46 protein-coding genes are annotated in these 42,208 nt (G+C 55.5%); 29 read left to right on the top strand and 17 right to left on the bottom strand.

Going from position 1 to position 42,208, the window contains the following annotated elements; all coding sequences use genetic code 11:
- Window positions 1-509: 509 nt before the first annotated feature.
- Genes nrtS through ABY948_RS01185 form a run of 3 tightly spaced genes read left to right on the top strand, consistent with a single transcriptional unit; the run spans window position 510 to window position 1,584 of the window.
- Entirely contained in the window at window positions 510-734 is a 225-nt protein-coding gene (nrtS, locus tag ABY948_RS01195; RefSeq protein ID WP_461480672.1) for a nitrate/nitrite transporter NrtS, read from the top strand.
- The gene (locus tag ABY948_RS01190; RefSeq protein WP_461480671.1) at window positions 731-1,357 is read left to right on the top strand and encodes an RNA polymerase factor sigma-70; all 627 of its coding nucleotides are present in this window, start codon (window positions 731-733) and stop codon (window positions 1,355-1,357) included. The genes nrtS and ABY948_RS01190 overlap by 4 nt, the downstream gene beginning before the upstream one ends.
- Complete coding sequence (locus ABY948_RS01185) at window positions 1,354-1,584, top strand: zf-HC2 domain-containing protein (RefSeq protein WP_461480670.1); 231 nt, start codon at window positions 1,354-1,356, stop codon at window positions 1,582-1,584. The genes ABY948_RS01190 and ABY948_RS01185 overlap by 4 nt, the downstream gene beginning before the upstream one ends.
- 58 nt (window positions 1,585-1,642) lie before the next feature.
- Here the strand turns inward: ABY948_RS01185 and ABY948_RS01180 are convergent, their stop codons facing one another.
- A complete protein-coding gene (locus ABY948_RS01180; protein ID WP_461480669.1) occupies window positions 1,643-3,787 on the bottom strand; it encodes a putative bifunctional diguanylate cyclase/phosphodiesterase in 2,145 nt (714 codons plus the stop codon).
- A gap of 237 nt (window positions 3,788-4,024) precedes the next feature.
- Between ABY948_RS01180 and arsS the strand changes: the two genes are divergently transcribed.
- The 17 genes from arsS to ABY948_RS01095 all read left to right on the top strand — a co-directional run bounded on the left by arsS (window position 4,025) and on the right by ABY948_RS01095 (window position 19,541).
- Complete coding sequence (arsS, locus tag ABY948_RS01175; RefSeq protein WP_461480668.1) at window positions 4,025-4,993, top strand: arsenosugar biosynthesis radical SAM (seleno)protein ArsS; 969 nt, start codon at window positions 4,025-4,027, stop codon at window positions 4,991-4,993.
- Between the two features lie 41 nt (window positions 4,994-5,034).
- Window positions 5,035-7,278, top strand: a complete 2,244-nt coding sequence (locus tag ABY948_RS01170; RefSeq protein WP_461480667.1) for an FAD-dependent oxidoreductase — start codon at window positions 5,035-5,037, stop codon at window positions 7,276-7,278.
- Window positions 7,211-8,029: a DUF547 domain-containing protein gene (locus ABY948_RS01165; protein WP_461480666.1), complete on the top strand. Its 819-nt coding sequence runs from the start codon at window positions 7,211-7,213 to the stop codon at window positions 8,027-8,029. The genes ABY948_RS01170 and ABY948_RS01165 overlap by 68 nt, the downstream gene beginning before the upstream one ends.
- Window positions 7,977-8,720: a TIGR04283 family arsenosugar biosynthesis glycosyltransferase gene (locus ABY948_RS01160; RefSeq protein ID WP_461480665.1), complete on the top strand. Its 744-nt coding sequence runs from the start codon at window positions 7,977-7,979 to the stop codon at window positions 8,718-8,720. Before ABY948_RS01165 ends, ABY948_RS01160 begins: the two co-directional genes overlap by 53 nt.
- The gene (locus ABY948_RS01155) at window positions 8,717-9,352 is read left to right on the top strand and encodes a TIGR04282 family arsenosugar biosynthesis glycosyltransferase (protein WP_461480664.1); all 636 of its coding nucleotides are present in this window, start codon (window positions 8,717-8,719) and stop codon (window positions 9,350-9,352) included. The genes ABY948_RS01160 and ABY948_RS01155 overlap by 4 nt, the downstream gene beginning before the upstream one ends.
- Window positions 9,349-10,125 carry a DUF3047 domain-containing protein gene (locus ABY948_RS01150; RefSeq protein ID WP_461480663.1) on the top strand — a complete coding sequence of 259 codons (777 nt, stop codon included), beginning with the start codon at window positions 9,349-9,351 and terminating at the stop codon, window positions 10,123-10,125. The genes ABY948_RS01155 and ABY948_RS01150 overlap by 4 nt, the downstream gene beginning before the upstream one ends.
- A 97-nt stretch (window positions 10,126-10,222) precedes the next feature.
- A complete protein-coding gene (locus ABY948_RS01145) occupies window positions 10,223-10,831 on the top strand; it encodes a peroxiredoxin family protein (RefSeq protein WP_461480662.1) in 609 nt (202 codons plus the stop codon).
- A gap of 12 nt (window positions 10,832-10,843) precedes the next feature.
- Window positions 10,844-11,884: a methyltransferase domain-containing protein gene (locus ABY948_RS01140; protein WP_461480661.1), complete on the top strand. Its 1,041-nt coding sequence runs from the start codon at window positions 10,844-10,846 to the stop codon at window positions 11,882-11,884.
- Window positions 11,875-12,411 (top strand): arsenate reductase ArsC, encoded by a 537-nt coding sequence (locus ABY948_RS01135; RefSeq protein WP_461480660.1) that lies wholly within the window; start codon window positions 11,875-11,877, stop codon window positions 12,409-12,411. Before ABY948_RS01140 ends, ABY948_RS01135 begins: the two co-directional genes overlap by 10 nt.
- 10 nt (window positions 12,412-12,421) lie before the next feature.
- The gene (locus ABY948_RS01130) at window positions 12,422-13,228 is read left to right on the top strand and encodes a phosphate ABC transporter substrate-binding protein (RefSeq protein WP_461480659.1); all 807 of its coding nucleotides are present in this window, start codon (window positions 12,422-12,424) and stop codon (window positions 13,226-13,228) included.
- Between the two features lie 47 nt (window positions 13,229-13,275).
- Window positions 13,276-14,202, top strand: coding sequence for a phosphate ABC transporter permease subunit PstC (pstC, locus tag ABY948_RS01125; protein WP_461480658.1), 927 nt, complete (start codon window positions 13,276-13,278; stop codon window positions 14,200-14,202).
- Complete coding sequence (gene pstA / locus ABY948_RS01120) at window positions 14,195-15,037, top strand: phosphate ABC transporter permease PstA (RefSeq protein WP_461480657.1); 843 nt, start codon at window positions 14,195-14,197, stop codon at window positions 15,035-15,037. The genes pstC and pstA overlap by 8 nt, the downstream gene beginning before the upstream one ends.
- 95 nt (window positions 15,038-15,132) lie before the next feature.
- Complete coding sequence (locus tag ABY948_RS01115; protein WP_461480656.1) at window positions 15,133-15,867, top strand: phosphate ABC transporter ATP-binding protein; 735 nt, start codon at window positions 15,133-15,135, stop codon at window positions 15,865-15,867.
- 7 nt (window positions 15,868-15,874) lie between these two features.
- Window positions 15,875-16,624, top strand: coding sequence for a YiiX/YebB-like N1pC/P60 family cysteine hydrolase (locus ABY948_RS01110; RefSeq protein WP_461480655.1), 750 nt, complete (start codon window positions 15,875-15,877; stop codon window positions 16,622-16,624).
- Window positions 16,625-17,317: 693 nt separating this feature from the next.
- Window positions 17,318-17,623, top strand: coding sequence for a heavy-metal-associated domain-containing protein (locus ABY948_RS01105; protein WP_461480654.1), 306 nt, complete (start codon window positions 17,318-17,320; stop codon window positions 17,621-17,623).
- An 83-nt stretch (window positions 17,624-17,706) separates the two neighbouring features.
- Window positions 17,707-18,543 (top strand): transporter family protein, encoded by an 837-nt coding sequence (locus tag ABY948_RS01100; RefSeq protein WP_461480653.1) that lies wholly within the window; start codon window positions 17,707-17,709, stop codon window positions 18,541-18,543.
- A gap of 17 nt (window positions 18,544-18,560) precedes the next feature.
- The gene (locus ABY948_RS01095; protein WP_461480652.1) at window positions 18,561-19,541 is read left to right on the top strand and encodes an NHL repeat-containing protein; all 981 of its coding nucleotides are present in this window, start codon (window positions 18,561-18,563) and stop codon (window positions 19,539-19,541) included.
- 111 nt (window positions 19,542-19,652) lie between these two features.
- Here ABY948_RS01095 and ABY948_RS01090 read toward each other — a convergent pair whose 3' ends face one another.
- From ABY948_RS01090 to ABY948_RS01070, 5 genes are all read right to left on the bottom strand, one after another.
- Complete coding sequence (locus ABY948_RS01090; protein ID WP_461480674.1) at window positions 19,653-19,886, bottom strand: GDCCVxC domain-containing (seleno)protein; 234 nt, start codon at window positions 19,884-19,886, stop codon at window positions 19,653-19,655.
- Window positions 19,886-20,173: a mercury resistance system periplasmic binding protein MerP gene (gene merP / locus ABY948_RS01085; protein WP_461480651.1), complete on the bottom strand. Its 288-nt coding sequence runs from the start codon at window positions 20,171-20,173 to the stop codon at window positions 19,886-19,888. The genes ABY948_RS01090 and merP overlap by 1 nt, the downstream gene beginning before the upstream one ends.
- Before the next feature lie 24 nt (window positions 20,174-20,197).
- The gene (locus ABY948_RS01080) at window positions 20,198-20,557 is read right to left on the bottom strand and encodes a mercuric transporter MerT family protein (protein ID WP_461480650.1); all 360 of its coding nucleotides are present in this window, start codon (window positions 20,555-20,557) and stop codon (window positions 20,198-20,200) included.
- A gap of 72 nt (window positions 20,558-20,629) precedes the next feature.
- Window positions 20,630-21,037, bottom strand: coding sequence for an Hg(II)-responsive transcriptional regulator (gene merR, locus ABY948_RS01075; protein ID WP_461480649.1), 408 nt, complete (start codon window positions 21,035-21,037; stop codon window positions 20,630-20,632).
- Complete coding sequence (locus ABY948_RS01070) at window positions 21,034-21,312, bottom strand: DUF4143 domain-containing protein (RefSeq protein WP_461480648.1); 279 nt, start codon at window positions 21,310-21,312, stop codon at window positions 21,034-21,036. Before ABY948_RS01070 ends, merR begins: the two co-directional genes overlap by 4 nt.
- Window positions 21,313-21,721: 409 nt before the next feature.
- Here ABY948_RS01070 and ABY948_RS01065 point away from each other — a divergent pair, with 409 nt between their 5' ends.
- Together ABY948_RS01065 and ABY948_RS01060 are read left to right on the top strand one after the other, a co-directional pair.
- Window positions 21,722-22,105, top strand: a complete 384-nt coding sequence (locus tag ABY948_RS01065; RefSeq protein WP_461480647.1) for a DUF3775 domain-containing protein — start codon at window positions 21,722-21,724, stop codon at window positions 22,103-22,105.
- 267 nt (window positions 22,106-22,372) lie between these two features.
- On the top strand, window positions 22,373-22,657 hold the full coding sequence (locus ABY948_RS01060; protein ID WP_461480646.1) for a cold-shock protein: 285 nt from the start codon (window positions 22,373-22,375) through the stop codon (window positions 22,655-22,657).
- Window positions 22,658-22,725: 68 nt separating this feature from the next.
- Here ABY948_RS01060 and ABY948_RS01055 read toward each other — a convergent pair whose 3' ends face one another.
- Both ABY948_RS01055 and ABY948_RS01050 read right to left on the bottom strand, forming a co-directional pair.
- Complete coding sequence (locus tag ABY948_RS01055; RefSeq protein ID WP_461480645.1) at window positions 22,726-23,736, bottom strand: class I fructose-bisphosphate aldolase; 1,011 nt, start codon at window positions 23,734-23,736, stop codon at window positions 22,726-22,728.
- Window positions 23,737-23,913: 177 nt separating this feature from the next.
- On the bottom strand, window positions 23,914-25,254 hold the full coding sequence (locus tag ABY948_RS01050) for a glutamine synthetase family protein (protein ID WP_461480644.1): 1,341 nt from the start codon (window positions 25,252-25,254) through the stop codon (window positions 23,914-23,916).
- Window positions 25,255-25,452: 198 nt separating this feature from the next.
- Here ABY948_RS01050 and ABY948_RS01045 point away from each other — a divergent pair, with 198 nt between their 5' ends.
- Together ABY948_RS01045 and ABY948_RS01040 are read left to right on the top strand one after the other, a co-directional pair.
- On the top strand, window positions 25,453-26,652 hold the full coding sequence (locus ABY948_RS01045; protein ID WP_461480643.1) for an NAD(P)/FAD-dependent oxidoreductase: 1,200 nt from the start codon (window positions 25,453-25,455) through the stop codon (window positions 26,650-26,652).
- Window positions 26,653-26,660: 8 nt separating this feature from the next.
- Window positions 26,661-27,302: a TetR/AcrR family transcriptional regulator gene (locus ABY948_RS01040; protein WP_461480642.1), complete on the top strand. Its 642-nt coding sequence runs from the start codon at window positions 26,661-26,663 to the stop codon at window positions 27,300-27,302.
- Window positions 27,303-27,328: 26 nt separating this feature from the next.
- Here the strand turns inward: ABY948_RS01040 and gorA are convergent, their stop codons facing one another.
- Genes gorA through ABY948_RS01005 form a run of 7 tightly spaced genes read right to left on the bottom strand, consistent with a single transcriptional unit; the run spans window position 27,329 to window position 36,053 of the window.
- The gene (gene gorA / locus ABY948_RS01035; protein ID WP_461480641.1) at window positions 27,329-28,681 is read right to left on the bottom strand and encodes a glutathione-disulfide reductase; all 1,353 of its coding nucleotides are present in this window, start codon (window positions 28,679-28,681) and stop codon (window positions 27,329-27,331) included.
- 21 nt (window positions 28,682-28,702) lie between these two features.
- Entirely contained in the window at window positions 28,703-30,082 is a 1,380-nt protein-coding gene (cysG, locus tag ABY948_RS01030; RefSeq protein ID WP_461480640.1) for a siroheme synthase CysG, read from the bottom strand.
- Between the two features lie 29 nt (window positions 30,083-30,111).
- Window positions 30,112-31,398, bottom strand: coding sequence for a serine--tRNA ligase (gene serS, locus ABY948_RS01025; RefSeq protein WP_461480639.1), 1,287 nt, complete (start codon window positions 31,396-31,398; stop codon window positions 30,112-30,114).
- 15 nt (window positions 31,399-31,413) lie between these two features.
- On the bottom strand, window positions 31,414-31,785 hold the full coding sequence (gene crcB, locus ABY948_RS01020; RefSeq protein WP_461480638.1) for a fluoride efflux transporter CrcB: 372 nt from the start codon (window positions 31,783-31,785) through the stop codon (window positions 31,414-31,416).
- Window positions 31,773-33,119, bottom strand: coding sequence for a replication-associated recombination protein A (locus ABY948_RS01015; protein WP_461480637.1), 1,347 nt, complete (start codon window positions 33,117-33,119; stop codon window positions 31,773-31,775). Before ABY948_RS01015 ends, crcB begins: the two co-directional genes overlap by 13 nt.
- On the bottom strand, window positions 33,112-33,732 hold the full coding sequence (gene lolA / locus ABY948_RS01010; RefSeq protein ID WP_461480636.1) for an outer membrane lipoprotein chaperone LolA: 621 nt from the start codon (window positions 33,730-33,732) through the stop codon (window positions 33,112-33,114). Before lolA ends, ABY948_RS01015 begins: the two co-directional genes overlap by 8 nt.
- A gap of 32 nt (window positions 33,733-33,764) precedes the next feature.
- On the bottom strand, window positions 33,765-36,053 hold the full coding sequence (locus ABY948_RS01005; RefSeq protein ID WP_461480673.1) for a DNA translocase FtsK: 2,289 nt from the start codon (window positions 36,051-36,053) through the stop codon (window positions 33,765-33,767).
- Between the two features lie 249 nt (window positions 36,054-36,302).
- On the opposite strand from ABY948_RS01005, the gene trxB reads away from it, so the two are divergent.
- The 4 genes from trxB to infA all read left to right on the top strand — a co-directional run bounded on the left by trxB (window position 36,303) and on the right by infA (window position 39,017).
- Window positions 36,303-37,253, top strand: a complete 951-nt coding sequence (gene trxB, locus ABY948_RS01000) for a thioredoxin-disulfide reductase (protein WP_461480635.1) — start codon at window positions 36,303-36,305, stop codon at window positions 37,251-37,253.
- On the top strand, window positions 37,222-37,980 hold the full coding sequence (gene aat / locus ABY948_RS00995; RefSeq protein ID WP_461480634.1) for a leucyl/phenylalanyl-tRNA--protein transferase: 759 nt from the start codon (window positions 37,222-37,224) through the stop codon (window positions 37,978-37,980). The genes trxB and aat overlap by 32 nt, the downstream gene beginning before the upstream one ends.
- 27 nt (window positions 37,981-38,007) lie before the next feature.
- Window positions 38,008-38,730 (top strand): arginyltransferase, encoded by a 723-nt coding sequence (locus ABY948_RS00990; RefSeq protein WP_461480633.1) that lies wholly within the window; start codon window positions 38,008-38,010, stop codon window positions 38,728-38,730.
- A 68-nt stretch (window positions 38,731-38,798) separates the two neighbouring features.
- The gene (infA, locus tag ABY948_RS00985) at window positions 38,799-39,017 is read left to right on the top strand and encodes a translation initiation factor IF-1 (RefSeq protein WP_461480632.1); all 219 of its coding nucleotides are present in this window, start codon (window positions 38,799-38,801) and stop codon (window positions 39,015-39,017) included.
- Window positions 39,018-39,034: 17 nt separating this feature from the next.
- Here infA and clpA read toward each other — a convergent pair whose 3' ends face one another.
- Both clpA and clpS read right to left on the bottom strand, forming a co-directional pair.
- Entirely contained in the window at window positions 39,035-41,299 is a 2,265-nt protein-coding gene (clpA, locus tag ABY948_RS00980) for an ATP-dependent Clp protease ATP-binding subunit ClpA (protein ID WP_461480631.1), read from the bottom strand.
- Between the two features lie 23 nt (window positions 41,300-41,322).
- Window positions 41,323-41,715 (bottom strand): ATP-dependent Clp protease adapter ClpS, encoded by a 393-nt coding sequence (gene clpS / locus ABY948_RS00975; RefSeq protein WP_461480630.1) that lies wholly within the window; start codon window positions 41,713-41,715, stop codon window positions 41,323-41,325.
- A gap of 223 nt (window positions 41,716-41,938) precedes the next feature.
- On the opposite strand from clpS, the gene cspD reads away from it, so the two are divergent.
- Window positions 41,939-42,208: cold shock domain-containing protein CspD (gene cspD / locus ABY948_RS00970; protein ID WP_461480629.1), on the top strand; the 270-nt coding region annotated here is incomplete at its 3' end.

Raw genomic sequence — 42,208 nt, 5'->3', positions numbered from 1 at the left:
AGGAATTGAACAAATATCAATCGATGCACGCATCGTGGGGACTGTGATGCGTTCGACGTCACGACCAGCCACCTGCCGGGATGACTGGACAACAGGCGATGCCTATACTGGAAACCGTGTCTGAACGTCAGTTCGAGCAAGCCTTGGTCGAGGTATTTGTCCAGTTTGGGCAGTAAAGAAAGTTAACCCGAGGCATGGGGGGGCACACAGTGACAATGTTATTCTATTGCGTTCATGTCTCATGTATGGCCTACCCTGGTGACCAGCCAGAAACAGCTGGTCGGTGAGCGTCTATATTGCCACAATTGAAGCGGTGAGCTTGAACTGATATTTGGCGCAAAAAAACTATTACAGGCAGCGCCAACGGGAAGAACTGGCAGTGCATAAAACTTGAAATCGGAAGATGATATGACATTGATAGCTCCAACTACTCGCGGAATAGTCGGTGTTCTGCCAATTTCTGGTTTGCTGAAACAGAGTAACGGGCAGACTCTTGGTGACTCGTTATCATGAGTGGTTTTGGCAAGATTGTGATAACGCGCAGTATTGTGGTCAACGCCCTTCAGGTCTCGTTGGTAGTAGGGACATTATTGAATGTGATCAATCAGGGATCTGCGTTTATCAATGGCTCGGAGATAGCCTGGGTACAGGTATTAATGAACTTTCTGGTGCCATATTGTGTAGCGTCCTACAGTGCTACACAAAATGAAATCGAACGGAAAAACAATAAATGAACAGAGAGCCAAATCCAGTTGCGAACTCAGAAGATCCCGGCACCACCCATTTAACCGACCCAACCTTTCTTAAAGAATTGCGCATGCAAATGCTGAAATTTGCCACCCTTCAGCTACGTGACGAGGCGTTAGCTGAAGACGCAGTTCAAGAGGCTCTTATTGGCGCCTTGAAAAATGCCGCCTCCTTTAATCGACGTTCAGCACTAAAGACCTGGGTGTTCGCCATCCTGAAAAATAAAATCGCAGACGTACTCCGCAAGGGCAGCCGAATGATCGAAGCCAGCCGTTTGCTCCGGGATGGTGAGGACGAAGAAAATCTCGATATGCTGTTTGACACCAAAGGCTTTTGGCAGGTAGACGAACGCCCGGTATCCTGGTCGCAACCGATGGAGTCCGTCAAAACGGATCATTTCTGGCGAGTCTTTGAGACCTGCTTGACCGGCCTGCCAGAGAACCAGGCACGCCTTTTCATGATGCGGGAATTTCTTGAATTGGAAAGTGGTGAGATCTGCGAGACGCTGAACATTAGCACCACTAATTTGCATGTCATGCTGTACCGGGCGCGATTGCGGTTGCGCGAATGCCTGGAAAATCGCTGGTTTACTGAGGGTGAAAGACCATGATGAATTGTCAGCAAGCGACACGTTTGTTATCCGATGCTCAGGAGCGGGAACTATCCATTAAGGATCGAGCTGCACTCAAACTCCATGTAATGATGTGCTCGGGCTGCCGCAATTTTGCCAGGCAAATGGGGACACTTCGAGATATCGCCTACAACTATGCCAAGGGATCAGAAAACGAGGGTGACGCCGATACCTCACAGAAACCCGAGGATAAACGACATGAGTAGTACTCACGACAGTCAGCTTTATAGTTCAGCCACCATCGACCTAATAAGATAACCTGGCTCAGTGAATCTGTTCTGCCAGCAGTGGTCGACCAAACAAAAAGCCCTGCATTTCGTCGCAACCCTGATCAATCAACCATTGCGCCTGAGTCTGCGTTTCGACCCCTTCCGCGACGACCTTGAAGCCTAGATTGTGTGCCAGATCGATGATGGTCTTACACATGGTGACGTCGGCAAGCACACCCGGGATCCCCTCAACAAATGCCCGATCGATTTTTATGCGATCCACAGGCAACTTTTTAAGGTAAGACAACGACGAATAGCCTGTACCAAAATCATCAATGGCAAGCTGAATACCCAGCTCCCGCAATTGACAAAGCAGATGACAGGCCTGCTCCAGATTCTCCATGAACGCCGTTTCGGTAATTTCAAATTCAAGGTATTGCGGGTTTACCCCATATCTTTTAATCATCGCATTAACCCTTGTGGGCAAGCCCTCATCCATTAACTGCTGCGCCGATAGATTGACTGCTATACGAAAGTGCTTGCCGGAGCCCTGCCAGAGTGAGAGCTGGTGCAAAGCCAGATCTAACACGATATTACCGATAGCAATGATCAATCCAGCCTCTTCTGCATATGGGATGAATTCAGCGGGTGATATCAATGTGCCATCCTTTCTGCGCCAGCGAATCAAAGCTTCGTATCCAATTCTGGAACCGGATGCGTCGAATTGGGCTTGAAAACACAAAAAGAACTCTTGGCCAGCGATGCCTTCGCGCAAATTACTGATCATTTGCCGATGTTTGACAAAATTATCCTCAAGTTCGGTGGAAAAGAAACACAGCCTTCCCGATGGCATCTGTTTGGCACGCTGCATGGCGAGTTCAGCATGCTTCAGCAGTGTAACTTTGTCGTTGCCATCAATTGGATACAGTGCTACGCCTATGCTCGATAACAGCTTATGGGTATCCCCGGCAATCGCCACTCCCTGTTCATCCAGTGTCTGAATTTTTTGTACGGCCTGGTTTATCGTGCCCTGGTCGCCTGATGTATCAGGTATATGCAATGCAAAAATATCGCCACCCAATCGGGCCACTGTAGCCGGCTCCCTGAAATGTTCGCATAGAGTACTCGCATAGGCTTTGATTATCTGGTCACCGTTACGATGCCCCACCTCCACATTCAACAGTCTGAAATTGTCGAGACCCAGTATAATTATCGCGCCCGTTGACAGTTGATTTGCTGACTGCAGCAGGCTGCGGCCAAGATGTTCCTCAAATAACGCCCGGTTTGGCAAGTCAGTCAATGGGTCGTACCAGTTTCGTTTGATCAGTTCCTGCTCGTAGGTTTTCCTTTCTTTGATTTCAATGCTGAGTTGTTTATTGGTTTCTTCCAGCTCCAGTGTGCGCTGCAGGACACGCTGATTCAGTTCGCCATTCAAAGTCGAGAGCGATTTAAGTTGATCTGATATCAATTGCAGCAGGGTATTGAAGGAGCGTTCGACATCGCCGAGTTCATCGTTTCGCTGAGTGCCTTTCACGAACTGTAGCGGGTTATCGCTACTGTACCCGGCCAACTGCATTCTCAACCTAAGCTCCAGTAGTGTGGCCAGCACCATTCTGTGGAATACAACCTGCGTGCAGCAGGTGACAAAGAAAGCGATAAACAGGCTAAGACCTGTGATGCGTAGCACATAACCGACCATAGTGGACGATACGCCCTTACTGCTGATACGGGCATTGACAGCGTAAGGCAACCCCGTTTGTGCCGCCGTCCATGTGACAACCATGGCTTGGCTGTCACTTTGATTCCAATGATCTTCCATGGAGTAGATAAGAGTTGAAATAGGATCGGAACCTATCTCGGTGTTGTCAGGACTGGAACCCGTTCGCTTAATGGAAAGCAGGCCTGCTGCCTCAAATTCTTGCAGAATGTCGGCGTGTTGGACAAGCCCGGAATATCCAGATACGTAGAACCGCAGCACCTGCAATGCGACGGTTACACGCTGCTGTTTTAGTTCACCTTCGTAGTTCAGATAAGAAGGGACAAGAATGATGAACTCGATAAACAGCACGCTGCTAAAGAGTGCCAGAGTAAGCCTACGACACAGGCGACAAGCTACGAATGCTCGCCACCAGCCTGAGAGTTTTCGCCCCAACAGGAGCATTTGAATCCATAAGTGATCAGCAGTCACCATTCCAGACATATCCGCCCCCCGTACCCACCGCAGGAAATGTAAAGCCACTCATGGCGTTACTCCACTACCCCTTGGGATTAAGCAAACCATCATTCAAGAGGCTGTGTTACTTCGGTTTGGTCGTACGAATCGGCCAACTTCTTACATTCTGTTTTTATCGAGTCCCAGGCACGTGTAAGAATTTGCGCCCCTACCCCGACAAAGCTTCAAATACAGACTATTTGTACCCTGACGCTGGAGAATTTGATGCGTGCAACCCTACCCCTTCTGGAAGTGACTGACTTCCCGGCCATACGGCGAAAAAGCCTGGAAACCTTACAGGTCAATCTCGGCTACAAGTGCAACCAGCGCTGTCTGCACTGCCATGTCAATGCCGGACCCAATCGCAAGGAAATGATGACCAGGGAAACGCTGGAACTCATCCTCCCGGTGATCGAGGCCCGTCAAATCAAAACACTTGATTTGACCGGTGGAGCGCCTGAACTGCATGCAGATTTTCGATACCTGGTTGCTGAAGCCCGGGCGGCAGGGATTCATGTGATCGACCGCTGCAATCTCACCATCTTGTTCGAGCCGGGTCAGGAAGGGCTGGCAGAGTTCCTGGCGGAGCATCGGGTGGAGATCGTCGCCTCACTGCCGTGCTATTCGCTGGAAAATGTGGACAAGCAGCGTGGCAAAGGCGTCTTCGACAAAAGTATTGCGGGGCTGCAAAAGCTCAATGCGCTGGGGTATGGCCAGCCGGGAAGCGGTCTGCTGCTCAATCTGGTTTACAACCCACAGGGGCCATCCCTGCCACCGAATCAGCAGACCCTGGAAGCCGACTATAAACGTGAGCTGCGCGACCATTTCGGCATTGAATTCAACCAGCTCTATGCACTGGCCAATATGCCCATCAAGCGATTTGGCTCCACACTGATCTCCAAGGGGCAGTTCCATGATTATATGCGGCTGCTGAAGGACAACTTTCACCAGGACAATCTCGATCAGGTGATGTGCCGCTCCCTGGTGAGCGTGGATTGGCAGGGTTATTTGTACGATTGCGACTTCAATCAACAATTAGCCTTAGGGCTGCAGATAGATGCGCTTCAAGATGGCAAGCGCCGTCATTTGCGCGACCTGCTTGAAAATGACTTGAATCAGCAATCCGTATGCGTGGCGGATCACTGTTTTGGCTGCACCGCTGGCCAGGGCAGCAGCTGTGGTGGTGCGTTGTAGCCTTGGCCATTAAATATAAATGACAACGACGGAGTAGTCCGATGAAGAAAGCCACCTTATTAACGATGATCGCGGCGCTGGTCGTTGCCTTTTTTTGGTTCGATCTCGATCAGCTGTTAACGCTGGAAGGATTGAAAGCCGGTCTGGCGCAATTTGAAGACTGGCGCCTTGCCCGGCCCATTTTGGTGGGTGGCGGTTTCCTGTTGCTTTATATCGTGGCAACGGCCCTGTCGCTGCCGGGAGCAGCGGTCATGACCCTGGCCGCCGGGGCCTTGTTTGGCCTGATGTGGGGCACTCTCATCGTGTCTTTTGCAAGCTCGATCGGTGCCACCCTGGCGTTTTTGGTTTCGCGCTACCTGCTCAGAGATACGGTGCAGAACCGCTTTGGCGAGCGACTCAAACCGCTCAACGATGGAATAAAGAAGGAAGGCGCCTTTTACCTGTTTACCCTGCGCTTGGTACCGGTATTTCCGTTCTTTCTGATTAACCTGCTGATGGGGCTGACCCCCATTCGTGCCGTCACTTTCTACTGGGTAAGCCAGGTGGGCATGCTGGCAGGCACACTGGTGTACGTCAACGCGGGCACCCAACTGGCACAGTTGGACAGCTTGGCGGGAATATTGTCGCCATCACTGCTGGCATCCTTTGTTCTGTTGGGGCTGTTTCCATTGATGGCGAAAAAGCTCTTGGCCGTAATCAAGGCCCGCCGCGTTTACGCCAATTATCAAAAACCCTCCCACTTTGACCGCAATCTGATCGTGATTGGCGCCGGCGCCGGCGGACTGGTCACCGCCTATATCGCGGCGGCGGTGAAAGCCAAAGTAACACTGATCGAAGCCCACAAAATGGGCGGTGACTGTCTGAACTACGGCTGTGTGCCCAGCAAGGCGCTGATCAAGAGCGCGAAGCTCGCACACCAGATGCGTCAGGCCGATCACTATGGTTTAGAAATAAGGGGCCTAGAAAGCAGCGAACCGGGCTTTTCCTTTCGCAAGGTCATGCAGCGGGTACACGACGTGATTGCCAAGGTCGAACCTCACGACAGCGTCGAGCGCTATGAAGGCCTGGGCGTGGAAGTGATTCAGGGCTACGCCAAGCTGGTTGATCCCTGGACGGTGGAAATCCAACGCAACGACGGCCAGGTACAGCGCCTCACCAGCCGCTCGGTGGTACTGGCTACCGGTGCAAAGCCTTTCGTGCCGCCGCTGCCTGGTATCGAAGAGGTGGGATATGTCACCAGCGATACCCTGTGGGATGAATTCGCCCAACTGGACGAAGCGCCCAAGCGTCTGGTGGTGCTGGGCGGCGGCCCAATCGGCTGTGAGCTGGCGCAGAGCTTCGCGCGCTTGGGTTCGCAGGTGACCCAGGTGGAAATGGCGCCGCGCATCCTGATACGGGAGGACGAAGAAGTCTCCGCCCTGGCAAAAACATCGCTGGAGCATGATGGCGTGGCCGTGTTGACCCATCATAAGGCGCTGCGTTTTGAAAAAATTAGCGCAAAGGATGGCGAACACAAACGTTTGATTGTGGAACACGATGGCGAAGAAAAAATTATCGAATTCGATGCCCTACTCTGCGCGGTGGGCCGTGTGGCAAGGCTGCAAGGCTATGGTCTCGAAGAGCTGGGCATCGAAACCAACCGCACCATCGTGACCAACGACTACCTGGAAACTCTGTATCCCAATATATTCGCCGCCGGCGATGTGGCCGGCCCCTACCAGTTTACGCATACGGCGGCGCATCAGGCCTGGTATGCGGCAGTCAACGCGCTGTTCGGTCACTTTAAGAAGTTCAAGGTCGATTACCGGGTGATCCCCTGGACCACCTTTATCGATCCCGAAGTGGCCCGGGTTGGTCTCAATGAACAGGACGCCAAGGAAAAAGGGATTCCCTATGAGGTGACTCGCTACGGGCTGGACGATCTGGATCGCGCTATCGCCGATGGTGCCGCCCACGGTTTCGTGAAGGTCCTGACGGAACCGGGCAAGGATCGTATTCTCGGTGTGACCATCGTGGGTGAGCACGGCGGCGATTTAATGGCGGAATTCGTGTTGGCCATCAAACACGGCCTTGGCCTCAACAAAATTTTGGGAACAATCCATGCGTATCCCACCTGGGCAGAGGCCAACAAATACGCCGCCGGCGAGTGGAAACGCGCACATGCGCCGCAGCGCGTGCTGGCCTGGTTGGAAAAATATCATTCGTGGAGACGAGGTCATGGTAGTGAAAAAAGTATTACTGATGCTGATGCTGGGCTTTCTGGCAGTACCGACAGTCTGGGCTGAAACAGTGGAACCGAGCGCCTTCGATCATGGGCGCTGGAACAGACTGATGGCGACCCATGTGCTCCCGATCAACGGTGGCCAGGCAACAGCCCTTGATTATCAAGGTATGAAAGCGGATCGGCAGGATCTAAAGCAGTACTTGAATGCGCTTTCTTCGGTCTCCGAGACACAATTCAATCAATGGTCGCAACAGGACCAGCTGGCCTTCTTGATCAACGCCTACAATGCCTGGACCGTTGAGCTAATTCTGACCACGTGGCCAGACCTTACGTCAATCAAGGATCTGGGGGGACTGTTCAGTTCGCCCTGGAGCAAAGAATTTGTGTCCTTGTTGGGCAAGACGCGCACGCTGGACGATATCGAGCACGGCTTGATCCGTGGCTCGAGTCGCTATAACGATCCCCGCATCCACTTTGCGGTCAACTGTGCCAGTATCGGTTGTCCGGCACTGCGAACCGAAGCCTACCACGGCAGCAGGCTCGACCAGCAGCTGGACGAACAAACCACGTTGTTCCTAAGTGATCGAAACCGTAATCACGTTGAAAATGCGACGATAAAACTGTCTGTGATCTTCAAGTGGTATCGCGAAGATTTTGAGAAAGGCTGGCAAGGCTTCAACCGGCTGGAGGATTTCCTGCTGATTCACGCTGATGAGCTCGGGCTTTCAAACGCCATGGCGAAAAAACTGAAAACCGGTGATGCCGATATTGAGTTTCTGGATTATGACTGGCGCCTTAATAAAAAATCCTGACAAAAGAGTACACCGGCTGAGCCCGGCGATTTCTATCATCGTGCCGATACTCAATGAAATCGAGCTGCTACCGGAACTGCTGGCTCATTTACAGCAATGGCAACGCAATGGTTGCGAAGTGATGCTGGTCGATGGCGGCAGTAGCGATGGCACGGCAGAGGTAGCAGAAGCCATCGGTTTTACCGTGCTCCGGGCGTCTCGAGGTCGTGCCCGGCAAATGAATGCCGGCGCCGCTAAAGCTAAGGGTGAGGCACTCGTTTTTTTACATGCCGACACCCGGCTGCCTGCGGATGCGGATCAGCGAATTATTGAGGCATTGAAAAAACGGCACTGGGGACGTTTTGATGTTCAACTGAGCGGTGACAAGTGGATGCTTGGCGTGGTTGCCTTTTTTATGAATTGCCGGTCCCGGATCACCGGGATTGCGACCGGCGATCAGGTTATTTTTGTGGATAAGGCCATGTTTGCCGCCATCGATGGATTTCCGGACCTGCCCCTGATGGAGGATATCGAAATTTCCAGGCGCCTCAAGCGACGAGGGCGCCCTCAATGCCTTACGGCGCGGGTGATCACTTCGGGACGCCGATGGCTGCAAGGTGGTGTTTGGCCCACCATCCGGCTGATGTGGCGCCTGCGCTGGGCATATTGGCGGGGTGAACCGGCCGAGCGATTGTCCAGGCTGTATCGATGAAAACATCAACGAATATATCGATCAGGCCGATTCGCATTCTGATCTTCGCCAAGGCGCCATTGCCCGGTCTCGCCAAGACTCGGCTGAGTCCCGCATTGGGTGCGGAGAGGGCCGCCAATCTCGCCAAGAGGCTGTTAGCTCACTGTATTACGCAGGCTCTGACGGCGGATATTGGCCCGGTGGAGTTGTGCGTGGCGCCAACCATACAACACCCAATCTGGAGCGAGCTTGCCATACCCGAATCGGTGTGTTGGTCTGAGCAGGGGGAAGGCGATCTGGGTGAGCGTCTGGCCAGGGCAACACAAAGGGTGACGGGCAAGGATGAGGCTGTCTTGCTGATCGGCACCGATTGCCCCGGCCTGACGGCAGCAAGGTTGCGCGAAGCGGCTACAGAGTTGAGGCGGCACGATGCCTGTCTGCTCCCCGTCAGTGACGGCGGCTACGCCTTGTTGGGCTTGCAAAGACATCTGCCGTCCCTGTTCGAGGTCATGCCCTGGAGCACGGCCTCCGTTGCCAGGCTGACACAACAGCGCATTCTGGCCGAAGGCTGGTCGATCAAGCGATTGGCGTCGTTACACGACATTGACGAACCGCAGGATTTGCAATGGCTGCCGGCAGGCTGGCTGCCATGAGAATCGCGATATGGCCCGTGTTAGTGCTGGCCATCGGTAACCTCATGGCCATGCCATCTTCCGCCTGGGCGGACACCTCGGTTTCAACCGTGCCGGTTGGGGTGTTTACCCGGGAAGCCCAGGTACCGCCGCAGCCCTGGCAGGTGGTTCGGTTCGCTGTTGATGTTCCACCAACGCACTACCGGATCAACCGCTGGGACGGGGCCATGGCTATTGAGGCCGTGGCGGATGCGAGCATGGCGCTGTTGGCCAGATCGCTGGACGTGGATCTGGCTGCGACGCCCGTTCTGTGCTGGCACTGGCGAGTGGATGCTCCACTCAAATCAGCGGACATGGCGCAAAAACCAGGCGATGACTACGCCGCCAGGGTCTATGTGGCTTTTGATTTGCCGGATGACGCAATGGACTGGCGTACCCGGCTCCAGCTGGGGTTGGCGCACCGGTTGTTCGGCGCTCAGGCTCCCGATGCCGCACTCAGCTACGTCTGGGATAACCGCTACCCGGTAGGAACTGAGCGGCCAAACGCCTACACCGAGCGTACCCATATGCGGGTGTTGCAATCCGGCGCCAGCAACGCCGGTCAATGGATTATTGAGCGGCGCAATGTATTGACGGATGCCGAGCAGGCCTTTGGTAGGCAGGGATTCAAGGCAAGACTGCTGGCGGTGGCATCGGATACGGATAATACCGGTGAACAGGCCCGCGCAGGGTTTGCCGATCTGCATTTTGTCGGCGCCGATACAGTGTGCGACTTTCCACCACTAAATCACTGACGCGATGGGTTTCGGTATTCTGTTCTGTAAGAAACCCCGACCTTGCAGCGACCAATAGAAAACTGACGAAAGGTCTTTTCCCTAAAGGTAATAGCCAATGTTGCGGCCCGGTCAATCCATTATTCCCTTCACATTGCCATCGCTGAAGGGCGAACCATGGCAACTGTCCAGCCTGGACGGGAAGCCCTATCTATTGGCGTTTTTCCGCTTTGCATCCTGCCCTTTCTGTAACCTGCGGCTGCATCAGCTGGTTAACCGGTTGGATGAATTACCGGCGGACTTCACCCTCGTCGCGGTATTTGAGTCGTCCGTGACTGAGTTACAGCGCTACGCAGAGCGTCACGATTCTCCTTTCCCTATTCTGGCCGACGAAGGTGGTGTTATTCACCGTCAATATCGCATCCAACACTCCTGGCTGGGCGTTTTCAAGGGCATGTTATTACGCATGCCGGCACTGCTCTATGCCATATTCAAAAAAGGTTATGTCCCACTGACCATTGGCGGGCGAATGGACACCCTGCCAGCGGACTTCTTGGTGGATCGTAACGGGATCATCCGGGAAGCATTCTATGGCCGTGACGATGGCGATCATCTGGATTTCGCGCGCATCCGCCAATTCGCCCAAGGTCAGAGCGACAGGGCAAAAAGTGTATCGGCACTCGTCAAAAACGGTACAGCACCAACAGCTTTCAAGTCATATTATTAGGAGTCCATCAACATGCATGACGTCGTGCAAGACTATTACGGTAAGCAGCTTCAAAGCACCGCCGATCTGAAAACTACCGCCTGCTGTGATGCCAGTTCAATGCCGAACTGGCTTAAGCCGCTGTTGAGCCGGATTCATCCTGACGTTTTGTCGCGTTATTACGGTTGCGGGCTGGTTTGCCCCTCCTTGCTGGAAGGCTGCCGGGTGCTGGATCTGGGCTGCGGTTCCGGCCGTGATGTCTATGCATTGGCGCAACTCGTAGGACCTAGTGGTGAAGTCGTCGGTGTTGATATGACCGATGAACAGCTGGCCGTGGCAACCGCACAGCAGGATTGGCACGCCAACACCTTCGGCTATGCCAATGTTCGGTTCATTAAAGGTTATATCGAGAAACTCGACGAACTCGATCTGGAGCCCGGCTCTTTCGATGTCATTGTATCCAACTGCGTTGTCAATCTGTCTCCGGATAAAGCGGCGGTGCTCCGAGGTGTGCAGCGTTTGCTGAAGCCGGGTGGTGAGTTTTATTTCTCGGATGTGTACTCGGACCGTCGTGTGCCCGATGCGGTGCGAAACGACTCCGTGTTGTATGGCGAATGTCTGGGTGGTGCTCTGTACTGGAATGACTTTGTGCGTCTGGCTGTCGCCACAGGTTTTAACGATCCCCGGTTGGTGGAAGACAGACCGCTGGAAGTGACTGATCAGGCGCTGGCTCACCAGACCGGTAATCTGCGTTTTTACTCGGCGACTTACCGCTTATTCAAACTGGATGGGCTGGAAAGCGCCTGTGAAGATTACGGTCAGGCGGTGATCTATCAGGGTACGGTTCCAAACAACTCCCATCAATTCGTATTGGACAAACATCACACCATCGAGACAGGCCGGGTATTCCCTGTGTGCGGCAATACCTGGCGTATGTTGCAAGAAACGCGTTTTGCCGAGCATTTCACCTTTATCGGCGATTTCAGTCAGCATTTCGGCCTGTTCGAAGGTTGTGGTTCGGCTATGCCGTTTGACACGGCAGCAGAAATGACGGAGGGAAAGGCGTGCTGTTAACTGAAGCCACAAATAGCACCATCAAACAACCGGCGACTTCAGCGCGCCTGCGGGTATTGGTGCTCTGCACCGGCAATTCTGCCCGCTCCATCATGGCCGAGGCGATCCTCAATACCGTCGGTGCTCCGTTGTTCCAGGCCTTCAGCGCCGGCAGTCGTCCCACGGGCAAGGTGAATCCATTGGCGCTGGAGCAGATCGGCCAACTGAACTTGCCTGCGGATATGGTCATTTGCAGCAAAAGCTGGGAGGAGTTTTCCGGCCCCAACGCCGCAGCACTAGATCTGGTGCTGACGGTCTGTGACAACGCTGCTGCGGAAGTTTGTCCGGCTTTCACCGGTGACTATGAACATATCCACTGGGGGTTTCCCGACCCGGCAGACTCATCCGATGATATCCACCAGGAACGCGAAGCCTTTGCCCGCTGTTTTGAGGCGATTAAATCACGCGTGGAAGCCTTGGTCGGCACTTTGTCTGCGAGCAACTCTCGCGCATCCATCTATGATGCCATGAGGCAAATGACATGTTGAGGAGAGCGGCATGATACGGCCACTGTTAAAAACACTATTATTCTGCACGTTGGCTGTTGCATCCATAGTCCAGGCGGCCGACGACCGGTTGACCTTGACCGGGTCGAGCACGGTGGCGCCGCTGGCACTGGAAATCGCCAAACGCTACGAGAAGCAGCATCCCGGTGTGCGCATCGACGTGCAAATGGGGGGCTCTTCGCGAGGCATTAATGATGTCCGCATGGGGTTAGCGGATATCGGTATGGTGTCGCGCGCATTGAAACCCACAGAACAAGACCTCACTGCCTTTCTGATTGCTATGGATGGTATCGGCATCATCCTCCACAAAAGCAATGCCGTAGGTAAACTCAACGATGATCAAATTATCGATATTTACACGGGCAAGATCCGCAATTGGAAGCAGGTCGGTGGTGCAGATTTGCCGATCACCGTGGTTAACAAGGCCGAAGGCCGTTCAACACTGGAATTGTTTCTGCACCACTTTGCACTGAAGAACAGCCAAATCAAGGCTCAAGTGGTGATCGGCGATAACCAGCAGGGCATCAAGACCGTATCAGGCAATCCTGGTGCGATTGGCTACGTGTCCATCGGCACCGCCGAATACGAGGAACAACGGGGCACGCCGATCAAGCTGTTGTCGATGGCGGGTCAACCGGCCACCGTCGCGGCGGTGGCCAGTGGTGGCTATCCTTTGTCGCGCCAGTTGAATCTGGTGGTCAATGGGCAGCCGACCGGGCTGGCGAGGAATTTCATCCAGTTTGCACAATCCGCTGTCGTGCGGAATCTGATCGAAGCGCAATTTTTTGTTGCACCCTGAAGCCGTGATGAACAGTGATGAGCGATGCCGTGGTTAATGATGAAAAGATGAATAAAGTCATGATGGATGAGCGCGGAAAAAGACTGATCAATCGCACCGATCAGAGGCTCAGCCTTGTGCTCAGATTACTAGCCATGGCAAATGCCATCCTGCTGGCCCTGATCATCGCTTTTTTGGTCAAGGAATCCTGGCCGCTATTCACCGACAAGGGCAACGGCGCATGGCTCACCCTGTTTCAATCCGATGGCTGGCACCCACTGGAAGGCCAGCTTGGCATGGCGCCCATGATCTGGGCCTCACTGGCTGTCACCCTGGGCGCGCTGGCACTGGCACTGCCTGTCGGGTTGGCGTGCGCGCTTTTCCTGCAATTTTATGCACCTGTCGCACTGTCATCGGGGTTTCGGTTGCTGCTCAACCTGCTTGCCGGGGTGCCATCGGTGGTGTTCGGTCTCTGGGGATTGACCCGCCTGGTACCGCTGATTGCGAGCTGGCAGCCCCCCGGCGCCAGCCTACTGGCCGCCATCCTGGTGCTGTCCTTAATGATCCTGCCGACGGTGGCATTGACCAGCGCGGCGGCACTGGCGGCAGTGCCCAGGGAACTGACAGCCGGTGCCACGGCACTGGGACTTTGCCGCAAGACACAGATCTTGCAGGTGATTATGCCTGCGGCAAAATCCGGCATCCTCAGTGGTGCCATGCTGGCAACCGTCCGAGCGCTTGGTGAAACCATGGCGGTGCTGATGGTGGCCGGTAATGTGGTGCAGAACCCTTCTGGCTTATTCGAGCCAGTGCGGGTATTGACGGCCAATATCGCTCTGGAAATGGCTTATGCCATGGGTGGCCACCGCGCCAGCCTGTTCGCATCGGGTTTGTTGTTGACGCTGCTGGTCTGGCTTTTGGTCTGGTTGGCTACACGCATGGCCAACAACAGGTGTGCCGCGAACAGCCACCAGATGGTGTCATCCCATGGCTGACCGGCTGTTTTCCACTTTTGTGTTTGCCTCCGCTGCCCTGGTGGTATCCCTGATGCTCTGGGTGCTGGCGGATGTCGTCATCGAGGGCACGGCCCATTTCTCCTGGCACTTCCTGTTTGCAGAGCCTGCCGACGCCGGGCGCGCTGGGGGCATTGGCTCGATTTTGGTTTCCACTCTCTGGATACTACTGATTGCGCTACTGGTCGCATTGCCGCTGGGACTGGGCGTCGCTATCTGGCTTGCCGAGTTCACCGGCAAACCGAGCCGATTTGCGCCTTTTCCCGCCAGGAACACCGGCATGACCCTCGACATTCTGGCCGGTGTTCCCTCCATTGTTTACGGTCTGTTTGGCAATGCCTTTTTCAGCATTTACCTGGGGCTGGGGTTTTCTATTCTTTCAGGGGGGCTAACCCTCGCCTGTATGATCCTGCCGGTCTTTATTCGCACCTGCGAGTCGGGGTTACGCGCGGTCAATGACGACTGGCGCCGTGGCGCGCTGGCGCTGGGGATGACCCAAACCGCAGCCATCTGGCACATCCTGCTACCGGCAGCGCGTCCGGCGATTATTGCCGGCCTGGTGCTGGGTATCGGCCGTGCTACGGCGGAAACGGCGGCCTTGATTTTTACCAGCGGTTATGTGGATCGGATGCCGGGTTCGCTGCTGGATTCCGGTCGGGCGCTGGCCGTGCATATTTACGATCTGTCCATGAACGTGACCGGCGGCGACGGCGCGGCCTACGCCTCGGCACTGGTACTGGTGGTGCTGATTATTGTTCTGAACACCCTGGCACAAAGCCTGGTGGACAGCTGGTTTAAACGGAGGCTCGCGGCCTAATGAAAACACTCCATCCCCCCTATACCCTGGGTCACATCGAAGAGGGTACGCCCTGTTGTGTACCACAGCCGCATCTGCGAGTGCAGGATCTATCGGTGCGTTATGGTACGAAAACCGTGTTGTCACAGGTGTCTCTCGATATCTACAAGGGCTGTATTACCGCGTTGATTGGGCCGTCCGGGTGTGGAAAAACCAGCTTTATTTCAACCTTAAACAAGCTTATCGAGCTCAATGATCATGCTGAGGTATCAGGGCGGATCGAATTTGATGGACAGGATCTGCTTCGAGACCCCATTGACGAACTGCGTCTGCGCCGCCGCGTCGGAATGATCTTCCAAAAACCCAATCCCTTCCCTTTGTCGATCTGGCGCAATCTGGACCTGCCCTTGAAAGAGCACGGCGTGCGTGATCGCCAGCTGCGTGGCCAGAAAATCGAACAGGCGCTCAGAGACGTGGGACTGTGGGACGAAGTCAGTGATCGTCTCGACAGTTCCGCGCTGGCCTTGTCCGGCGGTCAACAGCAACGACTCTGCATCGCCCGGGCGCTGGTGCTGGAACCTGAAATCCTGCTGATGGACGAACCCTGCAGTGCTCTCGACCCCCTGGCCTCTGCCGTGGTGGAAGAACTGATACTGCGTCTGCGGGGCCGCTACACGGTGGTGATTGTCACCCACAACTTGGCACAGGCCAGGCGCGTCGCTAACTATGCGGCGTTTTTCTGGATGACTGAGCGGGTCGGCAAACTGATCGAGTTTGGTCGCTGCCAACACCTGTTCGAATCCCCCGGGCATGAACTCACAGCCGCTTATATTTCCGGAGCAAGAGGCTAAAGCGTTAATGGACAAGCTGCTTGCGGGGATTGGCCAGCTGCTGGCCCGCTACCTCAACAAAGAGGCGCACCACCATGGCCCCATGCCCAGCCATACGCCGGAGCAACTGTTGGCGGCGCTGCGCCCGGGTGATGTACTGCTGGTGGAGGGCAATCGGCGTGTCAGTACTGCCATCAAATACCTGACTCAATCGACCTGGTCACATGCCGCCTTGTTTATGGGCATCGATCACGGCTTTGCCCTGCCAACCGATCATTATTTTGTTGAAGCCGATACTCTGGCGGGTGTGCGCACGGTCTCAATTGACGAATTTCACGGCTTAAACTCCCGGATTTGCCGTCCGATGGGACTTTCCCGCGCAGACTGCCAACAGGTCATTGAGCATGCCATGGCACGGCTGGGGCATCAGTATGATTTGCGCAATGTATGGGATCTGGCCCGTTACCTGATTGCCACGCCGCCGGTCCCTCCGTCATATAAAAGGCGGATGATCGCGCTGGGTTCAGGTGATCCTTCACGGGCCATCTGTTCCACACTGATCGCCCAAGCGTTCCAGTCGATTAGATACCCCATTTTGCCAATCGTCGAGCAGCAGACGGCCGATTCGTCGCTTTGTCCTGGTTGTGTCAAAGAGGTGATGCGCATCAGGCATCATAGTCTGTTCGCACCCCGTGACTTCGATATTTCACCTTATTTTCAGGTGATAAAGGTTGGACTCGATAATAGCTTTGATTATCGCGCTTTACCTTGGGCATAGACCTGTATCGATATTGTTGAAACGTAGGCTATAACGACGGCGGCTTTTGGCTAAATCCTCACGCGGGTACATTCCGTGCGGCGTTGAATTTGCTCGACGGGTTCTGGAAGGCGATCACCGTCGTCAGGGCCTCGTCGAAGTGATGGCGCAATTAGGCACGGTCTTCCTCCGACATCTGTCGGCCGGAGCCTTTTCCCGTTCGGTGAAATGGTCGCTCTCTGAAGATTGCCAGGTCATATCAGCTGTTCCTCACTGTTCACGCCTTAGCCCAGTATCGAATTGAGATCCACGCGGAATCGGCACCAGTTGATTTACGAGACCCGCAGCGTGCGCCCTGACAGTGGTTCTAATAAGGTAAGTAAGTCTCTCAGGTATTCGGCCCTGACGATTTTGGTGAAAGCGGGTTAACTTGGGTCAAATTAGGTCGTTGACTAATATTAAATATATAGCCTCATCCAGGAACATGTAATGGCATCCAGACGAAACACTCTCAGGCCAGACCACGGTGTCCATGGCGGTGGCAACAGTGCGCGGGATGAGCATGTATTGAATCTGCGGTATCGAAAGAAAAGCAAGGCGCGCAGTGACGTGGATAAAGGCCACATGGCGGTCCGCTTTTGTTGCCGTTGTGTTCGCCACCTATGCGCTCTCGCCCATACCTTCTGGCAGGAACGTTAAAACTCGGGAGGCAATATGATAAAGATTATTCGTATGCTGTTCTTATCGGCCTCATTGGTTTACGTCGGTGCTTGGGCGCAAGACCCCGTGTACCAGGTTGGCGTCGATGGCTTGGCCTGCCCGTTTTGCGCCTATGGCATTGAGAAGCAGTTGCAGAAACTCGATGGCGTGAAATCAGTGGAAACAGACATAGCTAAGGGTCGGGTCGTGGTCACTATGGACGATGGTAAGGTGCTTGATCGCCCCCTAGTGGAGCAGGCGGTGAAAAATGCCGGCTTTACGCTGCGCTCCTTTGAGCAAATAGAGGAGCCAGCACAATGAGGCACCGAAGACAACGATTTCACGGAAAGGGATGGATTGTCACCGGATTACTGATAGCCGCTCCTTTTCTGTCGTTCACAGCCATGGGCGCCCCCATCACCTTTAATACCGCCTTGCCCGTGGCCAAGGATGAATTTGTGTTCCGCCAGCAACTACGCTGGCTGAGCTCCGGTGATGATCCCAGCGGTATGAGCCGGGACATGAGCGTCTTCGCATCCATATCCGTTTTGGGTTATGGCGTCAACTCGAAGCTGGCAGTTTTCGGCGTTCTGCCCTGGATGGACAAGACCCTGGAGATGACGGACGGGAGCGCGGACGTCGAACGAGACAACCGGGGTCTGGGCGACCTAGCCGGCTTTGCTCGCTATACCGTTTGGCAGGAAGATGCGCCTGGTCGCACCTTTCGGCTGGCCGGGTTTGGTGGAGTGACTGTGCCGACTGGTGACGATGATAAGTCCGATCACTTGGGACAATTGCCACCTTCATTACAGGACGGAACGGGTACCTGGAACGGTTTCGGCGGGGTGGTGGCCACTTGGCAAACGCTGGACTACGAGATCGACGGCCAACTCAGTTACCGGGAAAACCGGGCAGCGAATGGTTTCGCGTTTGGTGATGAAACCCGGCTGGATCTGTCCTGGCAGCAGCGACTGTGGCCGCGTGAGCTTTCCAGTGGCGTGCCGGGCTTTCTGTACGGCGTGCTGGAACTCAATTGGCTGCATCAGGGGAAAAACCACATCAATGGGCAAGATGATCCCGATTCCGGCGGTGATATCCTCTGGCTGTCGCCGGGCCTGCAATACGTCACCAAGCGTTGGGTGGTGGAGGCATTGGTGCAGAAGCCAATATCCCAGAACCTGAACGGCGCGATGCTGGAAAACGAAGTCATCGTGACCACCAGTTTCCGAATCAAGTTTTGAGGTGGGAAATTCACAACGTGAAACGATGGCTCTCCCGCATAACCTTGTCATTGGCCGGTCTGCTCGCTGCTACGGTATTGCTGGTCTGGTTGCTGTGGATGCCGAATGCCCAGGAACCGCCTTACCAATTTGTCCGCACCTGGGGTGAATTGGGCGATGGCCCTGGACAGTTTCATGATCCAACGGGCATTGCCGTAAGCGACGGGGAGGTCTTCGTCAGCGATGCCCGTAATGGCCGTATCCAGGTATTTTCACAGCTAGGTGAATATCGCCGCGGCATCGGCACGCCGGGTGACGGTCCCGGCCAGTTGGGACGTCCCATGAACCTGGCAATCCACAATGGCGAACTCTATGTGGCCGACTACTGGAATGACCGCATCAGCGTGTTCAGTCTGGCCGGGGAGTTTAGTCGCCAGATGGGTGAATCCGGCAGCGGGCCGGGACAGTTCAATGCTCCTGGGGGCGTGGCGGTGGCTCCGGACGGCTCGCTCTATGTGGCGGATTTCTACAACCAGCGCATTCAGTACCTGAAAGCCGATGGCAGCTTCATCCGGCAATGGGGCAGGACCGGCAGCATCGGTATCCATGCAAGCGAGTTCAATTACCCGACAGCTGTCGTGCTTGCTGCAGATGGTGGACTGATTGTCGCGGATGGTTACAACGACCGCATACAGATGTTCACCCGCAATGGCGAGTTCCTGCGCAAATGGGGAGGCCCGCTGGGCATGAATATACATGGCCCATTCGCCGGTTGGTTCGCCACCGTCACCTCGGTGGCCGTCGGCCCGGTGGGCAACCTGTTTGTCACAGATTTCTACAATCACCGGCTGCAAAAATTCGATGACCGAGGGCAATTTCTGACGGCCTTCGGCGAACGCGGCAAAGGGCCGGGCCAGTTCGAGTACGTCAGCGCCGTGGCTGTGGCGTCCGACGGCACTGTGTTTTCCACCGACCTGGGTAATCACCGGGTGATGGTGTTTACCCAGGTCGGTCGGTAAGACAGCGCATGAGTTCCAGCACCGGCATGCCGCTCTAGCAATTGGCTTGATAGGGTGTGCGAGTTTAACCGCCGCTGTACATTGCGCTATGCATATCAACTGAAAAAACCACTAACTGCCACAACAGCCACTCTCCCCTCTATTTTTTGACTTGAACTGAATTGAGGGACAGGGTACGGAGCCGTAGGAACAATACACGCAACAATCACCGGCCTTCGGTTTCAACAGGACATGGCACTGCTCACACTCGTAGTACCACTGGCAGGCATCCGTCGGCATGGTTTCCAACTTTTTATGGCCACATTCGGGACAGGTCAGTTCTGACTGTAAAATCACATTGGGCATCATGGTGTTTCAACTTTCATTATGGTTGATGGATAACCAGCATTGGCGGTTGCCTCGACCAACTTATCGGTGTTGGTTTTAGTGTCCTCGAAGGTCACCACGGCTTGTTTGTGTTCATAGCTGACATCGGCTTTGGTCACCCCTTCTACCTGGGTCAGTGCCTTCTTGACTGTGATTGGGCACATAGCGCAGTTCATGCTCGGTAGGTCCAGGGTGACCATTTGCGGCTTGGCCAAGGCAGAGACACTGACCATAGTGAGTGCGAGAACAAGAGTGATTTTTTGCATGGTGAGCCTCCGTATTTCCGACCGTCAAACAAGCAGGGGAATCCAGTAGCTACTGGTAACAAGGATCAATGCGATAATGAGCGCGATCCAGAAAATAACCTGTCGCCGCTTCCGCATTTGCGGTATGGCGCAAGCGGTACCGGGTGCGCATGCCTCGACCGACCGATAGACCTGCCAACCCGCCCAGCCGAACAATAACAGTACGACTGCGATAAATATGGGGCGATAAGGCTCCAGTAACGTCAGGCTGCTGATCCAGGCCCCGCTGATACCCAGTGACAGGAGTACAAAAGGCCCGACACAGCACAAGCTGGCGCCGATAGCCGCCATTACGCCGCCAATGATGGGCAGATTGGTGTCAGTGAACTTGTCAATTGGTGACATGGCATGGCTCTACGAGATAATTTCAATGGAGTTAGTGTAAGCGCCGTAGTCAAGTACGGAGTCAAGTCCGATTTATGATTGACCGGAATCAGGCTGCAAGGATTCCACAATCGGACAAGCCGCGTTTTCAGGATTGATGCGGCACTGGGTCACCAGCTCCGCCAACACTCGCTCCAGACGGCACAGGTCATTGATTTTTGCCCGCACACTAGCCAGTTTTCCCTCGGCCAATTCCTGGACTTCCGCACAATGCGAGTCACCCAGCGACAACAAATTGTCGATTTCTTCTAGGGTAAAACCCAACTCCTGTGCGCGTTTGATGAATAAAATTCGAGCCAAAGCATCCTTGGAATAGGTACGGTAGCCCGCGGCCGGTTTAGGCGGTTGTGCGACCAAGCCGCGGCGCTCGTAGTAACGAATGGTCTCGACGTTGACGTCTGCTGCTATGGCCAACTGGCCTATGGTAAAGCTTCTGTTCATGACCAGATCGCTCCCAATGGTAAGGCATAAATCAGGACACTGATTTTAATGCGAGCGTCGGCCACACTCTGAAATCGTTTCAGGCCGCAAAAGTCCTTCACATTTAAGGTTGCCGCTGCCTTGACCTCAACCACAGAACAATCACCCCTAGCGTTTTCGAAAATCACATCGACCTCCACCTTGTCTTTATCGCGGTAGTGGTAGAAGTTCAGTGGCCCTTCAACCCACATCACCTGCTTGCGCAATTCATTATAGAAAAAGGATTCGAACGCCAAACCAAAGTCTTACGGCTGTTTCAGCAGGCGCTTTCAAATGCAGCGCACACCATACCGGTATCAACTGAGTGCAGTTTCGAGGTTTTGATCAGACGCGTGTATGCGTTTGAAATGCCATGCAGGTAATTGGTCCACCAAAAACAACGACTTCAATAACGCCAGGTAGTTATTGATGATCAGATTTAGCCTTTTTGCGAATCTTTAGGGGTTTGTGTAAAAAACTTTAGTACTTTCTGTATCGGAACACTATGAAAGTTTAGGGTCCAATATGTCGAAACACCCTATGACTAACAATGGTTCACGAAAATAAGTAGTTTAAAGCTTGTGCTATTCTTCGATTAGAGGCCCTGAAATTTAGGCCCGTACGGGCCTTGAAATGAGGTCAGCACAGCGTCATGGCGGTGTGAGTATGTTGAATGTCAATCCCGAAACGGTGTGTCGCCTGATCAATCTGGCGCGGGGGTTTCAAGCCCAGGAAGATGTCACCTTTCCCGAGGAACAGGAAAACGCCAGTGGCGACTGGGCGATACAGCTGTTAGCGAGCCATCCGGACGATTCTACCTTTCTGGAATTCAAATCCATCATTGACGATCTGGAGCCCGACCAGCAGTGGGAAGTGGTCGCTCTGCAGTGGCTGGGGCGCGGTGATTTCACGAAAGATGAGTGGACTGAAGCTGTAGCTGAAGCAACCAACAGTTGGAACGCCCGCACGGCTGAGTATCTGATTGCGCACCCTCTACTGCCGGATGACCTTCAGGAGGGACTCGATATCCTGGGCTATAGCTGTGACTGAACAACGAGGGCTGGTGATGAAATTACCTGTGATCACTTACCGCCATATGAAGCGGTCTAAGGCATTGGAGGACAACATTCGTGAACACGCAGCCGGATTGGAACAATTCTGAAGCCAGATAATGCACTGCGATGTGGTCATCGAGGAAAGCCACCATCGCCACCTACACGGCAACCTGTTTCACGTGAGAATAGATATTACTGTGCCCGATGGCGAGGTCGTGGTTTGCCGTGAACCACACAGCACCATGCCCACGAGGACCCCTATGTGGCGGTGCGAGACGCCTTCAACGCCGCCCGGCGGCAATTGAACTGCCGCCGCCGCGGCCTGCATGTGAAGCGCCACAGCGCCAATCCCTCCGGCCAGATCACCGAGATTGAACCCATGATGGGTTTTGGCCGTATTGGCAGCGACGACGGTCGCGATATCTACTTCCATCGCAACAGTGTGGTCAACGCGGATTTTGATGCCCTGGATGTGATGCGGGCGCAGTTTGTCGAGGAATCCGGTGAGGAAGGACCGCAAGCGAGCACGGTGAAAGTTGCCCTGTAGCCACTAGCACAGCAATGCCGATACCACCTTTGCCGCGCCCTCTTTCTGCTCTTAGCCCATCAACAGTTTTAAGGCTCCATGTCAACCCGGTATTCCCCCAGCATGGCCAAGTGATTGAGGCGGGCGCGCTTCAGGAAAACGGCCTGCGCGGCGCCTGTGTTGACAGCTTCGCCCCGCCAGGCCTGTAGTGCGGGCTCCTGCAGCGCCCGTGCGAATGAAAAGCTCAACTGCCAGGGAGATTGTCCAGATAATGCATTGATTGCATTAAGATTTTTTGTCGCTTCCTGCGGACTTTGTCCACCCGACAGGAAATTAATGCTGGGCACTGCGGCGGGGACGGTACGGCGCAGAATTTTCAGGGTCCATTCGGCCACTTGCTCCACCGGCGCTCTGGGCGCTGACTTGCCGGGTGTCACCATACTCGGTTTTAGCAGCAGGTATTCGAGTTCAACACCGTGTTGATGGAGGGCGTGAAAGACGGCGTGCCATACCCGCTCGTTGACTGCCGCGCTGCGTTCGATACTGTGATCACCGTCTATCAGCACCTCGGGTTCGACGATGGGTACGATACCGACAGATTGGCAAACCGCCGCATAGCGGGCCAGCATTTCCGCATTGGCCGTCAGCCCCAGCGCAGTGGGATTGTGGTGGGAAATCGGATACACCTCGCGCCACTTGGCAAAGCGCGCCCCCTTGTCTTTATAGTCGGTCAAACGCTCGGCGAGGCCATCGAGTCCATAGGTAATCATGTCCCCCGGTGCTCCGGGCAGAGGCCCCTTGCCCTTGTCCACCTTGATGCCGGGCACAATCCCCTGGGCCTGCGCCACAGCCGTTAGCGCAGTTCCCTCCGTGTCGCATTGCTCGAGGGTTTCCTCAAACAGGATCACACCCGCAATGTACTGGCCGAGATCCGGCGTCGCCAACAGTGCGCTGCGGTATGCTTGACGGTTCTGCTCGGTGGACTCTACCCCGATGGCGGCAAAACGCTTGGCGATGGTGCCACTGCTTTCGTCGGCGGCCAGAATGCCGCGCTGGCCGTCCACCAGTGCCTCAATGGTTCGTTGCATCTCTTCCGACATGATCCTTCTCCCCCCTCTTGGCGTTTTATATCTTCATAGCTTAATCGCTAACCAAAGGCCAATCCATGATGTAGGACAAGGCAATCTTCCCTCGCCCCCAGCCTAAAGATTGACCGGCACGCGCAAATATAAATCTTTAAATAACAGCGTATTGTTGATTTGTTTTAATGTTATTCCTTACACAGAGAGCAACAGAAACTCTCGCTCCCAGGAACTGATGACGCGAATAAAGGCTTCGAACTCCTCAAGCTTGACGTCGGTGTAGGCCATCACGAACAGCTCGCCAAACACCTCCTTGATTTCGTCGCACTCATCCAGGGCGCGTATTCCCTCCTCCAGGCTCCTCGGCAAGGTAATCTCTTCATCGTAGGCGTTTCCCTGATGGGGCGACGTCGGCTCTATGCGGTTCTTAATGCCCAGATAGCCACAGGCCAGTGAGGCGGCGACAGCCAGGTACGGGTTGACATCGGCGCCGGGGAAACGGTTCTCGACCCGCCGGGACGCCGGCGTGCAATCCGGCACACGAAGTCCCGCGGTCCTGTTGTCGTAACCCCAACAGAGGTTGATGGGGGCGGAGACGTCTTTGGTGAAGCGCCGATAGGAATTGACGTTGGGAGCAAACAAAGAAATGACGTTATAGGCGTACTTTTGCAGCCCGCCGATATACCAGCGGAAGTTGTCACTCTCATCGCCCTCGGCAGTTGAGAAGATATTGTTGCCGTCGGCGTCGACAATGCTCTGGTGCAGGTGCAAAGCGCTACCAGGTTCATTTTTCATCGGCTTGGCCATGAAGGTGGCGTAAATATTGTGCTTCAAGGCGACTTCGCGAATGGTGCGCTTGAAGATGAACACCTGGTCGGCGAGATCCAGCGCATCACCGTGGAGGAAGTTGATCTCCAGCTGGGCAGGACCTGATTCGTGAATCAGGGTGTCCACATCCAACTCCATGATATTACAGTAGTTGTACATGTCCTCCACAAACGGCTCGAACTCGTTGGCGGCATCGATACTGTAGGACTGCCGGGCAGTTTCAGGTCGGCCTGAACGGCCCATGGGTGGCTTCAGTTCCACATCCGGGTCGAGATTTCTCTCAATCAGATAAAACTCCACTTCCGGGGCGACAATGGGAAACCAGCCCTCTTGCTCGTAGAGTGCCAGCACCTTTTTCAGGACATTGCGGGTTGAAAGTGGGTGGGGATTGCCTTCCTTGTCGTAGCAGTTGTGAATGATCTGAGCTGTAGGCTCATTTGCCCAGGGGACCATGCGAACCGCAGAGAGATCCGGTTCGAGAATCATATCGCCGTCACTGGAACTGTAGACCCCCCAGAACCGGCTGCTGAAATCGCCGGTCACGGTCTGCACCAGAATACTTTCCGGAAGGCGGCTCTCCTCCTTCAGGAACTTGTTGGCCGGAATGAATTTGCCCCTTGCCGAGCCTGTCATGTCCGGCACCAAACACTCCACTTCCGAGATGTTGTTGGCCTGCAGCCATGCGGCCAGCTCTTCTTGCGCCTGCATAAAAAAGTCTCTGAGTAATTTTATTGCATACTAGTTTATACCGAATTATTATTCAATTTAATTCGATTTATTATTCGGTTTTGCAGGCGCGTCAAAATGAGTACTCACTATGGGCAGAACAGGCAGTACCCCTCGTCTTACTATGCTGCGACCAGTCATGATGGGTTAATCTGCCCTGCCCTCAATACGGATGTTGAGGTGGATGTCTGTGTTATCGGCGGCGGCTACACCGGGCTGTCGAGTGCGCTGCATTTAGCGGAATCGGGGTGTGCAGTGGCGCTGCTTGAGGCAAATCGCCTTGCCTGGGGGGCATCGGGCAGGAATGGTGGCCATGTGGGCACAGGCCAACGGCGCACCCAATATGATCTGGAAAAGCTCTATGGGCGCGACATCGCCGCTCAATTATGGCGTGCCGGGCTGGATGCCGTAGAACTGGTAAAATCGCTGGTGCAGCGCCATCAGATTGATTGTGATCTACAGACGGGGATTCTCCACGTTGCGCACAAGGCCCGCCTGAGCGCCCATTTCCAAGCTGATGCCAAATTGCTGCAGGACCATTATGGCTACACCAGATCGCGTTTCCTGACGCGACAGGAGGTGTGCGAAGAGTTGGGTTCTGAGGTTTTCCACGGCGGTCTCCAGGAGGCCGATGCATTACACCTGCACCCGCTGAATTATGCGCTGGGGATTGCGAAGGCTGCCCACAGGGCCGGCGCCCGTCTCTATGAAGGCAGCCGTGTTACTCGCTATGAAAGTGATGCCCGCGGCGTGACGGTGTATGCGGCCAATGGCTATCGTGTTCGCGCCAGGCAGCTGGTTCTGGGATGCAACGGTTATCTGGGCCAGCTGGAACCGCGCATTTCCGGCAACATCATGCCTATCAACAATTTTCTGGCGGCCACGGCGCCCCTGGGTCAGGAAATGGCCAGCTCGCTGGTACGCGGCCGTCAGGCGGTGCAGGATTCACGATTTGTCATCAATTACTGGCGTACCAGTGACGACACTCGTCTAATATTCGGCGGCGGTGAAAGCTACCGTTCTGCCCTGCCCCGGGATATCGCCGCTATCGTCAAAAAGCGCATTCTGGGGATCTACCCTCAGCTTGCTGAAGCAGCTATTGATTATGCCTGGGGTGGCAAGCTGGCGATTACGCTGGATCGGATGCCCCATTTTGGCAGATTGGGTAACCGTATCTACTTCGCCCATGGTTATTCGGGGCACGGGATTCCCACCGCGACACTGGCCGGTAAATTAATTGCCGAGGCAATCAGCAGCCGCAGTGAACAATTTGAACTGTTTGCCTCACTCCCCACCCGTGCATTTCCCGGCGGCACGTTGTTGCGCTGGCCGGCGATGGTCGCCGGCATGCTCTATTACTCCACTCTCGACAGATTCTAGGTATTGCGATGACTGAGCCACGATCACAACAAAAATCCCTCACACCGCGTAATCGCCCAAGTCAGCAGCGCTCCCTGGAACGGCGACAGCAAATTATGGAGACCACCGCATCGCTGTTGGACAAAGTGGGTTTCGATGAGCTGACGACCATTCTGGTCGCTCGTGAAATGGGTATTTCGGTGGGCACGCTCTATCATTATTACCCGAATAAACAGGCGATACTGTACGCCCTTGGGGTTGCCTGGCTGGAGGAGATGGATAGTGCCCTGCGTGATATCACGTCCTGGGATGTGGAGAACCTGTCCCTGAAAGCGGTTGTAGAGCGCGCCGTGGACCGACTGGTGGAGGTGTATCGCAATCGACGCGGCTTATTGCCGTTGGTGCAGGCGTTGTGGGCAGTGCCGGAATTGCGCAAACTGGATGTGGAGCACGACACCCTGGTGATGACACATATGGCCGCCCTGTTCCAGCGAATGGAGATTTCCACAGACAAGGGTGAACTGGGTCGCCTGGCCAAGGTGTTCCTTGAGTTGAGCCACGCGCTGCTGTTGGTGGTGGTGAATCAGTCGGCCGCGCCCTCCAGGCAAAGCCTGGCCGATCTCAAATTCCTGATCTACTCATTGCTGAACAAGCACCGCAGCGCCTTTTAACCCTGCAGGGGGGGAGTTGCGGGGCGTCAGCCGGGCTCCCGCATGGTGACGAACTCCTCGGCGGCAGTCGGATGTATGCCAATGGTGGCGTCGAAGTCCGCTTTGCTAGCCCCAGCCTTGATGGCGATGGCGATGCCCTGGATGATCTCCCCGGCGCCCTCTCCCACCATATGGCATCCAACTACCCTGTCGCTGCTGCGTTGCACAATCAATTTCATAAATACCTTGCCGTCACCGCCCCCCAGGGTTTCCTTCATGGCGCGAAAATGGCTGCGGTAAATCTGTAAATCATCCGCGTGCAGCTCCCTTGCCTGCTCTTCCGTCAGGCCGACGGAGGCGGTATTCGGCTGGCTAAAAACGGCGGTGGGGATATTGCTGTAGTCAACGCGGGCGGGAACACCGGTGGTCAATGTTTGCGTCAACGCCATGCCTTCCGCGATGGCCACCGGCGTCAACTCAACCCGGCCGATGACGTCGCCAATGGCGTAGATTGATGGCTCGGCGGTCTGAAAATAGTCGTCCACGACAATCGAGCCGTTGCCGCGGGTCTGTACGGCGGTGTTCCCTAGGCCCAGCCGGCTGACATTGGGGTGGCGGCCGGTGGCGTACATCACCAGTCCGGCATCGAGCATGTCGCCACTGTTCAGGGTTGCTCTATAACCGTTGTTCAGGGCTTCAATTTTCTCGATATCAGTTGAGAAATGTATCTTAACACCTTGTTTTTCAATTTCTTCTTTGAGGGTTTCTCGCACATCTTGATCAAAACCCCGCAGAAATAGCGGCCCCCGGTAAAGCAAGTGGGTCTCGACCCCCAGACCATTGAAGATCCCCGCAAATTCCACGGCGATGTAGCCGCCGCCAACTATCAGGATACGTTCGGGCAGTTGGTCCAGGTAGAAGGCGTCATTGGAGGTGATGGCCAGCTCGCTGCCGGGGAATTCCGGCACGAAGGGTACTCCACCGGTGGCGATCAGGATCTTGTCGCAGGAATAGGTTTTACCATTGACCTCAACTTCGTGGGGCCCCAGGATTTTTGCCCAGCCTCTGACCAGCTCCACCCCGGCATTGTCCAGTAAATTACCGTAAATGCCGTTGAGCCGTTCGATTTCACGATTTTTATTGTCCCGCAGGGTTGGCCAGTCAAACCGGGTATTGCCTACCCGCCAGCCAAAGCCCTGTGCTGCGCGAAATTCATTGGCAAATGAGGAGGCGTAGACAAACAGTTTTTTGGGAACACAACCGACATTGACGCAGGTGCCGCCCAGATACTGGGCTTCAGCCACCACCACACGCAGGCCCTGCTGGGCGCACATGCGCGCGGTGCGCACACCACCGGAACCGGCACCGATGACAAACAGGTCAACATCATAGGTGGCCATGGTCTTCTCCTTTAGCAACACTTAGCCCTTGAACCAGGACAATTGATCGTGGAGTTTGACCACATCACCGACAATGATCAAGGTGGGTGCCTTGGCCTCTGCCTTGCGGACAATATCCGGCAGGGTTGTCAAATCGCCAACGAACACCCGCTGCCGGGCTGTGGTGCCCTTCTCCACCAGGGCAGCAGGGGTGGCGGCGGACTTGCCGCGGGCGATCAGCTCCTTGCAGATACTCTCCAGTCCACTCAAGCCCATGTAGAACACCAGGGTCTGATTGGGGGCGATCAGGTCCTGCCAATTGAGATCCAGGGAGTGATCCTTGAGGTGTCCGGTGATAAAGCGCACCGACTGGGCGTAATCCCGGTGAGTCAGTGGAATACCCGCATAGCTGGCACAGCCGGAGGCCGCGGTAATGCCGGGTACCACCTGAAAAGGCACGCCGCGCTCTGCCAAGTGGGCAATTTCCTCACCGCCGCGACCAAAAATAAAGGGGTCGCCGCCCTTCAGGCGCAGTACCCGTTTGCCCTGCAACGCGAATTCCGCCAGTTTTTCGTTGATATTTTCCTGGGTGACCGGGTGATCCCCGGCGGTCTTGCCCACGTAGATCAGCTCGGCGTCCCGCCGCACCAGCGCCATCACTTCCTTTGACACCAACCGGTCATAGAGCACGATGTCGGCTTTCTGCATCAGTCGCAGGGCGCGGAAGGTCAGCAGATCGGGGTCCCCGGGACCACCGCCCACCAGATAGACTTCGCCGACCTGGCGATGCTGTTCTCCGGCCAGTTTCTGCTCCAGGCGCTGTTCCGCTTCCTTGGGTCTTTCGCTGTATACCAGTTCGGCGATGTCGCCCTCAAAGACCTCTTCCCAGAAGGCTTTGCGGGCCAGGGGGCTGTCAATCGCGGCTTTTACCTGGCTGCGGTATTTGCCGGCCAGTGCGGCCAGCCTGCCGTAGCCGGCGGGAATCAGGCCTTCCAGACGGGTGCGCAGCATCCGCGCCAGTACCGGTGCTTTGCCACTGCTGGTAATGGCAATTTGCACCGGAGAGCGATCCACGATGGAGGGAAACACCACGGTGCAAAGTTCGGGGCTGTCCACCACATTGACGGGGATATTGCGGCGCTGGGCCAGCTGTGAGACCTGGCGATTGACCTGCGGGTCGTTGGTGGCCGCGATCACCAGCGCGGCGCCGTCGATATCGGCGTCGACAAAGGGGCGTTGCTGCAGCGTCAGGCTGTGTTGCCCGGCCAGGTTGCGGATAGCGGGGTTGATCTCGGGGGCGATGAGTTCAATGGCGGCCCCGGCATCGATTAACTGGCGCAACTTGCGCAGGGCGACATCCCCGCCGCCAACCACCAGGCAGCGGCGACCCCGCAGGTTATGAAACAGCGGCAATAGATCCATAATTACTATTCTGGGCCAGGGTCAGCAAATCAGCCAATGCTGACTTGCCCGCCCATGTAGGGTTGTAAAACGTCCGGGATGCTGATGCTGCCATCTGGCTGTTGATAGTTCTCCATCACCGCCAGCAGGGTACGGCCCACCGCCAGCCCTGAACCGTTCAGGGTGTGCAGCAGCTCCGGCTTGCCGGTTTCCGGATTGCGCCAGCGGGCTTTCAGGCGGCGGGCCTGGAAATCCCGGAAGTTGCTGCAGGAGGAAATTTCCCGGTAACGCTGTTGGGACGGCAGCCACACCTCGATGTCGTAGGTGCGGGCGGAGGAAAAACCCAAATCGCCACCACAGAGAATAATGGTGCGGTACGGCAAGCCCAGTTTTTGCAGGATGGTCTCGGCATGGCCGGTGAGCCGCTCCAGGGTTGCAGTGGAATCCTCTGGCTTGACGAACTGCACCAATTCAACCTTTTCGAACTGGTGCTGGCGGATCATGCCGCGGGTGTCCTTGCCGTAACTGCCCGCCTCACTGCGAAAACAGGGCGTGTGGCAGGCAAATTTCACCGGCAGCTCAGCCGCATCGACAATCTCATCCCGCAACACATTGGTCACCGGGACTTCCGCCGTGGGGATCAGGTAGAAATTGCGCTCGTCGGTCAGCTTGAACAGGTCTTCCTCGAATTTCGGTAATTGCCCGGTGCCAAACAGGGAGTCGCTGTTGACGATATAGGGCACATTGATTTCCTGATAGCCGTGCTCCTGGGTGTGGGTATTGAGCATAAACTGGATCAGGGCGCGGTGCAGGTGAGCGACCTGCCCTTTCATCACGGCAAAGCGCGAGCCGGTAATCTTGGTGCCGGTTTCAAAGTCCAGCAGGCCAAGTTTTGCCCCGAGATCCACATGATCCCGCACCTCGAAGTCGAATACCCGGGGCTCACCCCAGCGGCGCACTTCCAGGTTATCGTCTTCAGATACGCCGGCCGGCACTTCCGGGTCCGGGATATTGGGGACACCGCTCAAGTATTCATCCAGTTGCCGCTGTACCGCGTTGAGGGTGTCTTCTGCCTCATTGCAGGCCAGCTTCAGCGCTTCACCCTTGGCTTTAAGGGGCTCGATATCCTCACCTTTGGCCTTGGCTTCGCCCATGGCCTTGCCCATGGACTTGGCGTAGGCGTTGCGCTCGGCCTGCAGGGACTGGGCTTGTTCCTGCAGCTCACGGCGCTGCAGCTCCAGTTGGTTGAGCTTTTCAACATCCAGGGTAAAACCCTTGACGGCCAGCGCGGCGGCAACGGTTTGCGGCTCGGAACGAACGAGTTTGGGGTCCAGCATGGGGTGGGGAAATTCCTAAAACAATCGGGTCAAAGTTATGGCGCCTAGGGTACCCCCCAGGCACAACACTAGATTCAGGGCGACATAGGCGGCCGCCAGCGCGAGGTGGCCATTTTGCCACAAAGCGAGACTATCAAGCGAGAACGTGGAAAAAGTGGTGAAAGCGCCGAGGAAGCCGACCATCACCAGGTTGCGCATTTCAGCGGGTAATACACCGCGCTCAATGATCAACACATAAAACAGCCCCATCAGAATGGAGCCCGCCACATTGACCACCAGGGTACCCATGGGAAAGCGGCCCCCCATCACAGGAAAGATCACCGCGTTCACCGCAAATCGCCCCATCGCACCGAGGGCACCGCCCAGCGCCACCATCAACCATTGCATGTATCGTCCTCTCCGTAACGTTGCACGGGACTGTTTTTGTCCAGCTCGCGCAAGCGATCCAGCTTCTCGGCAATTTGCTTCTCAAGTCCCCGCTCCGAGGGAAAATAATAACGTGTGCCCTGCAATTCCCGGGGGAAATAATTTTCACCGGGGGCAAAGGCGCCGGGCTCATCGTGGGCGTAACGGTATTCCGCACCGTAATCCAGCTCTTTCATCAGCTTGGTGGGGGCATTGCGCAAATGCAGTGGCACATCATAGGTCGGCATTTGCTTCACGTCTGCCCGGACGCGGTTGAAGGCCTGATACACCGCATTGCTCTTGGGGGCGGATGCCAGGTAGAGAATGGCCTGGGCAAGGGTCAATTCACCTTCCGGGCTGCCGAGCCGCTCCAGGGTGTCCCAGGCGTTGAGCGCGAGGCTGAGTGCTCTCGGGTCGGCATTGCCGATATCCTCGCTCGCCATACGCACCACCCGTCGAGCGATGTAAAGAGGATCGCAGCCGCCATCCATCATACGGGCAAACCAGTACAGTGCGGCATCCGGTGAGGAGCCTCGCACCGCTTTGTGCAGCGCCGAGATCTGGTCGTAGAAGTACTCGCCAGCTTTGTCGAAGCGACGGGTATCACTGACCAGCACCTCCTCAACCACGGACCGTTCCACTCTGTCGGCGACTGCCAGGTCGCTGGCAATTTCCAGCAGATTGAGCGCCTTGCGGGCATCGCCGTCGGCAGCGCTGGCCAGCAATTCCAGGGCGTCATCGGTGACGGTCAAACCCCGAGCGCCAAGCCCTCGCTCCCGGTCACTCAGGGCTCGGCGGATAATTTTGACGATGTCATCGTGCTCAAGGCTGCGCAGGACATAAACCCGGCAGCGGGACAGCAGTGCATTATTGAGCTCAAAGGACGGGTTTTCAGTGGTCGCGCCAATCAGTACTACGGTGCCATCTTCCACATAGGGCAAGAAGGCATCCTGTTGGGACTTGTTGAAACGGTGGACCTCATCCACGAACAGGATCGTCTGGCGACCGCGCAGGTCCCGCTCTTCCTGGGCGCGGGCGACAGCGGCGCGAATCTCCTTGACGCCGGCCAGCACCGCCGAGACGGCTTCCAGGTGGGCGTCGACGGAATCGGCGATAATGCGGGCCAGGGTGGTTTTGCCGACACCCGGCGGCCCCCAAAACAGCATGGAGTGCAGCTGTCCCGCCTGAATCGCCTCGCGCAGGGACTTTCCCTCCCCCACCAGATGAACCTGGCCGCTGAAGGCGTCGAGGGTGCGCGGCCGCATCCTGGCCGCCAGGGGCTGGCCGAGATCGCGACTGAACAGGTCCCTATTCATCGCCGATGATATCCACCCCTTGCGGGGCGATAAACACGAACTGCTCGGGTTCCCAGGGTGAATTGGGCTGGACATCCCGGAAATGGATATCCGTTTTTTGCCCGAGACTGTCCCAGAGGGCCATGGCCAGAGGGATATCCCCCACAAAGCTCAGTGTGACTTTCTCGTAGAGGCTGTCGGCAGCGATCGGCCGCAGGGTAAACAGCGTGTTGTCACCCTCTTCCACACTGACGCTGTAGCTTTGCTCCAGTGCGGCCAGATCACCGATAAACAGTACTGCCGGCGTTTTGCTGAGGTCTTCTTCAAATGGCTTGATGGTAACCTGCTCCAGGTCCGGGTCGTACAGCCACAGTGTCTGTCCATCGGAGACAATCAGCTGCTCCAGCGGGGCATCCGTTTGCCAGCGCACCCGTCCGGGTCGGGCTGCCTGCATCTGCCCGCTGGCCTGTTGCAGCACATCACCTTCGGCAGCGTAAACGGTCTGTTCAAACTTGGCCGTCAGGCTATCCAGCCCGGCAAGCCTCGCGCGCAGCGCATTGGCAGCGGGTTGACCTCCCGCCCAAAGCGCGCAGGATGCGGTGAGTAAACAGCAGGTCAACAGGGCACGAATCATAGGGAATGTCATCAAAATAAGGTTAAGTGCAGTTAGTCGCGGCCGGGGACGAGAACATCCCGGTTGCCGTTGGTACCCATTTCACTGACCACACCGCTGACCTCCATCTGTTCGATCAGTCGGGCCGCGCGGTTGTAACCAATGCGCAACTTGCGCTGCACCGAGGAAATGGATGCCTTGCGGGTGTGCAGCACAAATGCCACCGCTTCATCGTATAGCGGGTCTGACTCGGCGTCGTCACCGCCCTCCCCGCCTTCCGAGGAATAACCCGGCACCACAATATTGCCGAGAACGGCTTCGTCGAGAATATCCTCCAGATACTCTGGTTCACCGCGGCGCTTCCAGTCTGCCACTACCCGGTGAACCTCGTGATCATCGACAAATGCGCCGTGAACACGAACCGGAACACTGGTGCCCGGCGGCAGATAGAGCATATCCCCATGGCCCAGCAGTTGTTCCGCGCCACCCTGATCGAGGATGGTGCGGGAGTCAATCTTGGATGACACCTGGAAGGCGATGCGGGTCGGCACATTGGCTTTGATCAGTCCGGTAATCACATCCACGGAGGGGCGCTGGGTGGCCAGAATCAGGTGAATACCGGCTGCCCTGGCTTTTTGAGCAATGCGGGCGATCAGTTGTTCCACTTTCTTGCCGACGATCATCATCATGTCGGCAAATTCATCAATCACAACGACGATATAGGGCAGCTTTTCCAGATTGGGGGCAGCCAGGCTCTCTTCGCCGAACAGGCTGGCGTGCTCGTCCGGCTGCCACAGGGGATCCGTAATCGGCTTACCTGCGGCAATGGCATCGGCAATCTTGCGGTTGAACCCGGATAAATTGCGCACCCCCATGGCGGCCATCAACTTGTAGCGACGCTCCATTTCACCGACACACCAGCGCAGGCCGCTGGCGGCATCCTTCATGTCCGTGATCACCGGTGTCAGCAGGTGGGGAATGCCATCGTAAACGGACAGCTCCAGCATTTTGGGGTCCACCAGAATCAGGCGAACCTCGTCTGGGCTGGCCTTATACAGCAGACTGAGCAGCATCACGTTGATACCAACGGATTTGCCGGAGCCCGTGGTGCCAGCCACCAGCAGATGGGGCATTTTTGACAGGTCCGCCACCACCGGCAGCCCGGAAATGTCGTGGCCCAGGGCCAGTGTCAGCGGGGATTTGGCCTGCTCATAGGTTTCTGACGCGAGCACTTCCCCGAGGCGAACCATTTCCCGGTGTTCATTGGGAATTTCGATGCCCACCACGGATTTTCCGGGAATCACTTCCACGACCCGCACACTGACCACCGCCAGTGAGCGCGCCAGGTCCTTGGCCAGGTTGCTGATACGACTCACCTTGACGCCGGCAGCAGGCTGAATTTCAAAACGCGTGACTACCGGTCCCGGCAATACTTCCACCACCTCGGCACTGATGCCGAAGTCCTGGAGTTTGAGTTCCAGCTGCTTGGACATCGCCTCAAGAGATTCACGGGAATAGCCCTTGTCGCGGTTGTTGTCCGCTTTATCCAACAGGTTGATAGCGGGTAGCTCGCCGCTAACCGGCTCCTCGAAAAGCGACGTCTGCTTCTCCTTTTCCACCCGAATACTCGGAATTTCCCGTTTCGGTAGTGTCTGGATGGTGGGGGGAATCCGAGTTGCGTCTTTTTCGGCCCGCTTGGCTTTCACTTCCTTGCGGCGCAGTTGGGCGCTTTCAGCCTGGCGGTTTTCCTCGCGGCGCGCCCGGTAACCGGCAAAACCGAGCCTCACCTGCTCAAAGCCCCGCAGGGTGAGCCGGCCGGCGCCGTCGATCACCGCCAGCCAGGACAGATCGGTAAAAACCGTCAGGCCAAACAAAAATATCGCCAGCAGGATCAGGGTGCTGCCCACATAGCTGAAAGCCGTGGTGGAAGCCGTCGCGACGGATGTGCCGAGGATACCCCCGATACCAAATGGCAGCGATGTGCTGAGTCCGCCGTACTGCAAGGTCGCCAGCGAGGTGGCGCAGACCATGACCAACACCAATCCGAGGATACGCAGGGCGAACACCACGCCGTCAAACTCGGTGCTCTCTTCCTGATGGGCTCGGAACACACTCCAGGCGCGCAGCGCCAGCAACACCGGGAACAGGTAGGACATATAGCCGAACAGCGAGAAAAACACATCGGATAGCCAGGCACCCAAGGGGCCGGCCGCATTTTCAACGCGGTCCATACTGCCGGTGTGGGACCAGCCCGGGTCAGCTGGGGAGTAACTGAGGAAGGCGAGCAACAAATAGGCACAGATAGCCAACCAGCTAATCAGGGCTCCTTCCCTGAGCATCATTTTCACCCGTGATGGTGACGGCCTGATCTCAGGCCCCTGCTTTTTTTTCGGCTGTATTACTCTGCTCAACGGAATATCCGGCTGTTGTACTCTGACCGCTATTGTAATGGCAGTAGATGGAAATACCAGCAGCCCCAAAATGCATTAGTTCACTAAATTCGGCCTATAGTGAAATGCTATTTTGTCTCCGCAAGGGCTTTCATTATCATAACCACCAATTTGAAACCCATTGTTCTGGAATTTTTCGCCATGTCAGAGACACAACATCATAAGCTGATCATTCTCGGCTCCGGGCCTGCGGGCTACACTGCGGCCATCTATGCGGCACGGGCCAACCTCAATCCGGTGGTGATCACCGGCATCCAGCAGGGTGGCCAATTAACCACCACCACTGACGTCGATAACTGGCCTGGCGATGTGGAGGGCCTGCAGGGGCCGGATTTGATGGTCAGAATGCAGGCCCATGCCGAACGCTTCGATACCAACATCATTTTCGACCATGTCGAGCAGGTGGATCTCAGTCGTCGTCCCTTCCAGCTCAAAGGCAGCAACAGCTACAGCTGCGATGCCTTGATCATCTGTACCGGGGCATCGGCCCAGTACCTGGGGCTGCCTTCAGAGGAAGCCTTCATGGGCAAAGGTGTCAGCGCCTGTGCCACCTGCGACGGCTTCTTCTACCGCAAGCAGAAAGTCGCCGTCATCGGCGGTGGCAATACGGCCGTCGAAGAAGCCCTGTACCTGTCGAACATTTGCAGTGAAGTGACTCTGGTGCACCGCCGCGATTCCTTGCGTTCAGAAAAGATTCTCCAGGACAAACTGTTTGAGCGCGCCCAAAACGGCAATATCAAACTGCTGTGGAATCACACCCTGGCCGAAGTGCTCGGCGACGATGCCGGGGTGACCGGGTTGCGCCTGCAAAACACACAGGACGGTTCCACCCGGGACATTGAGGTCACGGGCGTGTTCATCGCCATCGGCCACAAGCCGAATACGGATATTTTCTCCGGCCAGCTGGAGATGAAAAACGGCTATATTTCTGTGCAAGGCGGCAGCGACGGCAATGCCACCGCCACCAGTGTTGAAGGTGTCTTCGCGGCGGGAGATGTGGCCGACCATGTCTACCGCCAGGCCGTTACATCCGCAGGTTCCGGATGTATGGCGGCACTGGATGCGGAAAAATACCTCGACGCCCTCGAGTGAAGCAGCCTTGCGTGATCTGACGCTACTCGATTCGCAAGACCCTGTTTTCCCCCATCCGGAAAACGCCCTCAGGGACCCTGAGGGCCTCCTCGCCGTCGGCGGCAACCTCGCCAGCAACACGCTGCTGGCGGCCTATCAGCAGGGCATTTTCCCCTGGTATGAAGCCGGTCAGCCACTGCTGTGGTGGTCGCCAGATCCCCGCGCCGTGATTTTCCCCGAACGGATCGCGGTTTCAAGGTCACTCAGGAAAAGCTGGCGGCGCAGCGAATGGGTGGTCAAAATCGACCATGACTTTCTACAGGTCATTGAAAACTGTGCGGCGCCGCGAATTCAGGGTAGTGGAGGTACCTGGATTACCACGGAGATGAAACTCGCCTACCTTGCATTGCATCGGGCAGGTCATGCACACTCTATTGAAGTTTGGAACCACAATCAGCTGGTTGGCGGGCTGTATGGCGTGATGGTCGGCAGTCTGTTTTGCGGTGAGTCGATGTTCAGCCGCCAGCGGGACGCGTCAAAAGTGGCGTTGGCGGCATTGAGTGGAATACTGCATCAGCAGAGCACAGACAGTCTGATCGACTGTCAGCTGAGTAACGCTCACCTGCTGTCGATGGGGGCGGTCACCATTCCGCGCCGTGAATTCCTCGCCAGGTTGGCCAATCTGCGCGGTAAACTCTTTAACTGGCATGCTGTCGAAATTGATAGCGCATTGACTAAACTTATGTAACCCACCTGGAGTTGAGGGCTAAAAGCTATGTCCCGGGATATATCGCCAGATGTTAGAGCGATCAGGCTGTTTCTGACAGAACCTCACCCCTGTAGCTATCTGGAGGATCAGAAAGCGATTACCGCCTTTGTCGATCCCGCCATCAGCATCGATAAAAACCTCTACAGCTATCTATCCAACTATGGTTTTCGGCGCAGCGGTCGTTACGTCTACGCACCCCGATGCAAGTCGTGTAAAGCCTGTATCCCCGCCCGCCTTGTGGTGAATGACTTCGAACCCAACCGGCAGCAACACCGCTGCAATAAACGCAACGCTGATCTCACCGTGAGCATTGCCCGGACCATTGACGAGGGTGAACACTACCCGCTCTATGAGCGCTATCTTGAAGAGCGCCACGCCGATGGCGACATGTATCCGCCCACCATGACTCAGTACCGGGATTTCATCAGCAGCCTTTGGGATAACAGCCGGATACTTGAAATACGTCTTCGGGGTGAATTGGTCGCCGCCGGCGTGATCGATATTCTCAACGATGGCCTGTCGGCCATCTACACCTATTACTCTCCGGACCATCCGAAACGCAGCCTTGGCACCTACATGATTTTGGCCGAGCTGGTACTGACCAGGGATTTGGGACTGCCCTATCTCTACCTCGGTTACTGGATCGAACGCAGCCCTAAAATGGCTTACAAGAAGAATTTCCAGCCGCTGGAGTTACTGATCGATGACCGCTGGGTTCCTATGAATTGACTTTGCCTGATTTTCAGGCAGAATGCGCCACTTCCTAGGAAAAGCAGGTCTTGGAGAATTCGAGCGGCATGGCGAAAGAAGACAATATTGAAATGGAAGGGGAAGTCATTGATACACTCCCCAACACCACATTCCGGGTCAAACTGGAAAACGGCCACGTAGTGACCGCCCATATCTCCGGCAAAATGCGTAAAAACTACATCCGCATCCTCACCGGCGACAAAGTAAAAGTCGAATTAACACCCTACGACCTCAGCAAGGGCAGGATCACCTACCGCGCGCGATAAGTTGCCTGCCCTTCCTGTCAGGCAACTTCCGTTTCTGCTTCGATTACCAGCTCACCATCATCTGACACTGATACCCTGGCGATGCCGCCCCCTGCCAGGTCCCCGAACAGGACTTCCTCGGCCAGGGGCTTCTTGATTTTCTCCTGGATCAGGCGCGCCATGGGCCGTGCGCCCATCTTCTCATCGTAGCCATGCTCGGCAAGCCATTCTTTGGCCTCCTCATCGATATCCAGCAGCACCCGCTTTTCATCCAGCTGTTGTTGCAGCTGACAGAGAAACTTGTCGACCACGGTATGAATCACAGTGGCGTCCAGAGGTTTGAACTGGATAATGGCGTCCAGGCGGTTCCTGAACTCCGGTGTGAACATTTTCTTGATCACTTCCATGCCATCGGTAGTGTGGTCCTGCGAGGTAAAGCCAATTGAAGAGCGGCTCATCTCCTGGGCACCGGCGTTGGTGGTCATGATCAAAATGATATTGCGGAAATCGGCCTTGCGGCCATTGTTATCCGTCAAGGTGCCGTGATCCATGACCTGCAGTAGCAAGTTGAACACCTCGGGGTGTGCTTTCTCGATCTCGTCGAGCAACACCACCGCGTGGGGGTTCTTGGTGACGGCGTCGGTGAGCAGGCCACCCTGATCAAAGCCGACGTAACCGGGCGGCGCCCCAATCAGCCTGGAGACAGTGTGGCGCTCCATGTACTCAGACATATCAAAGCGCAACAGCTCAATACCCATAACCTCTGACAGTTGCCGCGAGACCTCGGTTTTGCCGACACCGGTGGGGCCGGCAAACAGGAACGAACCGATCGGCTTGTCGCCCTCGCGCAAACCGGCGCGGGCCAGCTTGATGGAGGTGGACAGCACGGAAATTGCTTCATCCTGACCAAACACTACCATTTTCAGTTTGTCGGACAGGCCGCGCAGTTGTTCCTTGTCAGAAGCGGATACGCTCTTGGGCGGGATTCTGGCAATTTTGGCCACAATGGCCTCAACGTCCCCCACGCCGACCACTTTTTTGCGCTTGGAGGGAGACTGCAGTTGCTGGTACGCCCCGGCTTCGTCGATGACATCGATAGCCTTGTCCGGCAGGAACCGGTCGTTGATGTAACGGGCAGACAATTCAGCCGCCGCTTTCAGCGCCGAGTTGGTAAAACGCAGATTGTGGTGTTCTTCAAAGCGCGACTTCAGACCCTTCAGAATACCGAAGGTCTCTTCCACAGTCGGTTCGGAGACATCGATTTTTTGGAAACGGCGGGACAGCGCACGATCCTTCTCGAAGATACCGCGGTACTCCTGAAAAGTTGTCGAACCGATGCAGCGGATTTTCCCCGAGGTCAGCAACGGCTTTAACAGGTTGGAGGCATCCATCACGCCACCGGAGGCGGCGCCGGCACCAATAATGGTGTGGATCTCATCGATAAACAGGATCGCTCCTTCCTCGGCATTCAGTTCAGCCAGAACGCCTTTGAAGCGCTTCTCGAAGTCGCCGCGATACTTGGTGCCCGCGAGCAGATTGCCGAGGTCGAGGGAATACACCACGCTGTGGCTCAATGCCTCGGGCACCTCCTCTTCGACAATGAGTTTGGCAAGCCCTTCGGCGATCGCCGTTTTACCGACACCGGCCTCACCCACCAGCAGGGGATTGTTTTTGCGGCGGCGTGCCAGCACCTGGCAGACCCGCTCAACTTCCAGCTGGCGCCCTACCAGGGGATCAATCTCTCCCTTGCTGGCGAGCACATTCAGGTTGGTGGTGAATTGCTCCAGCAAACTGTGCCCGGGCGCCTCGCTTTCGACCGCGCCCTCGTCCTGGTGGACTTCGCCATCGTGCTGTTCAGACTGGTCAGCATATTTGGAAATGCCGTGGGAGATGTAATTCACGACATCGATTCGGGCAACATTCTGCAAGCGCAGGAAGTAGACGGCCTGGCTCTCCTGTTCACTGAACAGAGCCACCAGCACGTTATCCCCCTGGACTTCCTTCTTGCCGGAAGACTGCACATGAAAAACGGCACGTTGCAGTACCCGCTGGAAACCGAGTGTCGGCTGGGTGTCTTTTTCAACCAGTTCTTCAGGAATCAGTGGTGTAGTGGATTCAATAAACTCGTCTAGGTCGTGACGCAATACGTTAATGTCTACGCCGCAAGCACGAAGTACTCTCACCGCAGACTCATTGTCGAGTAATGCCAGCAACAGGTGCTCAACCGTCATGAATTCATGACGCTTCTCGCTGGCTCCTTTGAACGCCTTGTTCAGGGTCAACTCAAGCTCTCTACTTAACATACAGCCACCTATATAGTGCTTTACTAGAGATCATCATCTTCAACAGGTTCTATTTCACAGAGCAAGGGATGTTCGTTGTCCCGTGCATACTGATTTACCTGTGCGACTTTCGTTTCCGCTACATCCTTGGTGTAAACGCCACAAACAGCCTTTCCCTCCATGTGTACTTTCAGCATTACGCGTGTGGCGGCCTCGCGGTTCATTGCAAAAAAGACCTCAAGCAGTTCGACGACAAACTCCATTGGGGTAAAGTCATCATTAAACAAGACTACCTTGTACTTCCTGGGTCGCTTGAGCTCAGGGCGTGTCTCTTCGACAACAGCATCACTACTGTGTTGCCATTGATCCACATCATCCCTTTTGCTCAGTCTTACGTTCAAACTCATAGTCATAGTGTTTTCAAAAAACGCCTTCATCTATCTTACATTTTAATACCCTTTTAGAGCCTCAATTCTACCGGCAACTTCTTTTTTGTGTACGTTTATCGATCTCATCCTCCGCTTGACTTGTTCCTTATTTAGTTATAGAAAATCGTTTTGGGCAAAAAATGTTCAATAAAAGGGGACTAATCAGTCAAATAGTGGTTGGTTGTTAGCAGGGCAAATTTAATAACTAGAAAGTCCAGCAAGGGGTTTTAATATGCCGTCAGGTACAGTGAAGTGGTTTAACAATGCCAAAGGCTATGGATTCATCCTATCTGCAGATGGGGCACACGATATTTTTGCGCACTACTCAGCCATCAATATGGATGGCTACAAAACACTAAAAGCGGGTCAAGAAGTAACATATGACCTGGTAGAAGGACAAAAAGGCCTTCACGCAACCAATATCGTCCCGGTGAAAAATGGCGTTGATGATCCGGACGAATTCCCGGAAGAGGTAGTTGACGAGCAGGAAAGTGAACATAGT

It is taken from the genome of Porticoccus sp., assembly GCF_041592135.1.
GTDB lineage: Bacteria > Pseudomonadota > Gammaproteobacteria > Pseudomonadales > Porticoccaceae > Porticoccus.
The sequence above is the reverse complement of the archived record's forward strand: the minus strand, read 5'-3'. Positions and strand labels throughout refer to the sequence as shown.

Coding starts and splice junctions, on each gene's coding strand:
- ABY948_RS00990 (WP_461480633.1), top strand. CDS start 38,008: ATGTCCCGGGATATATCGCCAGATGTTAGAGCGATCAGGCTGTTTCTG.
- trxB (WP_461480635.1), top strand. CDS start 36,303: ATGTCAGAGACACAACATCATAAGCTGATCATTCTCGGCTCCGGGCCT.
- ABY948_RS01110 (WP_461480655.1), top strand. CDS start 15,875: ATGGACAAGCTGCTTGCGGGGATTGGCCAGCTGCTGGCCCGCTACCTC.
- crcB (WP_461480638.1), bottom strand. CDS start 31,785: ATGCAATGGTTGATGGTGGCGCTGGGCGGTGCCCTCGGTGCGATGGGG.
- ABY948_RS01165 (WP_461480666.1), top strand. CDS start 7,211: ATGGTAGTGAAAAAAGTATTACTGATGCTGATGCTGGGCTTTCTGGCA.
- ABY948_RS01140 (WP_461480661.1), top strand. CDS start 10,844: ATGCATGACGTCGTGCAAGACTATTACGGTAAGCAGCTTCAAAGCACC.
- ABY948_RS01185 (WP_461480670.1), top strand. CDS start 1,354: ATGATGAATTGTCAGCAAGCGACACGTTTGTTATCCGATGCTCAGGAG.
- ABY948_RS01145 (WP_461480662.1), top strand. CDS start 10,223: ATGTTGCGGCCCGGTCAATCCATTATTCCCTTCACATTGCCATCGCTG.
- nrtS (WP_461480672.1), top strand. CDS start 510: ATGAGTGGTTTTGGCAAGATTGTGATAACGCGCAGTATTGTGGTCAAC.
- ABY948_RS01055 (WP_461480645.1), bottom strand. CDS start 23,736: ATGTCGGAAGAGATGCAACGAACCATTGAGGCACTGGTGGACGGCCAG.
- clpA (WP_461480631.1), bottom strand. CDS start 41,299: ATGTTAAGTAGAGAGCTTGAGTTGACCCTGAACAAGGCGTTCAAAGGA.
- merP (WP_461480651.1), bottom strand. CDS start 20,173: ATGCAAAAAATCACTCTTGTTCTCGCACTCACTATGGTCAGTGTCTCT.
- ABY948_RS01105 (WP_461480654.1), top strand. CDS start 17,318: ATGATAAAGATTATTCGTATGCTGTTCTTATCGGCCTCATTGGTTTAC.
- ABY948_RS01155 (WP_461480664.1), top strand. CDS start 8,717: ATGAAAACATCAACGAATATATCGATCAGGCCGATTCGCATTCTGATC.
- arsS (WP_461480668.1), top strand. CDS start 4,025: ATGCGTGCAACCCTACCCCTTCTGGAAGTGACTGACTTCCCGGCCATA.
- merR (WP_461480649.1), bottom strand. CDS start 21,037: ATGAACAGAAGCTTTACCATAGGCCAGTTGGCCATAGCAGCAGACGTC.
- pstA (WP_461480657.1), top strand. CDS start 14,195: ATGGCTGACCGGCTGTTTTCCACTTTTGTGTTTGCCTCCGCTGCCCTG.
- ABY948_RS01100 (WP_461480653.1), top strand. CDS start 17,707: ATGGGCGCCCCCATCACCTTTAATACCGCCTTGCCCGTGGCCAAGGAT.
- ABY948_RS01050 (WP_461480644.1), bottom strand. CDS start 25,254: ATGCAGGCGCAAGAAGAGCTGGCCGCATGGCTGCAGGCCAACAACATC.
- ABY948_RS01150 (WP_461480663.1), top strand. CDS start 9,349: ATGAGAATCGCGATATGGCCCGTGTTAGTGCTGGCCATCGGTAACCTC.
- ABY948_RS01040 (WP_461480642.1), top strand. CDS start 26,661: ATGACTGAGCCACGATCACAACAAAAATCCCTCACACCGCGTAATCGC.
- ABY948_RS01160 (WP_461480665.1), top strand. CDS start 7,977: ATGCCGATATTGAGTTTCTGGATTATGACTGGCGCCTTAATAAAAAAT.
- ABY948_RS01005 (WP_461480673.1), bottom strand. CDS start 36,053: ATGATGCTCAGGGAAGGAGCCCTGATTAGCTGGTTGGCTATCTGTGCC.
- cysG (WP_461480640.1), bottom strand. CDS start 30,082: ATGGATCTATTGCCGCTGTTTCATAACCTGCGGGGTCGCCGCTGCCTG.
- ABY948_RS01180 (WP_461480669.1), bottom strand. CDS start 3,787: ATGTCTGGAATGGTGACTGCTGATCACTTATGGATTCAAATGCTCCTG.
- ABY948_RS01015 (WP_461480637.1), bottom strand. CDS start 33,119: ATGAATAGGGACCTGTTCAGTCGCGATCTCGGCCAGCCCCTGGCGGCC.
- pstC (WP_461480658.1), top strand. CDS start 13,276: ATGAATAAAGTCATGATGGATGAGCGCGGAAAAAGACTGATCAATCGC.
- infA (WP_461480632.1), top strand. CDS start 38,799: ATGGCGAAAGAAGACAATATTGAAATGGAAGGGGAAGTCATTGATACA.
- ABY948_RS01090 (WP_461480674.1), bottom strand. CDS start 19,886: ATGCCCAATGTGATTTTACAGTCAGAACTGACCTGTCCCGAATGTGGC.
- serS (WP_461480639.1), bottom strand. CDS start 31,398: ATGCTGGACCCCAAACTCGTTCGTTCCGAGCCGCAAACCGTTGCCGCC.
- ABY948_RS01065 (WP_461480647.1), top strand. CDS start 21,722: ATGTTGAATGTCAATCCCGAAACGGTGTGTCGCCTGATCAATCTGGCG.
- ABY948_RS01190 (WP_461480671.1), top strand. CDS start 731: ATGAACAGAGAGCCAAATCCAGTTGCGAACTCAGAAGATCCCGGCACC.
- ABY948_RS01130 (WP_461480659.1), top strand. CDS start 12,422: ATGATACGGCCACTGTTAAAAACACTATTATTCTGCACGTTGGCTGTT.
- ABY948_RS01080 (WP_461480650.1), bottom strand. CDS start 20,557: ATGTCACCAATTGACAAGTTCACTGACACCAATCTGCCCATCATTGGC.
- lolA (WP_461480636.1), bottom strand. CDS start 33,732: ATGATTCGTGCCCTGTTGACCTGCTGTTTACTCACCGCATCCTGCGCG.
- ABY948_RS01170 (WP_461480667.1), top strand. CDS start 5,035: ATGAAGAAAGCCACCTTATTAACGATGATCGCGGCGCTGGTCGTTGCC.
- aat (WP_461480634.1), top strand. CDS start 37,222: ATGCGGAAAAATACCTCGACGCCCTCGAGTGAAGCAGCCTTGCGTGAT.
- gorA (WP_461480641.1), bottom strand. CDS start 28,681: ATGGCCACCTATGATGTTGACCTGTTTGTCATCGGTGCCGGTTCCGGT.
- clpS (WP_461480630.1), bottom strand. CDS start 41,715: ATGAAGGCGTTTTTTGAAAACACTATGACTATGAGTTTGAACGTAAGA.